Genomic DNA, 57,671 nt, shown 5'->3' with positions numbered 1-57,671 from the left:
ATTAGCACAAACAGGCCATCAACCGACTCTTGATTTAAGTGCAAGTATCGGATACAACAATACAAGCTACGACAATGTGGCGACAAGGTCTGATATTGAGATGAGTAATGTCAGTGTTGGGCTTGAATTCAACTTGCCAATATACACGGGAGGAAAAACCAGTTCATTAGTAAAACAAGCTAAATATACCTATGTGATGGCCAGTGAGGATTTAGTTCAATCATATCGCAGTATTAATGCTTCGATAAAAAGTGGTTATAATAATGTTCGTGCTTCTATTAGTTCTATTCTAGCTTATGAGCAAACGGTTATATCTTCAAAGAGCGCTTTGGAAGCCACGAAAGCCGGTTTTGAGGTAGGTACGCGCACCATTGTAGATGTACTCGACGCCACACGTAAACTATTCGAATCTGAGGACTTACTTGCTAATGCTCGTTATGATTATATTTTAAGTCAATTACAACTAAAAAATTCAGCAGGCACCCTGTCAATACAAGACATAAAAGATATATCTTCAGGCTTAATTGCAAGTACTACACCAAATACATAATGACTAGTCTCTTTTTATTCTGTATAAAAAAAGGAAGCAATAGCTCTTTTTATTCTGTATAAAAAAGGAAGCAATAGCTTCCTTTTTTACTCTAAAATCAAAAAATATCTAGTCATGCATATTATTACGAATACTATCAATTATCTGTGAAGTAGAGCAACCGTCTTCAAATTGTAAAACACGCACCGTACCGCCATTAGCAATCACTTCTGCACCACCTGCAATCTCTTCAATTTTATAATCTCCGCCTTTGACTAACATATCCGGTAATAAATGTGCAATCAAACGCTGTGGTGTTTTTTCACTAAATTCAATCACCCAATCTACCGCCCCCAATCCCGCTAGAACAGCCATCCGACGATCGACTGAGTTTACAGGTCGGCCAGTACCTTTTAGTACGCGCACCGATGCATCACTATTAACCGCAACAATTAAACGCTGTCCTTGCTCACGAGCACTATTAAGATAAGAGACATGACCTGCATGTAAAATATCAAAACAACCGTTTGTCATGATAACTTTTTCTCCTCTATGTTGTGCAAGTTTAACCGCTAAAGTTAATTGCTCTTCATTAAGGACACCAAAACCTATCTCTTGTTGACTATAAACGGCATTGGCTAATTCAATAGTATTAACCGTAGAAGTACCCATTTTACCCACGACGACGCCAGCTGCCGCATTCGCTAACGTACAAGCATGCTCAAAAGAACTTCCGGCCGCCAATGAGGTGGCTAAAACAGAAATCACTGTATCTCCAGCACCCGTAACATCAAATACTTCTTGTGCTTGTGTCACTAAATGAAAAGGATCTTTTCCTTTACGAATTAATGTCATTCCATTTTCACTGCGCGTTACTAATAAAGCGTCAATATCCAATTTGTCAATTAAGCATCGAGCTTTATCAACAATTTCTTGCGCGTTCTTACACGCCCCAACCACCGCTTCAAATTCAGATAAATTAGGCGTTAATAATGTCGCACCTCGGTATTTTTCAAAGTCGCTACCTTTGGGATCAACCAATACAGGTACTGCATATTTCCTAGCAAGCTTGATCATTTTTTGAACGTCTGCTAAAGAGCCTTTATTATAATCCGATAAAATAACGACACCAACATTTGCCGTGAGCCCCTGTTGCATTTTTTTAAGCAATGGGGCGCTATCTACATCGTGAAAGCCTTCTTCAAAATCTAAACGTAATAATTGCTGATTACGACTGAGTACACGTAATTTTGTAATGGTAGGAAACTGCGCTAATGTTACAAAATCAGTAATAACATGTACCGATTCTAATCCATTTTTTAACACTATCGCAGCCTCATCCTCACCAACTAAACCAATGAGTGTAACTTTAGAGCCTAACGCTGCTACATTTAATGCAACATTGGCAGCGCCACCCGGACGCTCTTCTATTTTTTCAACTTTAACTACAGGTACAGGGGCTTCGGGTGAAATCCTCACGGTAGAGCCCTGCCAATAACGATCTAACATGACATCGCCAACCACTAACACTTGAGCTTTTTCATATTCTGGTAATGTAATTTTCATGTTTTCTCTTACTTTAAATGAGTTTATATTCCCGTATACATCGGCGCTTTTACTTAGTAAAAATAATCCCTGAATACATATCATAGAGGAACGCACAAACGATACATAAATATGCCTATATTTATGTATAAACGCCAAGGTTATCACATTTTTACGAATTACCCATTGCGACTATTGACTAAGATACACAAAACAAAGAAAATCAAAGAACATCAAATCAAATAAAAATCACTGGAGAAGAAATGCTAACTATCCTTTGTGTCGATAGCGATAAACAGCAACAAACGCAGATACAACAAGATTTGCTCTCTTCTACAGTCGTTTTACATCTAATAAGCGCGAAAACAAAAAAGGAAGCATTAGGGAAATTATTGATTGCAAAGCGTCCGATTGTAATTATTCTTTGTGCGCAAAATTTAAGTGATGGTGATGCTAATAGTTTTTTTAGCTTAATTAAAGATCCTTCAATTCGTAAAATAGTTTACACCAAAAATCCCTGTTGCAACAATCTAATCTCTTTGATTAATGAACAACAAATAGATTATTTTTTTACCTTGCCATATAAACGATCTATATTAAAAACATTGATTGCAACACAGTTTTATTTATATAAACTGAAGGTAGAAAAATCCACTCCGGATACGCATATTCCTTTAGAAAAAATAAAGAAAAATATACTCAATATACAAAAGAGCACATCGACTAATTTATCCACTTTTCAAGATCGTTTTCTCGATTATTCGCTCTATAGTGATAACGAGTTATCTACACTAGTTATTCAATCATTATACAAAATATTCAAAGATAACGATCAAAATCAGGTGATCCGAACCTACGCAGCCAACCATTTCCTCACGAAAGAAGGTGAAAAAAACAATTTTTTATGGTTTATAAGTAAAGGAAAAGTAATATTAAGAAAACGGAATTCATTGGGTAAAAGCAAAGACATTATTACTATGAATAAAGGCTCAATGGTCGGGGGAATGTCTTTTATCAGTGGCGACAACTGTTTTAGTACTGGTGTCACCGTTGTTGAAACAGAAGTTCTCAAAGTAAGCCATAATATTTTCTATCATATATTACAATCAAATGTCTCTTTGCTCGCGCCTTTTACCAATCTATTACTTCGCCATTTTAATAGGCGCCTGCAACATAGTATTAGCGCGGAGCTCGCACTACAAGAAAGTGTTGAATCTCTCGATGCCGCACATAAACAGCTCATTCAAAGTGAAAAAATGGCAGTGTTAGGTCAATTAGTAGCAGGTGTTGCACATGAATTAAATAATCCTATTAGTGCTATTTTAAGAGGCTCTGATAGCCTGTCTGCATTAATTTCTGTATTATTCAGCACCCAAAAAGATAATGCATTTTCAAAGTTGTCCTTTGCAACATTACAACAGGGACTAACTCTTATCCCCCTCTCTACTTCCGAATTACGTCGCCGAACAAAAACTCTTAAAGAAAAAATAAAAAACAAAAATTTAGCCAAAAAACTGGTAAGTATGCATTTAGATGAAACCTATATTCCTCTCGAATGCGGACGAGATTTAGAGAAAAGTATTATTATCTTAGATAAATTTTATCAAGTAGGTTGTATTTTACGTAATAATAAAGTGTGTGCGACACGTATTGCCGATCTCGTGAAAAGCTTAAAACATTACGCAGGACAAGATAATCCCACTTGTAAAGCAACCAATATCCATGATGGACTCGAAGAAACCTTAATTATTTTTGAAAATAAATTAAAAAACTATAAAGTAATTAAAGAGTACCAAATATTACCCAACATTGAATGCTACCCCATTGAATTAGAACAAGTATGGACAAATATTATCGCGAATGCCATTGATGCAACGGATGGGAAAGGAAAGCTAACAATTACAACAAAATATTGCCCACATCAAATAGAGCCGTGCATACAAGTTATCATTGAGGACGATGGTCCAGGACTCGATGAAATACATGCAGAAAAGATATTTGAGCTCAATTATACAACAAAACGTAAAGGTCATTTTGGATTAGGAATTGGTCTTAATATCTGCTCTCAAATCGTCACCAGTCATAATGGTCATATTGAAGTTGAATCGAGTTTAGGTGAGTTCACGCGCTTTATCGTGACTCTGCCCATATCAAACACAAAGATAAAAAGTGCGCGTTGTACTTTTCTAAGTGCAGATATTTAAAAATTTACAGCCGCACTCTCTTCCGTTTAAATTGCCGAGTGACTGAACTATCATAACTTTTGCATACCCTCATAGCGGGCATAAAAAATAACATAGTGACCACTATTTTATAAATTCTACCGCTAATCTCCACTCATTTTTTAATTTACGTTGACCCACTCAATATATACTTGTTTTCTTTTATCGAATCAAGTGATTACAAAGTCGTCTTAATATCCAATACCAAAGAACACCGCAAGACATACACAATGAGTTTAATTGACGATAATTCACGTATGGAGCATACGTGATAAGGTTTCACCAAATATATTGAGAACTTATTCTTCGTCCTGTGAGGTGTAATAAATAGCGTCTTAGTCACAAATGTTTAGGGTGGTTTAATATTGTTTTTAGAAAACACACGGTTTAAAAACTAATAACCAACATGAAATACTATAAGAGCATATATGAGTAGAAATGAAATAAAAGAGAATATGAGGTAAATACGTATATTCTTATTTGAAGCTGACAGAAAGTACATTCACGATATTTTATTAAAATAATGCGATCTACATAAAAACAACAAATGGATAATAAAAAAAACTCGCCGAAGCGAGTTTTTTATATTGCAGTAAGAATAAATTATTTTTTCTTACCCAATTTTTCTTTGATTCGAGCAGCTTTACCAGTAAGTTCACGTAAATAGTAAAGTTTAGCTTGGCGAACCACACCACGACGTTTAACTTCAACGCTTCCTACAAGTGGGCTATGTGTTTGGAATACACGCTCAACACCTTCTCCATTCGAGATTTTACGAACGGTGAAAGAAGAATGTAAACCACGGTTACGCTTAGCGATAACAACGCCTTCAAATGCTTGAAGACGCTCTTTTTCACCTTCTTTAACGCGAACACGTACAATCACTGTGTCGCCTTGTGCGAACACAGGAATGTCAGTACGTAACTGTTCGTTTTCAATTGCTTGTAAAATATTGCTCATTTTAATACCTTTATTACCTAGTTAGCCAATAACATCGCTACTTAGTTGGAGTCACTTTGCAGAGCAGCAAGCAGTGTTGCTTGCTCGTCAGTCAGAGCTAGGTTGTTTAATAAATCGGGTCTTCTTTGTAACGTGCGTTGTAATGATTTTTTTAATCGCCATAGACGAATTTTTTCATGATCACCACTTAATAAAACACTTGGCACTGTTTTTCCATCTAACACTTCTGGGCGCGTATAATGAGGGCAGTCAAGCAATCCTTCCGCAAAGGAGTCTTGCTCTGCTGATAGCACATGACCTAAGACACCCGGCACAAAACGTGCTAAAGCATCAATTAAAATCATGGCTGGTAGCTCCCCACCACTTAACACATAATCACCAACCGACCATTCTTCATCGATTAAGCTTTCGATTATACGCTCATCTATTCCCTCATAACGCCCAGCAACTAGAATCAAAGCCATATGCTTTGATGCTAAAAATTGTGCACCACGATGGTCTAAACATCGACCTTGAGGTGAAAGGTAAATCACCTTTGCCTCATGCCCTGCTTCTTTGGCCGTTTGTTTTGCTGCGTTGATAGCATCCCGCAAAGGTTGCACCATCATCAACATACCCGGACCACCACCATAAGGACGATCATCGACCGTTCTATGTTTATCCAAAGTAAAATCTCGAGGATTCCAACATTGGATAGAAAGCAGATTATTTTTTACCGCTCGACCTGTCACCCCATTTTCGCTAATGGCCCGAAACATATCCGGGAAGAGGCTAATAACCCCAATCCACATTGCAATTCTCCTAAGGTGTCAGAAATCAGGTTCCCAATTAACTATAATTAGTTTGCCTGTAATATTAACATCTAATACTACCTGCTCTTTAATAAACGGAATTAACCGTTGTTTTTGTCCGAAAGCATCATTTGCATTGGCTTTAACAACAAGCACATCTTTAGAGCCTGTTTCCATCATATCGGTGACAACACCCAAATGATAACCTTTGTCAGTTTCAACTTGACAGCCAATCAAATCTCGCCAATAAAAATCATCTTCCAATTCAGGAAGTTCAGTGACATTCACAAGAAGTTCAACACCAACAAGGGCTTGTGACTCTTCACGTACATCAAAACTTTTTATTTTTGCAACAAATGTACCACTATGTGCTTTCCAAGCCGTTATATTAACTTCCTGCATCACACCGTTATACTTCATCAACAATGGCTTGTATTGAAAAATACTTTCAGCATCATCGGTGTAGGAGTGAATTTTTAACCAGCCTTTAATACCATGAACGGCACCAAATTTTCCAATCACAATTGGCTCTGCTACGTTACTCACTTAAATTCTCCTCACCAATTCGCAATTAAGCTACCGCTTTTGCGTTGTCTTTCAATAATTTAGATACGCGATCACTTAATTGTGCACCAAGGCCAAGCCAATGGTTAATGCGATCTGTATCTAAACGTAATTTTTCTGCTTTACCTTGTGCAGTTGGGTTAAAGAACCCTACTTTTTCGATAAAACGACCGTCACGTGCATTACGGCTATCAGTTACTACCACTTGGTAGAATGGGCGTTTTTTTGCGCCACCACGAGCTAAACGAATTGTTACCATATCGTCCTCTATATTAAATTATTAAACATCTTTGGCCAGAAATCTCTGACCGCCTGCTTTTGTAGAAAGCCGCAAAATCATACTCTTTTTAGGCAAAATAACAATCAAAATCACAATCATGCTTAAACAATCGACAAGATAACGCTAAAAATATTCTTATATTATCCTTACAACCACAAATATGACTATTGATACAAATATTTAGTAAAGATTAATTCTTTTATCGGTTTTCTACCTGTTTCCGCAAACAATAATGAATTAACATCTTCTAAACATTGAGCTCGGATCCTTTCTCGCTCAGCGCTTGACTTAATATCCGTTTCACTTTGCTCCCCAAAAATAGTAATAATCTTATCTCTGATAAGTGGTTCGTGCTGCTTTAAAAGTGCATAGTCAATTTTAGAATTCACCATTAACTCAACTGAAATACGTACAAAACCAATGCGTTTTCCCGTTTTTATATAATTAGTAATAATATCGGGTTCAAGTAAAAAGTACTGATAATCATTCTGCACGATATCTTTATGGGCCAAAATAAATGGGCTAAAAAGAGAAAAACAAAATAAACAAAGTAGAATTTTTTTCACTATATTATTTCCTCTGTGACAAATGTAGAAAAAGAATATTTGAGCGTAATGAGGTGCTATAGTAATAAATTATTATATTACTGTATTCAAGGCGCTCATGGCTGATACTTTAGGAATATTTAACTCTTCTATCGCGTGGTTCACAGAGCAAAAAAAATTAAATTGCTCACCCAAAATTCGCGCTTGGTTATCCGATCCAGATTCTTTAACCTTAAAGCTAGAATCCTTAGCGAAAACTTTTGAGGTTCGTGTTAAATCCCAAGAATTAATAAAGCCTAGCACATTTTTATCTGGCTATTTTAACAATGAAATAAAAGTGTTAGTACGTAACGTTTTTTTATATGTAGATCATAAAGCGGTCATCTTTGCACAAACCGAGATCCCAATTTCAACTTTAAATGCGCATTCAACAATTTTAGCTTATATTGATAACCAACCCTTAGGTAAAATATTATTTAATCACGCAAATATGACTCGTGATACCTTTGAGTTTTTCGAATTTAAAGAGCATTCTTCTGCACATCAACTTTTAAAACAAATAAATCAATCTAATAACGATTCATTATGGGCAAGACGTTCTTTGTTCTATCTCAACAATAATCCTTTATTAGTCAGCGAATTATTTCTGCCTGCATCGGGAATTTATAGATGATACTTTTACCTAGAAAAGAAAAATGCAAAGCTTATTTTGAACTTATGCGGTTAAACAAACCCATTGGATCGTTGTTATTACTCTGGCCTACACTTTGGGCCTTATGGATTGCAGCCAAAGGTGTCCCTGACATCAGTGTGTTATTCGTTTTTAGTTGTGGCGTGTTCCTCATGCGCAGTACGGGATGTGTTATTAATGACTTTGCAGATAGAAATATAGATGGCTCGGTAGCTCGCACCAAAAATCGCCCCCTACCCTCAGGCAGGGTATCAGCAAAAGAAGCTTTAATTCTGTTTTTTATACTGTCCTCCGTCTCTCTTTTTCTCGTGCTAACTCAAAATACATTAACGATAAAACTGTCTTTCATTGGTTTATTACTTGCTTTCTTCTACCCCTTTAGCAAACGCTTTACACCTTTACCTCAGCTTTTTTTAGGTCTTGCTTTTAGCTGGTCAATTCCCATGGCATATGCTGCGCAAACAGGCCGATTAGATACTGTTGTTTGGCTATTATTTATCATCAATATCATTTGGACCATCGCTTATGACACGCTATATGCAATGGTCGACAAAGAAGATGACCTTAAAATAGGTGTGAAATCCAGTGCTATTTTATTTGCACCCTATGAGCGAGTTATTGTCGCGATTTTACAACTTATTAGTTGCGCTCTTTTACTGCTTTTAGGTTTTTTTGAGAACTTGACTCTTATTTATTTTATTAGCTTATGTTTTGTACTAGGGTTATTTATTAAACAGCATTGGGATATGAGAAAAAATGAGAAAGATGCCTATTTTCAAGCCTTTTTAAATAACAATAAAATTGGAGCCGTTATTTTTATTGCTCTTTTTTTAACTTACTTATGAGTTCTACGCATCCGTATCGATTATTAGGCCTTAGTATCAGCCCAATAATCATACAGAATTTATTTAGCAGCCAGGCCCACACTCCATACATTGATTAATCATTGCAGAGCCTAATTTTAATTTTGCATTAAGATCGCGTAGCGCAGTACGTACACCTTCTTCTATCACCGGGTGATAAAAAGGCATCTCTAGCATTTGCGATATTGTCATTCTATTTTGATGTGCCCATGCGAGTAAATGTGCTAAATGTTCGACTTGTGGCCCTATCATCTCCGCACCTAACAGTCGCCCAGTGCCCTGCTCTGCATAAATGTGTAATAAGCCTTTGTTTTTCAACATCACTCGGCTACGTCCTTGATCTTCAAAGGATACAACACCCGTTTCAAAACAAGAGCACGCACCTAATTTAGCAATCACTTGCTTGCGACTTAAACCAATCATCGCCAATTGTGGATCAGTAAATACCGCAGCAATTGCACTACGACGTAAACCTACACGAATATGAGGATAAAGCGCCGCATTATTACCCGCAATTTTCCCTTGATCTGCAGCTTCATGTAAAAGAGGCATTTGATTACTAGCATCACCGGCAATAAAAATCGAGGGAATAGATGTTTGCATCGTAAACGGGTCCGCAAGTGGCACACCACGTGAGTCAAGTTCGATTTTAATGTTGTCTAACCCTAACTTATCCACATTAGGGCGCCGTCCGGTTGCCGCTAGAACTTGATCAACAAGGATAACTTGTTCTTTTCCTTTTTTATCAAGATAAGTGATTTGCACACCATCATCTTTGCGTAGCATCTCTTTTATCGTCGCATCAGCATCTAAGAAAAACTCATCCATAAATGTTTTCCGAGCATACTCCATCACATCAACATCGGTAAAGGGTCCAACTTGCCCCCCCATTCCAAACATAAAAACTTTAACTCCTAAGCGATGTAACGATTGACCAAGTTCAAGACCTATGACACCAGGCCCAAAAATAGCAATCGACGTAGGCAAATCAGTCCAATTAAACAGATCGTCATTAATAATTAATTTATCACCTAATGCATTCCAAATATCGGGATAACTTGGCCTCGATCCCGTTGCTATTACAATACGCTCTGCATTAACAATGCTATGATTGCCGATTTGTAATTGGTGTTTATTAATAAAAACCGCTTTACCAAATAATTTATCTTTGCTGTCGATACCCGCTACCGCATCTAAAACAAAACCCACAAAACGATCCCGCTCATGACGAATGCGTTGCATCACTTTTTTGCCATCAATACGCACATTACCTTCGACAAAAATACCAAATGGCTCACTATGCTGTATTTGATGCGCAGCGTCAGCCGCAGCTATCAATAATTTACTTGGCATACAACCGACACGTGCACATGTTGTTCCAAATTGAGCGCCTTCAATAAGTAACACTGAATCAGTCTTTTCTTTCGCGGCACGATAAGCGGCAAGCCCTGCAGTACCACCACCGATAATTACAATTTTCACTTCAATTTTTTTCATTACAACTCCAATTACTTTGTTGTATACGCCAAATAAACTCTATAAATAGAGTTGATGAGCCGCGCTGAGCAAAGATATTTATCAATAGGGAAAGACAAAGTTTAAATCTGCGCATTATTTTCAAGTGAAAAATAACAGCTGTAAACTTTTTATAGGAGATAGATTTTGCAAAAGAATAAGGTGCGTATCAGCATTTACTCGCACTTTATCCTTCGCCATTAATACATCGTATAGATGAGTTTATTTGTTCACATAAGCAATAATTGCTTCACTATCACCGATATGTTCACCATTAACATATAATTGAGGCACGGTACTTTGCCCTGTAATCGCTTTTAAACTGACACTTGTTGCATCGGTGCCTAAAACAATTTCTTCAAATGAAATATTCTTATCTTGTAAGGCTTGTTTCGCTTTTGCACAGAAAGGACAACCCGGTTTTGTAAATAAAGTCACAGCAGCTGGCGCTTTAGCGACAGGGTTAATGTAATTTAACATCGTATCTGCATCAGAAACTTCAAAGGGGTCACCAGGTTGATTTGGCTCAATGAACATTTTTTCAATCACACCATTTTTAACCAGCATACTATAGCGCCAGCTACGCTTACCAAAACCAATGTCACTTTTATCAACCAACATACCCATACCTTTTGTAAAATCACCATTACCATCGGGTACAACCGTAATATTTTCTGCTTCTTGATCAGCAAGCCAAGCATTCATAACAAAGGTATCATTAACCGCTAAACAAATAATATCATCGACGCCATTCTCTTTGAATACACGTGCAAGTTCATTATAACGAGGGAGATGCGTAGATGAACACGTCGGAGTAAAAGCACCCGGTAATGCAAATACCACCACTGTTTTATCTGCAAAAAGTTGATCCGTTGATACATTGACCCATGCATCACCCTGACGGGTTGGGAAAGTAACATTTGGAATTTTTTGGCCTTCAATATTATCTAACATGACTCGTTCCTTAAAAGTTTTATTAATAAAGTAAATAAGTATCACACTTATTTGATATATACATAGTAGCTGATTTACATTGATAGCTGATTTACATTGATTGGATAAATTGTTTAAAATTATCATTTTGATAGGATTTACCGATTAAAAGTCGGTGAGTCCTATATTAAACGCGGTTTATCACTTTATCTGTAGTTATCTGAAAAAGTAGAAATAAAATATTTATTCTCAATATTTCAATAAAAAAAGCGCCAGCGTAATAAACATTCGCCTTAATAGTCTAAATAATAATACAAAGAGAACAAAGGTAGATTAATAGAGCCCTTAATCAAATAATGCTTTTAAACTCGCAATCCCTTTTTCAGCAAGTTGTTGTTTTTGCTTGTCTGTTTTTTTCAACGGACCACTTTCCCATTGTAAATCATCTTGCGCTAATTCAAATAAAAATCGACTGGGTAACGGTTTAATGATTTCTCCATACTGACTGCGTTCTTTAGCCATAATAAAAGTTAATTCTTTTTGTGCACGAGTGATCCCTACGTATGCAAGGCGACGCTCTTCTTCTACATTATCTTCATCGATACTTACCTGATGAGGTAAAATACCCTCTTCCATTCCGATTAAATATACATAAGGAAACTCTAAGCCTTTAGACGCATGTAATGTCATTAATTGTACTTGATCAAGCTCTGTATCTTCTTCATTGCGCGACAACATATCGCGCAATGTAAGGCGCGCAACGACTTCTTCTAATGTCATCGCCTCGTCTAAGCTATCTCCCTGTAACATTTCAGATACCCATTTAAAGAGCATTGATACATTTTTCATTTGCATTTCAGCCGCTTTAGGGCTGGGACTGTTCTCATAAAGCCAGTCTTCATAGCCAATGTCGCGAATAAGATCACGCACCACATCAACACTTGCATCTCGGTATAAACGCTCATTTAATTCTACTAACCAACGAGTAAAAGTTTGTAGTGAAGATAAGCCTCGACCCGATAATGTTTGCTCAAGGCCGATTTCAAAACTGGCTGAAAACATACTTATCTGCCGTAAATTTGCATAATTACCTAATTTTTCTCGACTCGTTGCACCGATGCCTCGGGGTGGCTTATTGATAACTCTAATAAATGCATTCTCATCTTTTTGATTCACTAATAATTTCAAATAAGCCATGATATCCTTGACTTCACTGCGTGCAAAAAAAGATGTCCCTCCACTAATTTTGTATGGTATACGATTTTCCATCATCAATTTTTCTAATAAACGACTTTGATGATTACCCCGATACAGCACCGCATAATCTTTAAAACTAGCATTATTCATAAATTTATGCCCTGAAATTTCCATAACAACGCGCTCGGCTTCATGCTGTTCATTTTTAGCGCTTAAAACTTTTATAGGCTCTCCATAGCTCAATTCACTAAATAAACGTTTTTCAAATTCATGTGGATTATTTGCAATTAAAATATTCGCGGCTTTTAATATACGTTGGCTAGAACGATAATTTTGCTCTAATTTAATTACTTTTAACTGGGGAAAATCATGCTGTAATAAGCGCAAATTTTCAGGGCGAGCACCACGCCATGAATAAATCGACTGATCATCATCTCCCACAACAGTAAAACGCGCTCGTTCTCCAACAAGTGCTTTGATTAATTCATACTGACTGGTATTCGTATCTTGATATTCATCTACTAAAAGATAACGAATTTTTTTTTGCCAACGTAGACGAACCTCTTTTTTATGTGTTAAGAGTAACGTCGGCAATACGATTAAATCATCGAAGTCCACGGCATTATAAGCTTTTAATTGACGCTGATAATTGTCATACAAATGTGCAAATAAATTATCTTGCTCATTTTTTGCTAGTCGAAGAGCCTGTGCAGGCAATATCAAACTATTTTTCCAGTTTGATATTGTCGACACTAATAACTTTAAAATATCCATATCTTCTTGAATTTTTTTTACGCTTAATTCTTTTAATAACGCAAGAGTATCTTGATCATCAAAAAGTGTAAAACCAGATTTCATACCTAACGTTTTTACTTCTCTTTTTATAATATTAAGCCCCAAAGAATGAAAAGTAGAAATCATTAATCCACGAGCAGCCTTACGCCCTAGGGTTTTACTGACACGCTCTTTCATTTCTCGAGCAGCTTTATTAGTAAAGGTCACCGCCGCAATATTTTTAGCCAGATAATCACAATGCTCAACCAAATAAGCAATTTTATTGGTGATAACTCGTGTTTTACCACTCCCCGCACCCGCTAATACCAAACAAGGTCCAGATATCATTTTTACCGCAGCATCTTGCCCAGGGTTTAGTTCCATGATTTTTCCTAAAATACCAAAATAAATCAATTTTACGCACCTTTGTGCCTATATTTCAATTAAAGGGCATAAAAATGTATTTTAATATTGCATAATTTTATGAATAGATAATAATGAACGTTCATTCATTATTGGTGGGAACCATGGATAAACGCATTACCATTTTAATAGCAGCCGAAACACTGCTTTCTGAGCGTGGCTTTTATGGTTTATCCATGAAGTTATTAGCACAACGAGCAGATATCGCGGCCGGTACGATTTATTGCTATTTTAAAAATAAAGACGCACTACTTTCAGAACTGCTGATCCACATTAACATGCAAGTCGCAAATAAATTATTTGAGAATTGGACTGATACTCAGTCCCTACAACAAAAATATGAGATTTTATGGAAAAACACATTCAATTCTGTTTTACGTAACCCACAGCGATTAAATGTAGTTGATATGCTACTCTTTCGACCTGGACATGACAGAAAAGAAATAAAAAACATATTAAGATCAAATGTTTTTTCTCCTTTATTCGATTTTTATCAACAAGGTATCGATAATAATACCTTTCATGCTTGGCCGATTGAAGCTTTACTCTCACTTAGTTTTGATTCCGCTATCAATCTTGCTAAACATATATTACGTCAACGCTTAGAAAAAAATGAAGAATTAGTCGCGCAAGTTCGAAAGGCATCTTGGTTAATCATTCAAAAACAAAATAATCAATTTTAACAGCAAAGGTAATCAAATGAAAAAATGGATCGCTTCGGCAATACTATTAGCCATATTAGTTTTTGGTAGTGTCATTGGTTTTAACATGTATAAAGCGAGTAAAATCAAAGAATTCCTCGCTAATCGACCCATCAGTGAATTTTCTGTCACAAGTACCACTATTGAACTTGAAAATTGGGTGCCTCTGTTGCGTGCCATTGGATTTATTGAACCCATTCAAGGAGTTATGATATCCAATGAAGTGGCTGGTAAAATTGTAAAAATCAATTTTGAATCAGGACAAAACTTTAAAAAAGGCGACGCTCTGATCTACTTAGATAGTGACGTTGAAAAAGCAAATTTGCGAGCAGCCAAAGGAAAAATGCCAGCGATTAAACGCAATTTTAAACGCATGAAAGCCTTATTTTTAAAAGGCTCTGTTTCACAAGGTCAAGTGGATGATGCTCAATCTGATTATCTTTCTTTACAAGGTGAAATAGAATCGTACCAAGCAACAATTAGTCGCCGTATTATTCGAGCACCTTTTAATGGTATTGCGGGTTTACGTAATGTATACCTGGGCGAATATTTAACCGCCGGATCTAATATTGTACGCCTAGAAGATATTAGCCAAATGCGCTTACGCTTTACCGTGCCGCAAAATGATCTAAATAAAATATTTGTTGGACAGAATATACATATATTTGTCGATGCTGAGCCCGACAATATTTTTCTAGGAAAAATATCTGCGATTGAGCCTGCCATTAACTACCAAAGTGGTGTGGTTCAAGTACAAGCAAATATTCCTAATAAATTTCATAAATTACGTTCAGGTATGTTTGCTAAAGCCAATGTTATTATGCCAACATTGCACAACCAAGTTATCCTGCCACAAACAGCTATTAACTATACATTGTATGGCCAAACCGTTTATGTCATCACCGATAAAATAAATAAACAGGGTAAAAAACACCTACAAGTTAATCAAACAATCATTACGTTAGGTAAGAGTCACGATGGTGACGTCCATGTTCTTACTGGCTTGAAAGTTGGAGATCGCATTGTTACAAGTGGTCAAGTACGTTTGAGTAATGGGGCACAAGTTAAAATCATCCAGTCTGACCTTTTAAATAAACCCGATCAAATACCAGCGTTGTAGGAGGCGTAATGAAATTTACTGATATATTTATTAAACGCCCAATATTGGCAATCTCGTTAAGTTTATTAATTGTTTTATTAGGGGTACAAGCACTCACTAAAATGCAGGTACGTGAATACCCTGAAATGACAAATACGGTTATTACTATCTCTACCAGCTATTACGGAGCTAACGCAAATTTAATTCAAGGATTTATCACCCAGCCTATTGAACAAGCGATTGCTCAAGCTGATAACATTGACTTTATTACTTCACAGAGCTTCATGGGACGCTCTAGCATAAAAGTATTTATGAAATTAAATACTGACCCAAATGGTGCGGTGGCAGATATCTTAGCCAAGGTTAATAGTGTGCGCTCAGTACTGCCGAGCGAAGCCGAAGATCCTACCATTGACCTTAGTACGGGAGCTTCTACTTCTGTTATCTATATTGCCTTTGCAAGTAAACAATTAAATAATAGCCAAATAACGGATTATCTAGAGCGCGTTATTAAACCGCAATTATTTAGCATTAATGGCGTTGCAAAAGTAAATCTTTATGGTGGCACACCTTTTGCACTCCGCATTTGGCTAGATCCTGAGCGTATGGCAGGATTTAATTTAACCACAAGCGATGTTATACAAATATTGCAAGCTAACAATATTCAATCGGCAACAGGCCAAGCAAATGGTTACTACACTCTGTATAACGGTAAAACAGAAACACAAGTTAAAAGCGCTTCTGAATTAGAGACTTTAATTGTCGCAACACGAGAAAACGGAAAAGTTATCCGTTTAAAAGATATTGCTCGCGTTTCGCTAGAAAAGAGCCATGACACATACCGCTCAATGGCAAATGGTAAAAATGCGGTTATTGTCGCTATAGATGCATCTCCAACTGCAAACCCTCTTGATATCACTGCGGGGGTTCTGAAAATGTTACCCAGTTTTGATAAAAACATACCCAGTTCCATTAAAATGAATGTTCTTTATGATTCAACCATCGCCATTAATGAATCCATTACTGAAGTAATGAAAACCATTGCCGAAGCAGGAGCTATCGTACTTATTGTGATGATCCTGTTCTTAGGCTCATGGCGCGCGGTTGTTATCCCCATCATTACCATTCCCCTTTCTTTAATTGGCGTGTTAGTGGTTATGCAGGTATTTGGTTTTACTATCAATTTAATGACTCTACTCGCAATGGTACTGGCAATTGGATTAGTGGTCGATGATGCCATTGTGGTCGTTGAAAATGTAGATCGGCATATTAAAGCGGGGGAGACGCCTTTTCGCGCAGCCATCATTGGTACACGAGAGATAGCAGGGCCAGTTATTTCAATGACGATAACTTTAGCTGCAGTATATGCTCCTATCGCTTTAATGGGAGGCATTACAGGCTCTCTTTTTACCGAGTTTGCTCTCACCCTCGCTGGCGCTGTTTTTGTTTCAGGATTTCTTGCATTAACGCTTTCTCCCATGATGTGTAGCATCATGCTTACAAGCAAACATCAACCGAATCGTTTTGAAACAACAATAGACAATACGTTGTCTTACATTACACTTCGCTACTCAAATTTACTCGACAAAGTAATGGAGCGTCGACCAGCTGTTATTGTTTTTTGTGCTCTCGTCTTTATTTCTTTACCTTTACTCTTTAAATACATCCCTGCGGAGCTTGCTCCCACGGAAGATAAAGGCGCATTAATGGTACTAGCAAAAGCACCCTCCAATGCAAATTTAGATTACATTGAAAAGAGTATGCATCAAATAACAGACATTGCCATGAACGAGCCAAGTGTAATAAGTAGCTTGGCAATGTCGGGTGTACCTAATAGTAACCAAGGTTTTGGCATCGCAATTATGAAACCTTGGAGTCAACGAGATATTAATCCTAAACAACTCGCCTCTGCTTTAAAGTCAGATTTTGACAATATTGCGGCAATGGCAACCACTTCATTTCAAATGCCAGAGTTGCCTGGTTCATCAGGTGGATTACCCATTCAATTTGTGATCACAACATCTAATTCATTTGAAAGTCTAGTCGAAATAGCCAGTGATGTATTAGCTGCCGCACAAAGCAATCCTAAGTTTGTTTATTCGGAACTTGATTTGGCGTTCGATTCCGCGACCATGAATATTAAAATTGATCGCGATAAAGCAGGTGCTTATGGTGTAACAATGCAAGACATTGGCGTAACATTAGGCACCCTATTAAGTGATGGTTATATAAATCGTATTGATCTAAATGGACGTAGTTATGAAGTCATTGCACAAGTTGAAAGAAAATATCGTCTATCTCCGGATAAATTAGGTAATTTCTTTGTTAGAGCTAAAAATGGAGATATGTTGCCATTAAGTGAATTAATTACCATCGATATCACTGCAGAGCCCCGCTCTCTTGCCCATTTTAATCAGCTCAATAGCGCCACCATAGGAGTAGTACTTGCCCCGGGAGTCGCTATGGGTGATGCGATCACGTTCTTTGATGAGCTCGCCACCACCAAATTACCACAAGGCTATAATCATAGTTATTTAGGTGAAGCTCGACAATATGTAGAAGAAGGTGGTGCATTGTATGCCACATTCCTACTGGCGATATTGATTATTTTCCTTGTGCTAGCAAGTCAATTTGAAAGTGCTCGAGACCCCTTGGTTATTCTAATGACCGTGCCTTTAGCAATCAGTGGCGCGCTTGTTGCTCTTGCTTGGGGGGCGGCTACAATGAATATTTATACACAGGTGGGTTTGATAACATTGGTGGGTTTAATAACCAAACATGGCATTTTAATCGCAGAAGTTGCTAAAGAAGAGCAGCTACACCATGGTTTAAATCGTATTGATGCCGTTAAAAAGGCTGCCAGTGTTCGACTACGCCCTATTTTAATGACAACCGCAGCGATGGTTGCTGGCCTAGTACCATTGCTCTTTGCAACCGGTGCGGGTGCTGTTAGTCGTTTTGGTATCGGTATCGTTATCGTATCTGGTCTATCCATCGGGACATTATTTACTTTATTTATATTACCCGTTATTTACTCTTACATAGCAAGTACACATGCACCCGAAAAGGAATTTGATGAAACGCTAAAATTGAAAGTTCGAGATAAATAAAATAAAATATTAAAATATTAAAATAAAACGTTAAAAACAAAAGGAACACGCTATAAATAACGCGCCCCTTTATCAATAGATTATTAAAAAATAAGGGCTAATATATATTATTCAACACCGTATTTTTGACGATATGCTTTTACAGCTTGTAAATGTGATTGCATAGCGGACGAGCCCTCTAAATATGTGATCACATCATTAAACTTAACAATTGAAATCACTTTCACATCATGATCTTGTTCGATTTCTTGAATCGCAGAAAGTGAACCATTACCTTTTTCTTGGCGATCTAAAGCGATTAAAACACCTGCCAGTTGTGCATTATGTGCATTAATGAGCGTCATTGATTCTCTAATTGCAGTTCCCGCTGTAATAACATCATCAACGAGCATGATTTTGCCTTGCAAGGTAGCGCCTACTAAACAACCACCTTCTCCGTGTTTTTTTTCTTCTTTACGATTAAAACAATAGGGAAGATCCAAATCATAATCATTGGCTAAAGCGACTGCAGTTGTCGTTACGATTGGGATCCCTTTATACGCGGGCCCAAATAATAAATCATATTCTATTTTTGAATCTTGTAATGCTGCCGCATAAAAACGTCCTAAACGCGCCAGATCTCGACCGGTATTAAACAAACCTGCATTAAAAAAATAAGGACTTATCCGACCAGATTTCAAAGTGAATTCGCCAAATTTCAGCACTTCTTTTTCAATCGCAAAGGCAATAAATTCGCGTTGGTAATCTTTCATTATTTACGCTCCCTTTAATGCTTTTTTCTGCTCAACAATCAGTTTATCAATTCCACCTTTGGCCAAAGCTAACATAGCTAATAACTGTTCATGTGAAAAAGCACCTTTTTCTGCTGTGCCTTGAATTTCAATCATGCCTCCATCTTCAGTCATTACAACATTCATATCCGTTTGTGCATTTGAATCTTCAGCATAATCAAGATCGCATACAGGAGTATCTTTGTAAATACCCACTGAAACGGCTGCTATCATCTGTTTGAGGGGGCTTTTCTTGATTTTGCCTTCTGCTACCATCCAATTTAATGCATCGGCTAACGCAATACATGCTCCCGTAATTGAAGCAGTACGCGTGCCACCGTCAGCTTGGATAACATCACAATCTACAGTTATCATATTTTCACCAAAAGCGTCTAAATCAACAGCTGCTCTTAATGATCTCGCTATCAAACGTTGTATCTCTAATGTTCGACCTCCCTGCTTGCCTTTAGCCGCTTCACGTTGATTTCGTGTGTGCGTCGCACGAGGTAGCATCGCATATTCAGCAGTGATCCAGCCTTTACCTTTACCTTTTAAAAAACGTGGTACAGAATCAGAAACAGAAGCATTGCACAATACTTTAGTGTTACCAATTTCAATTAACACAGATCCCTCTGCATAATCTGTAAAATGACGGGTGATTTTAATTTCACGATTTTGCTCTGGGGTACGCTTACTCGGACGCATAAATAAAAAAGCCTTGTATAGAAATGAAAACCTAGTATATCGGCTCTGAACAATAAATTCAAAATAGGAGCGATGTATTATTTACATATTTGTAACCGTTAAAACTATTTTTCGCATACAGTAAACTACGATAGCAGTAAGCGATTGTAAAGAGACACTACAATCGCTTGATACCAAAGCTTTATTGGTCGGCTATATTGCTTATTTTAATTTCTTTATCGAGTTTTAAGATTGCTTTATCTTTAAACTTTTGACCCGCTACTTGCACTATTATTTGTTGCCGATGTGATCCTTGAATAAATATCGTTTGATAAAAATCTTTAACATCAGCCAGAGTGATCTCGGATAATTGTTTAATATACGCATTTTTACCGTTGATATTCGGACGGATATTTAACCACTGAAGTGTTAAATATGAAAATTCCGATGCCAATGACGTCGGTTTAGCTAAATAGTTTGCCACTTGTGATTTTTGAACGTCTTTAAAGTGATCTACCGTGACATTTTTAAGCTGCTTTTTAAATTGTACGATAAAAGCCTCAAAACGCAGATACAACGACTGATTTGATAATGTAGGGCTCTGTGTCACAAGAGCAAATGCAACGCTATTTTGAATAGATAAACTCATACTAAAAGGCGAATAGCTGAGCTGTTCCTGTGTACGTATTTGATCATAAAATGCAGGTTGTAATAACTTATTAAGTAACGCTGCAGTAGCTACCGCTTTATCACCGTTGAGATCGGTTAAATAAACACTTAATAAAGCATCGTCTTGCATTGCAGATGTCAAAGCATAATTTAAAGGCCCCTTTGTCACCTTCGCAACTTTACGTTGTAAATGATAAAAAGGTTTTTCTTGTATCTCAATAAGTTTCTTTAATTCACTATCTAACGCCAAAACCTCTTGCTTGCTAAAATTACCAAGTGCTAATAAGCGTAATGTAGACTGAGTGAACAGCTTGTTGCTAAAGTTTTGTAATTTTTCTAAGGTGATTTTATGTGTCGCTTGGCGCAACATTTCATCGGAGAATGCAGAAGTGCGCATTAGCTGTTTAAATGCATCAAAAGCAAAATTAAGCGTACTTAATTTTGATTTATTATCGAGTAAACGCAATATTTCTTGCTGTGCTTGCACTAATTCATTTTCATTAAATTGTGCATTTTTTAGTTTTTTTACTAACGTAAGCAATAACATATCTTGCTTATCACTATAGCCTGAAGTGCTCAATAATAGCCCATCATATGCATTTAAAGAGAAATCTAAACCTGCCTCTTGAGTCATGAAGTCAAGACCTGAGAGCTGTTTATCTAATACATATAAGAACATCGACATTAATACTTGATTTTCAGCACTATCATCAATTAAGTCTGCATTTAATTGTAATGTTAAACTTCCTTTAGGCTCTTTTAAATAAGCACTTTGCTGAAACCACAACGAATGCCCTTTTTGTGCAATCAATTGTACAGGTTCGATACTTGTTATTTTATGAACAGACAAATTCTCCGGAGACCAAGTATTATCAGGAGGCAATTGCATTTTTATAGAGTGACTAATATTAAGCCAACTTTTCAATTTGGCTTTACTTAATTTTTGATATGTATATTTTCCTTTATAATGAGGAATTTCCAACTGTCCTTTAGTCTGAGGGTTCAATACAAAAATACGACTATTTTCAGGCGTTAAATATGTTAATAATTTTTTAATAAAAAGAGGTTTAAACGCATCCAAACGATAGTCATAAAATAAAATATCTTGAATGGGGTATAATTGCATATCCGCAGATAATGTCATAACATAATTAAACGCACTGGTTTTTTTTAAAAACTTAAAATGTGTATCTAGGCTATTTTTCTGCTGCTGAAATTGTAATTCATTAACACCTTTATTTTTTATCAAATCGATAAAAGAAAACAATGTGACCATAATTTTATCTTGTGCATCTAACCCCTTAGAGGTTAATTTAAATTGCACTGAAAAACTCGAATAATTCTCACTTGTTGGGGCATAGAATCCTGCCATAACAGAATCAACTAAACCCTCTTTACGTAAAGTATCCGATAAACCCCCTTTATGATCAGAGCCAATTAAGCGACTTATATAACCACCGGGCTGATACATGTATTCATCTTTCACACTGGGCACTAAAAAATTCACTTGCAACATTTTAATATCTGCCGTTGGCTGCAAAGAAACTTTAATTGCACGCTCTTTATCCGTGATTAGCGGTATGACAATAATCGGTTTTTTAGTGTCTTTATCTATAATTTGCGTCAAATATCGACTTGCTATTTTTTCCAAATCAGTAATAGAGCGAGGACTGATTAAAACGACTTTCATTAAATTTGCCGAATAATAAGTATCAAAGAAACGCGTTAATTCATCATGTAATTTACTACCCGGCTTATCTTTTAATGTGTCTAAATCTCCCGTACTAAAGCGTGCTGAAGGGTGTTTTGGATTTAAGGTGTAGCGTTGTAATGCGTATAACTTGCGCATATCATTATCAAAATATGTTTTCTGCTCAGCATTAACCGTATGTCGCTCTTTATCTGCATAGGTTGCATCAAGTAATGGAGCACGCATCATATTCCCTAACCTATCTAATGCTTCTTCAAATACATTATCATTCACTTCAAAACCATACACCGTGATATCTTGGCCCGTGTAGGCATTAGTATACCCACCATTCTGATTCATAAAACGACTGTATGCATTAATCACGGGGTACCGCTCTGAGCCTAAAAATAACATATGCTCTAAATAATGAGCGAGCCCTAACTGGGTGTCCGGATTATGCATACTGCCAATAGGAACAGAAAGAGAAGCAGCACTATTTTTTAAATCAGGATCGGAGATCAATAGCACTTCTAATTTATTCTTTAGACGGATCTGCACATATTTTCGGTGATCATTAGAGCTTTTTTGAATCGAGGTTGTTAAAACTTGAAAGGTTTGCTTCGCATCTCTGGCAGGAGAAAGAAGCGTATTAGCAAATACGTTTGCTACACCACATAAAAAGAATAGAAGAACAACTTTACAACATAATTTATTTAATAACATTCTACATACCTATTATAACATTAGACTTTAAGCCAAAAAGTAACCGGCCCATCATTTGTTGATGATACCTGCATATTGGCCGCAAACACTCCATTTTCTACTCGTAAATGACATAAACGACATAACTCACTAAAATTCTCATATAGTTTTTTTGCGGTTTCGGGTGAGCTACCATTTGAAAATCCAGGACGGTTACCTTTATTAGTAATGGCTGCCAGTGTGAATTGAGAAATAACTAAAATATCTCCTTGTATCTGTTGCACATTAAGATTCATTTTACCCTGACTATCGGCAAATAAGCGAAAAGCCAATACTTTATCAACAAGTTTTTGACATTTAGTAATATCGTCTTCCTTTTCAATTCCCAATAAAATAAGTAATCCCTGGTTAATTTCTCCAACAACTTTATCCGAAACTTCGACTTTAGCTTTTGTTACACGTTGTATTAGTGCAATCATAATACCTCTCATTATTTTTTTCTTGTTGGATAAACTCATCAATGCTAACACTTACCTCTGCACCAAATAAAACAATTAACCAATTAAAGTAGACCCATACAAAAAGAAGAGGGATCACCGCCAAAGCACCATATATTATTTGCTGAGAGGGAAAGTTTATAATGTATAAACTAAATAAATCAGTTCCCATATGTAATAATATCGCACTGCTCAATCCACCGATTAAAGCATGCCGAGTATTTACTTTTTGATGCGGAACTAAAGTATACACGCCTGAAAAAGACAACCAAGAGATAATAAAAGGCATAAAACTCAGTAATTGCTCTCCCACTGATAAAAAACCTTTCACTTTTACAATCGTAAATAAATAAGAGCTTAAAGCAATACTTCCACCCAATATAATTGGACCTAAACTTAAAATCGTCCAATAAATGGTAAAGGCATGAACCCAAGAGCGCTTAATAGAGCAACGCCAAATACGGTTTATGGTTTTATCTATCGTCGAAATTAATAATAATGCGATAACTATCAAAGAAGCGATTCCCATCATACTCATTTTTTTAGTATTTTCGATAAAACCACTCATATGTAACTTAAGAGCATCTCCTGATGAGGGTAAAAAGTTATTATAAATAAAGTTTTCAAACATTTTATTTATATCAGAAAACATAGGAAAAGCTGAGAGCATATAAAAAATAACTGCAAGACAAGGAACAATAGATAATAAAGTAACATAAGCAAGATGTCCTGCTGGAACATTTATATTATCTTGACGACAACGTTTATATAAAAAAAGAAAGTATCGCATCCTATATTTAACTTGCTGAGTAACCCTTAATCTGAACATTTCACCCCCTAAAATCGTATTCAAAATATGCTTTACATTAGGATATAATACATGAAGCAATATTAATCAAAAAACAAATCCTTGCGACATTCTTTATCCGTCAAAATAGTCTTAATTAAAGTACACGGCTATTAAAATAGATGCGGTAAGGAGAAGCTATTAAATAGCTATCGCGATCAAACAGAATATGTTTTATGACAACAACTATATTCCGTATTCAAAAGTTTAATCGCTGTTTTTAACACGAATATTATCTTGTATATAATTATATACACCATTTTATGTACTGCCTCATACATGCTCATTACCCTATTTTAGATAAAAAAAGCCCTTACCTGCCAAAACAGATAAGGGCTTTTAAACATTAAACGAGTTTACTACATACCTTTTTTAGGGCGAGCTGCACGTTTACGTTCATTTTCCGTTAATAATTTTTTACGAATACGAATACATTTCGGAGTTACTTCAACTAATTCATCTACATCAATAAACTCTAAAGCTTGCTCAAGCGTCATATTGATAAAAGGTGAAAGTGTTTGCGCTTCATCAGTACCAGATGAACGTACGTTAGTCAGTTGTTTACCACGAATACAGTTAACCGTTAAATCGTTTGAACGGTTATGAATGCCAATGATTTGACCTTCGTATACTTCTGTTGCATGACCTAAGAATAGACGACCACGATCTTGTAAGAAGAACAATGAGTAAGTAACAGCCTTACCCGCTTGATTACAAACTAATACGCCATTTTGACGTTGACCAATAGTGCCACCTTTATGGGGACCGTAATGATCAAAAGTATGATAAAGAAGACCAGAGCCAGATGTCATTGTCAGAAATTCAGTTTGGAAACCGATCAAACCACGACTTGGGATCATAAAGTCTAAACGTATACGACCTTTACCATCTGGGATCATGTTAGTCAATTCAGCTTTACGAATGCCTAATTGCTCCATGATACTGCCTTGATGTTGCTCTTCACAATCAACCGTTAATGTTTCCATTGGCTCATGTAACACACCATCAACCATGCGCTCGATAACTTCAGGACGAGAAACTGCTAGCTCAAAACCTTCACGACGCATATTTTCTATTAATATAGCAAGATGTAGTTCACCACGACCCGATACTTTAAATTTATCAGGATCACCAGTTTCTTCAACTTTAAGTGCAACATTATGCACGAGCTCTTTATTTAAACGATCTAAAATATTACGCGATGTAACATACTTTCCTTCTCTACCACAAAATGGTGAATTATTAACTTGGAAAGTCATGGTAACCGTTGGTTCATCAACACTTAGTGGTGGTAATGCTTCTACATTATTTTGTGCACAAACTGTATCAGAAATTTTAAGCTCGCCTAAACCACTGATTGCAACAATATTACCCGCTTCTGCCACATCAATATTGTAACGCTCAAGCCCTAAGTAACCTAATACTTGGCCAACTTTAGCTTTACGCTGCTTACCGTCACTACCAATTATTGTTACTTGTTGGTTAACTTTAACACTACCACGCATAATACGACCTACGCCGATAACACCAACATAAGCATTATGATCAAGTTGTGAGATCTGCATTTGGAGATCGCCATCACGATCACCTTTTGGTGGATCAACATGATCAACAATTGCTTGGAATAATGATTCCATGTTTTCTGTTGGCTCTGCAGATTCTGAATTTGCCCAACCATTTAATGCAGATGCATAAACAACTTTAAAATCTAACTGTTCATCTGTTGCACCTAAGTTATCAAACAAATCAAAAACTTGATCGATTACCCACTCTGGACGTGCTCCAGGTTTATCAATCTTATTAATGATAACAATAGGTTTTAAGCCTTGTGCAAATGCTTTTTGAGTTACAAAACGCGTTTGAGGCATCGGCCCATCTACAGCATCAACAAGTAAACAAACACTATCTACCATAGACATAATACGCTCAACTTCGCCACCGAAATCAGCATGCCCAGGAGTATCTACTATATTAATACGATAACCGTTCCACTCAATTGCTGTGTTTTTAGCAAGAATAGTAATACCGCGCTCTTTCTCTAAATCATTAGAGTCCATAACTCGCTCTTCATTACCGCCACGAGTATGTAATGTTCCAGATTGCTCGAGCAATTTATCAACAAGGGTAGTTTTACCATGGTCAACGTGAGCAATTATGGCAATATTTCTTAATTTATCTAACGACATGATGCGCCTCAAAATAATAATGGTTGAAAAAATACCAATTAGGTAAATTTATATAAGGTTAAATTGGCCTAATTGGTATCTGTTTGGTTACTTTAGAACACAGTTAATGCATCCGAACCGAAGTGCGCACATTGTAACCATTATTTGAGAAATAGAAAGTTTTAACTACGTCACAATAAATATATCTTTCTAAAAAATAACTTTTTATGCTGATTTTTGAATTATATGCAAAATTCAGCACCATTTATGGGAAAATAAGCACCAATACAGGGCATGTTTTTTTAAATATCTATTTTGTTTATCTAAAACACGCTATAAACGGCCTTCTACAACTTGGCACGATTCTCGCTATACTTGTTTGAATATTATTTTTTGTTATTGTTATTGTTATTGTCTTTCTATCATTCGAGGTTGTAAAAATGTCTGTAAACACTGCACAAGACGTACTTAATCTTATTAAAGAGCAAGACGTGAAATTCGTTGATTTACGTTTTACTGATACGCACGGCAAAGAGCAACACGTTTCCGTTCCATTCCACCAAGTTACCGAAGACTTTTTTGAAGACGGAAAAATGTTTGATGGCTCATCTATTGCCGGTTGGAAAGGAATTCAAGACTCAGACATGATTTTAATGCCCGACCCGAGTACTGCCGTCATTGACCCTTTTACCGATGATCTAACTCTTAACTTGCGCTGTGATGTACTAGAGCCGAAAACAATGCTTGGCTATGATCGCGATCCACGCTCCGTCGCTAAACGTGCAGAAGCATATATGCGTTCAACGGGAATTGCAGATACCATTCTTTTTGGACCAGAGCCTGAATTTTTTCTCTTTGATGACGTGCGTTATTCAAATAACATCAATGGCGCTTTTTATGCCATTGATGCAAAAGAAGCTGCTTGGAACTCGGGCACTGTTTATGAAGAAGGTAATACGGGACATCGTCCTGGAATTAAAGGTGGTTACTTTCCTGTTTCCCCTGTAGATAGCGCCCAAAACATTCGATCGGCGATGTGTTTAATCATGGAAGAGATGGGCCTTGTCGTTGAAGCGCATCATCATGAAGTTGCCACCGCAGGTCAAAATGAAATCGCCTGTCGCTTTAATACCATAGTAAAAAAAGCAGATGAATTGCAAATATATAAATATGTAGTACATAATGTTGCTCATGCCTATGGTCAAACAGCAACCTTTATGCCTAAGCCCCTTGTTGGCGATAACGGCTCTGGTAATCACTGTCACCAATCACTCGCTAAAGATGGTGTTAATTTATTCTCTGGCAACCTCTATGGTGGCCTATCACAAATGGCGCTTTATTATATTGGCGGTATTATTAAACATGCAAAAGCTATCAATGCTTACACAAATGCATCAACTAACTCATACAAACGTCTGATCCCTGGCTTTGAAGCACCTGTAATGCTTGCATATTCTGCAGGTAATCGCAGTGCATCTATCCGCATTCCAGTGGTACCATCACCTAAAGCTTCGCGTATTGAAGTACGCTTCCCCGATCCAACCATGAATCCTTATTTAGGGTTTTCTGTGATGTTAATGGCCGGTCTTGATGGTATTAAAAATAAAATCGACCCAGGTGAAGCATTAGATAAAGATCTTTATGATTTACCAAAAGAAGAAGCAGATTCAATCCCACAAGTAGCAGTATCTTTTGAAGAAGCATTAGCGGCGCTCGATGCAGATAGAGATTTCCTTCTCCACGGTGGAGTTTTCTCTAATTCATCCATTGATGCTTTTATTAAACTAAAAAAAGCAGAGTGTGAAGCGGTTTCTCAAGCGACTCATCCTAAAGAATTTGAGTTATACTACAGCGTATAACGGAATCTTAATTTTTTTATCTTAAGAAAACCCGCATATATGCGGGTTTTTTGTTTATATCGGTTTTTTGTTTTGTTGCATTATAACTTCGCTGGTATATTTAGAGTCAATGCTAGTGCGCTCAATCTTGTATAAGGAAAATAGTCATGCCTTTTTTTATTTACCTATTTTGTCTTAGCCTTCTTAGTTGCAATCTTTACGCTTCCGAGACTTTAATTTATAAAGAAATTGATAAACAAGGTAATGTTCGCTTTTCCGATAGGTCCCAAAATCACACACAACCTATTAACATACAAATCAATAATGTTACACCTGCACGAATAGAAAAAGAAATTAAAAAAGAAGTAAAAAAATTAACATACAAATCAATAATGTTACACCTGCACGAATAGAAAAAGAAATTAAAAAAGAAGTAAAATCACAACAAATAAAAATAATTGCACATGAAATCAACATTATTTTCCCCCGCGATGATATGTCTATACGAAGCAATAATGGACTTTTGAATGTACAGGTAAATATATCACCACGCATGCAACAAACATATCGATTACAATTATTCATTGATGCAACTAAAGTGGGAAAAGCTCAATACTCTACAAACATTAGGCTTCAAAATATCGCACGAGGTACGCATAGCTTGCAAGTTTACTTGCTAGACAAAAACTCAAATGTGCTGAATAAAAGCCCCATTATTCATATACACCTATTACGCTCCACAGTAAAAAGATAATAACTAATGTTATCAACTAATGATCTAAAATTTCCCTTTATACTCTTAGAAGAAGCACAAACTGCCTTTCTTGTTATTCATCTAGGGGGAAAGGTCATCTATGCGAATCCAGCAACTGAATTATTACTTTTACAAAGTACTCAGCGCCTTTACACACAAACATTGAGCCAACTCGCTCATCAGTTTCATTTTGATAAACGCTATATTGAAAAAGTATTTAAAACCCAAAATTCATTTACACAAAGTGACGTTTCGTTATTAATTGAAGGTAAATCTTTATTTTTAAACTTAAGTGTTAGCCCTCTGTCATTTAATAGCCAAGCGCATGTACTAATTGAAATGCAAGGTATTAGCCAACAACGTAAATCACGACAAGTCTATTACCAACAACACCAACAACAAATAGCACAAGATTTAATGCGCTCTTTGGCACATGAAATTAAAAATCCATTAGGAGGACTTCGCGGGGCTGCGCAACTATTAGAAGCCGAATTAGCCAATGCAGATTTAAAAGAATTTACTCAAATAATTATTCAACAAGCTGATAGATTGAACGCATTAGTCGACCGTTTACTGGGCCCAACGAAAATAGGTACACGTAAATTGGACAACATCCATGTGGCTCTAGAAAAAATGCGTAAATTAGTGCAATTAGATTTGCCCGAAAACATCCGCATTCGAGTGGATTATGACCCGAGTATCCCTGATTTTGAAATGCAATCAGATCAACTACAACAAGCTTTCCTAAATATTGTACAAAATGCAGTACAAGCGTTATGTAGCGCCAATACACCCGACGCGCAAATAACTATCCGGACGCGTAGTGCCCACCAAATAACAATTAACGGTAGACCACAACGTTTAGTCGCAGAAATAAAAATAATCGATAATGGTCCGGGTATTAGCAAACATTTACAAGATACTCTTTTCTTTCCGATGGTCACTGGCAAAAAGAAAGGCACCGGATTAGGATTATCGATTGCACAAACACTCATAAAGCAACATCATGGACGTATCGAATACCAAAGTTGTAGCACACAAACTGAATTTTTGATCTATTTACCAATCATTTTATAAAAGAGAGAAATCATGGCAACAGCATGGATAGTAGATGACGATCATGCCATTCGTTGGGTATTAGAGCGTACGCTAAAAACAAAACAGATAAGTTATGCCAGTTTTCCCGACGCAGAAAGCTTGTGGGAGCAGCTACAAATCGAGCAACCCGAAGTGATTATCTCTGATATCCGTATGCAGGGTATAGACGGCTTAGCGCTTATGCGACGCATTCATCAAAAATTCCCACAACTCCCTATTATCATAATGACTGCGCACAGCGACTTAGACAGTGCTGTCAATGCTTATCAAAATGGCGCTTTTGAATATTTACCCAAACCGTTTGATATTCATGAAGCTAGCATCATGATACAACGGGCAATTAGTCACAGTTTAGAATTAAAACAGAAGAAATCACAGCCTGAAATAGCATTACATACTCCAGAAATAATAGGCAAAGCACCCGCGATGCAAGATGTATTTCGTGTTATTGGGCGCCTCTCTCGATCAAGTATGAATGTATTGATTAATGGCCAATCTGGCACCGGAAAAGAGCTTGTTGCACATGCCCTGCATAAGCATAGCCCTAGACGCACGCAAACATTTATTGCTTTAAATATGGCTGCCATTCCCAGAGAACTTATTGAAGCCGAGCTCTTTGGCCATGAAAAAGGTGCTTTTACAGGCGCTGTACAAAAACGAACAGGACGCTTTGAGCAAGCTGATGGTGGTACATTATTTCTTGATGAAATTGGAGATATGCCCTTAGATGTCCAAACGCGTTTATTACGCGTTCTTTCTGATGGACATTTTTATCGAATCGGTGGCACACAAGAAGTTCACGTTGATGTACGAATTATCGCAGCAACACATCACAATTTAGAAGAAAAAGTTGCAAAGGGGGACTTTAGAGAAGATCTGTTTCACCGTTTGAATGTTATACGTTTACAGCTACCGGCATTACAAGAACGTCGCGAAGACATCCCCTTATTAAGCCAGCATTTTTTACAACAAATTGCCACAGAGTTAAATGTTGAACAGAAAAAAATTAGTGCGAAGTGTCAAAAATATTTACAAAGCCTAGCGTGGCCTGGTAATGTTCGCCAACTTGAAAATTTATGTCGCTGGCTTACGGTAATGGCCAGCGGTCAAGAAATACATATTCATGACCTACCTTTAGATCTCAAAGCGCAAACAACAACCCATTCTAACAATGCTCCTGAGTGGCAACAAATGCTGGTACAATGGACTCGCTCCGCGTTACAAAACGGACAACAAAATTTACTAAGTGAAGCCTTACCTCAGCTAGAAAAATTAATGTTACAAACTACTTTATCTTTTACTCATGGTAAAAAATTAGAAGCAGCTCAGAAACTCGGTTGGGGACGCAACACCTTAACACGCAAATTAAAAGAATTTAACCTTTAATAAAATGCGATCTTAGACTTCTAGAATAGGCACATTTAAATTTTTTTATTTGCCTATAAATCGCATGATGAAATCTAATATGGATTAGACATTTATATCTCTATTGTAACGATGCTATTCCTTTAAAATTTTTACAAAAAATAAAGATTAAACTTGCCCATAGTCTTGGTTATCACCTAACCAGCGTTTGGTTAATGGCATTATATATTGTGGATATTCATAGAGTAATTGCTGTGCAAGGCGCTTTACATCCGGAAGTAAACTTTGATCGCGTAATAAATCTGCAATTTTAAAGCTGGCAACGCCCGTTTGTTTAGTCCCTAATACTTCTCCTGGCCCGCGTATAATAAGATCTTGCTCTGCAATATAAAAACCATCATTACTACGCCGCAATATTTGTAAACGTTTTTTTGCCACCTTTGACAACGGATCTTTATAAAGTAAAACACAATGACTAGCAACACTGCCACGCCCCACCCGCCCGCGCAATTGATGTAATTGAGCAAGCCCTAAACGCTCCGCATTTTCAATTATCATTAAGCTGGCATTAGGCACATCGACGCCGACTTCTATCACCGTTGTAGCGACAAGCAAGTCGAGATTTCCGCTTTTAAATGCTTCCATTACATATTTCTTCTCTGACCCTCTCATCCGCCCGTGCACCAAGCCTATACGTAAATCAACAAGGGAAAGTTGCAAATCATTAGCAATATTTTCCGCAGCTTGACATTGCAAAGCTTCAGATTCAGAAATTAAAGTACATACCCAATATGCCTGACGCCCTTGATCCTTACACGCATGATAAACACGACGAATAATATCACCTCGACGAGTTTCAGGTAGTACTATGGTTTGTACTGCCGTACGCCCCGCAGGTAACTCATCAATCACCGAAACTTTCAAATCTGCATATGCGGTCATCGCCAACGTCCGTGGGATGGGTGTCGCGGTCATGGTCAATTGATGTGGAGCAAAATCTCCCGATTTTCCCTTGCTGCGCAATGCTAAACGTTGATGTACACCAAAACGGTGTTGCTCATCTACAATGATCAACTGTAAATTTTTAAATATGACATTATTTGAAAATAATGCATGTGTTCCAATCACCATTTGTGCTAAACCAAGCTGTATATCTTCCGTTTGTGAGCGTTTCTCTTTTATTTTCATCTTCCCCGATAACATCCCCACTCGCACCCCAAGAGGGCCAAACCAGTCTTGAAATGTTAAATAATGTTGCTCCGCTAATAATTCGGTAGGCGCCATAAGCGCCACTTGATAACCTGCCTCTATGACACATAATGCAGCCAGTGCCGCCACTAATGTTTTTCCAGAACCAACGTCCCCTTGTACCAGACGCATCATAGGTTTATTTTTTTGTAAATCTTGTACAATCTCAGCAACCACTCTTTGCTGCGCATTAGTGGCGGAAAAAGGCAAACCTTGTAATAATTGAGGCCCAAGTGTTGTACTTTTTGCAATTGACACACTTTGGTTTTTTTGCATGGCACTGCGTATCATTAACATATTAACTTGTTGTGCTAATAATTCTTCTAGAATCAAGCGTTGTTGTGCCGGATGGCTACGCGATTCAAGTTGCTCAATACAGGCATCGATAGGCGGCTGATGGAGATAGTGCAAAGCATCATGAAGACTTAATGGGTATGTCAACAAGTGGGTAGGTAATACTTCTTCAATATCATTTTGTTTTAATAGATGTAACGCTTGTAAAACAAGTTTACGTAAACTGTTTTGTTTTAAACCTTCAGTACAGGGATACACGGGTGTTAAATACCCCGCTTCAGTGTTTTTTTGACGTTTATCGATAAAATGATACTCTGGATGAGTGACTTCAACACCTTGATAACCAATTTTAAAATCACCAAAACATTGTATAAGACGGCCCTCTGTAAACGAATTTTGTTGCGCCACATTAAAATGGAAAAAATTAAGGCAAGCAATGCCACTTTCATCACGGATCTTACATTTTAAAATGCGTCGTTTTCCCCTTTGCACTTGGCTACTAATAATACGTCCCACAATACTGACTTGCATACCCTCTTGCAATTGCGAAATCGAATACACGCGCGCACGATCTTGGTAATGTAAGGGCAAATGAAAAAGCAAATCCGCAACCGTGTATAAATTCATTTTTGCTAAACGCTCAGAAAGTTTTATCCCGACGCCATCTAATACCGTAAGAGGTATTTTGTGTAATTTCATTGTGGTTCCAATAAAAGATAAAACATATTCAACGAAACACTGTTATAGCATTACTAGCATCAGAGACACTTACTTGAAATTTAATTTTCTCTGAACTTGCATGACCTCGTTGCTGTAAAACATGTAATAACTTCAATTGACGCAGATACAAAATCTGTAAAGTCTGTTTATCTAAGCAAATATAACGCTCACCTTTAAATTGAGCTTTAATTTCCTCATAATAACGAGTTTTAACACTCCAAAAAGCACCGACGACACCTCCTGATAAGGCAGCAACACCTAACGTCAGCCCTCCTACAGCTAAATCTATTGCAAGACCAATACCCGCGCCTTTTGCTACGGAACTACCGAGTTGCACTCCATACTCTTGTATATTATCACGAGAAAACAGGTCTAACTCCCATCGGCCTTGCTGAATATTCAATGCGCTATCTTGTATATCTTGTTGCCTAAATTGATATAAGGCTAATAATTTTTTAACACAATCCAACTCGGCTTTACGGACTTTATTTTGTAACATCAACATCGCCTTTTGGGGACCATCATCAATATCCGGCACCGCATAACGCAATGCTCCACACTCAATAATAAGCTCTGCCATTAATTTTTTTGCAAGAGTTAATAACGACTGCCACTGACTCTTACGTTGTTTTATCAATGCGCTTAATAATTCTTCTTTATCTGCGAGTAACGTTTGCATCTTTTGATAAATTTTTAATTCATCACTGAATTTAAAATTAACGTTATCAAAACAAACATACGCATGAAAATTAAGACGTGCCAATTGAGCTACCCATCGCGTCGTATTCTCTTGTTCTCCTTTAATAAAATTAAGTACCGGTATAATAGGTTTTACCGCATAGCTTAGTATCTGTAATTCATCTCGATACTTACCCAAAGTAGGCTCTCTCACATCAATCACATAGAAAATAAGATCATTTATTAGCAACGAACGTAACACTTTAGCTTCTTGCAACCATTCACCATTATCCGTTACGTTATCTAAAAAATATTGTAATCGTTCAATACCATCGACACGTTGTCCACTAAAATATGTGCTTAACAATTGTAATAAACAAGTACTATCCTCTAGACCGGGAGTATCATAAAGCGCTAATTGTTGAGTGCTATCAATCACAACAGCACCGCCTTCGACATGCCTTGTCGTCCCCGCACAATCGGCAACGTCTCCAAAGGTAACATCACGTAATAAAGTGCGTATTAATGAAGTTTTCCCTACATTTGTATGCCCTACAACTGCAACAGATAAACTAATCATTCTGACTCCTTAGCTGCATAATATTATCTAAATCAATATTTGTGTTTAAGGCTAATTGATACCATTGACTTAAACGTAACGCCCCTTTTTCTGCAGACACAATTAATGTCGCACGATATAATTATTTACATCCTATTTTGAATAACTATACGAATTCATTCGCAAAAAATAAGGTTTCATTATGAATTTTAGAGACTTAGAGTATTTAATCGCACTTGAGGAGGTAAAACACTTTCGCAAGGCCGCCGAAAAGTGTTATGTCAGCCAACCCACATTAAGTGGACAGATCCGTAAATTAGAAGAAGAGCTCAATGTTAAATTAATGGAGCGGTCATCACGTAAAGTTATTTTTACACAAGCCGGTTTAGATATTGTCGCCAAAGCAAAAAATATTTTAGTTGAGGCCAAATCATTAAAAGAGATAGCAAAAAGTTACAATGAACCTATGCAAGGACAACTACATATTGGTTTAATTCCCACCGTTGCCCCTTATTTATTGCCTTTGATCATTCCTCGCATTAGAAAAAACTTTCCCGATCTTGAGGTTTTTTTGCATGAAGATCAAACTAAAGTACTCATTAAACAACTCGAAAGTGGTGACTTAGATTGTTTAATGTTAGCTTTATTGCCTGACATGCACAATTTCAAAAAATATCCTCTTTACGTGGAGCCCTTAGAGCTAGCTTTATCTGAAACACATCGTTGGACAAACAAAAAAGAAATCGATATTAAAAAACTTTGTGGTGAGCGTATTTTAATGCTTGCTGATGGGCATTGCCTACGTGATCAAGCTTTAGGATTTTGTTTTGCCGCAGGTGCGATTGAAGACAATAGTTTCAAGGCCACCAGTTTAGAAACACTACGTCATATGATAGGTGCTGATAATGGCTTAACCCTCTTACCACAACTTGCAATTCCTCTGAGTCGCCATCAAGCAGGCATTATGTATATCCCCTTTACGGCGCCAATTCCAACACGAAATATTGTTTTATTGTGTCGAAAAAACAGCGTGCGTAAAATTTGCTTTACACAACTTTCTGCATTGATAACAAAAGCGGTCAATAAACAACTCGATAAATATTAAGCACAAAAAAGCCGAACATATGTCCGGCTTTTTTAATGTAACTTAAAAGTAAGACTAATCTTCTTTGTCTGCTACTACTGGGCGATCTACGAACTCGATGTAAGCCATTGGGGCTTTATCACCAGTACGGAAACCACATTTAATGATGCGTGTGTAACCACCAGGACGATTCGCATAGCGAGGTCCTAATTCATTAAACAATTTAGCTACGACCGCGCTATCACGCGTGCGAGCAAAAGCTAAACGACGGTTAGCAACGCTATCCGTTTTAGCTAGTGTAATTAAAGGTTCAACTACACGACGAAGTTCTTTTGCTTTTGGTAAAGTAGTCTTAATTACTTCATGCTCAACAATTGAACTCGCCATATTGCGAAACATAGCCTGACGATGGCTACTGTTTCGGTTAAGTTGACGTCCACTGTGACGATGACGCATGACTTAATCCTTATTATTCGTTATTCAGATGACTGGTATTAATCTTCGATTAAACTTACTGGTGGCCAGTTTTCTAGGCGCATACCTAGAGACAGTCCACGTGATGCAAGTACATCTTTGATTTCAGTGAGTGACTTCTTACCTAAATTAGGTGTTTTAAGAAGTTCAACTTCTGTACGTTGTACCAAATCACCAATATAGTGAATCGTTTCTGCTTTTAAACAATTAGCAGAACGAACAGTTAACTCTAAATCATCTACTGGGCGCAAGAGAATTGGATCAAACTCAGGTTTCTCTTCTTTCTCAACAGGAACATTAGCTTCACGTAAGTCAACAAATGCGTCTAATTGTTCAGCTAAAATTGTAGCTGCACGACGAATTGCTTCCTCAGGATCTATAGTACCATTTGTTTCCATATCGATGATAAGTTTGTCTAAATCTGTACGTTGTTCAACACGAGCTGACTCAACACTGTAAGCAATACGCTCAACAGGACTGAAACAAGCATCGACTAATAAACGACCGATTGGACGCTCATCTTCTTCACTATGAATACGTGTTGAAGCTGGAACGTAACCGCGACCTGATTCAATTTTAATACGCATGCTGATTTCAGCATTGCCTGTTAAATGACAGATCACATGTTCTGGGTTGACTATCTCGACATCACCATCATGGATAATGTCGCCTGCCGTAACAGGACCAGCGCCAGATTTAGTTAAGCTAACTAGAACTTCGTTTTTACCTTCAAGCTTAACAGCAAGACCTTTAAGGTTAAGAAGGATCTCAAGGATATCTTCTTGCACGCCTTCTTTGCTGCTGTACTCATGTTGTACACCATCAATTTCGACTTCGGTTACCGCTGCACCAGGCATAGACGATAATAAAATACGGCGAAGTGCGTTACCTAGAGTGTGGCCAAAACCACGCTCAAGCGGCTCTAAAGTCACTTTTGCTCTTGTTGCGTTGACTTGTTCAATATCAACTAATCTTGGTTTTAGAAAATCAATTACAGAACCCTGCATTTGTGTCCTCTCTTAGCAGTTAACTTTACTTAGAGTAAAGCTCGATGATTAACTGTTCGTTAATCTCAGCAGATAAATCTGAACGTTCAGGTTGACGTTTAAACTCGCCTTCCATCTTCGTTGTATCAACTTCAACCCAAGGTAGGGCCTCACGTTGACCAGCGATCTCTAATGCAGCGCTAATACGCGCTTGCTTTTTAGATTTTTCACGGATTGCGATAACATCGCCAGCTTTCACATTGAAAGAAGGTATGTTTACAACTTTACCGTTAACAGTTAGCGCTTTATGACTAACTAGTTGACGAGATTCAGCGCGAGTAGCACCAAAACCCATACGGTAAACAACATTGTCTAAACGACCTTCAAGAAGTTGAAGAAGGTTTTCACCAGTGTTGCCCTGTAAACGAGCTGCTTCTTTGTAATAGTTACGGAATTGCTTTTCTAGTACACCGTAAATACGACGAACTTTTTGCTTTTCACGTAGTTGTAAACCGTAGTCAGATAGACGAGGTTTACGTGCACCATGTACACCTGGTGCATTATCAATCTTACACTTAGATTCAATCGAGCGGACACCAGACTTTAAGAAAAGATCTGTTCCTTCACGACGGCTAAGCTTCAGCTTAGGACCTAAATATCTTGCCATTGTTCTTTCTCCAATTACCTTAGAAAGTTGCGATTAAACGCGACGTTTCTTTGGTGGACGACAACCATTATGAGGGATCGGCGTAACGTCAGTAATATTAGTTACACGGAAACCCGCCGCGTTTAGTGCGCGAATCGAAGATTCACGACCAGGTCCTGGTCCATTTACAAAAACTTCTATGTTTTTAAGACCATACTCTTTTGCTGCTTCTGCAGCACGTTCTGCTGCAACTTGAGCTGCGAACGGAGTAGATTTACGTGAACCACGGAAACCAGAACCACCGGCAGTTGCCCAAGAAAGAGCATTACCTTGACGGTCTGTAATAGTTACGATTGTGTTGTTGAAAGACGCATGGATATGAGCCATACCATCCACGACTTGCTTTTTAACGCGCTTGCGAGCACGAGTTGGAGTCTTAGCCATTATCTCTTACCCTTATTATTTTCTAATTGCTTTACGCGGACCTTTACGAGTACGAGCATTCGTTTTAGAACGCTGTCCACGTACAGGCAAGCTGCGGCGATGGCGAATACCACGATAACAACCAAGGTCCATAAGACGCTTGATGCTCATAGATACTTCACGACGTAAATCACCTTCAACGGTGAAATTAGCTACTTCTTTACGAAGAACTTCGATTTGTGATTCTTCCAGATCGTTAAGCTTTGTAGATTCAGCAAAACCAGATGCTGCACAAATTTTTTGTGCGCTAGTTTTACCAATACCAAAGATTGCAGTTAATGCAATTACAATGTGCTTATGATCAGGAACGTTAATGCCAGCGATACGGGCCACTATGCACTCCTTTTATAATTAATGATTCATTTGCGAAAAGCCCGGTAGGATACTCTACAAATGACGATTTATCAAACAATTAATGCTTAGATAGCTTCTCTACCTAAGCATTTGATCCAAAATCTAAATTAGCCTTGGCGTTGTTTATGCTTTGGCTCTACACAGATAACACGCACCACACCGTGGCGCTTGATAACTTTGCAGTTACGACAGATTTTTTTAACGGATGCACGAACTTTCATTGCAACACTCCGTAGTTAGTATAACTTTACCAGAAACGGTTATTTACCGTAATCCTTTAAGTTAGCTTTTTTCAAGACAGATTCATATTGATTAGACATCAAATGCGTCTGTACTTGTGCCATAAAGTCCATAATAACAACAACGATAATTAATAACGACGTACCACCGAAGTAGAACTGCGTATTCATTGCGACCATCATAAACTCGGGAATCAAACAGATAAAGGTAATATATAACGCGCCAACTAATGTTAAGCGTGTCATCACTTTATCAATGTAACGTGATGTTTGTTCTCCGGGACGAATACCTGGAATAAAGGCACCGCTTTTCTTCAAATTATCTGCTGTTTCACGTGGATTAAACGTTAACGCAGTATAAAAGAAGCAAAAGAAGATAATTGCGGCTGCATATAACATCATATGTAACGGTTGTCCTGGCTGTAACGCCAAAGAAACATCCGATAACCAGCCTAAACCTTCAGTCCGACCAAACCAAGCAGCTATTGTACCAGGAAATAAGATAACACTCGAGGCAAAAATTGCAGGAATTACACCCGCCATGTTTAATTTCAATGGCAAGTGGGTACTTTGAGCAGCAAAAATCTTACGACCTTGTTGACGTTTAGCGTAATTAACAACGATACGTCGTTGACCACGTTCAACAAAAACAACAAATGCCGTTGTTGCAAAAACGATAACAATTAATGCGAGTAACACTATAACATTAATTTCGCCTTGGCGTGCTTGCTCAATTGTTTTGCCGATTGCACCTGGCAAACCAGCGATAATACCTACAAAAATAATGATAGAAATACCATTACCAATACCGCGTTCGGTAATTTGCTCACCCAACCACATAAGGAACATTGTTCCTGTGACTAAGCTTACAACTGCCGTGATATAAAATGCCATGCCTGGATTTTCAACCAGACCGGGCATCATCGTTGGCAAACCGGTTGCAATACCTATTGCTTGGAATGTACCTAACACTAAGGTACCGTATCGAGTGTACTGGTTGATCTTTCGACGACCAGATTCACCCTCTTTCTTTAGCTCAGCTAAAGGAGGATGTACTACCGTTAACAGCTGGATAATAATTGACGCAGAAATATACGGCATAATACCCAGAGCAAAGATAGAGGCACGCGATAGAGCACCACCAGAGAACATGTTAAACATCTCTATGATGGTACCCTTCTGTTGGTTAAACAGATCAGCTAGGACAGCGGCGTCAATACCAGGAATCGGAACGAAAGAGCCCATACGGAACACTAAAATAGCACCCAAAACAAACAAAAGTCGTGTTTTGAGCTCGCCTAACTTAGCGCCTTGCATTGCTTTAGGATCTAATCCTGGTTTCTTAGCCATTGCCTATTATTCCTCGATTTTTCCGCCTGCAGCTTCAATAGCAGCACGAGCACCCTTCGTTACACGAAGACCCTTAACCGTTACTGAGCGAGAGATTTCACCAGAAAGAACTACTTTTGTAAACTTAATAGTGTTTACAAGTAGACCTGCCTGTTTCAACGTTTCTAAAGTTACAACATCACCTTCTACTTTAGCTATTTCGTTCAAACGAACTTCGCAGCTAACGAGAGATTTACGTGATGTGAAACCGAATTTAGGTAAACGTTGTTTCAAAGGCATTTGACCACCTTCAAAACCTGGACGTACTTTACCGCCTGAACGAGCTTTTAAACCTTTATGACCGCGGCCACAAGTTTTACCATATCCAGAGCCGATACCACGACCAACACGTTTAGCAGAAGGCTTAGAGCCAGCTGCTGGAGATAGAGTATTTAGTCTCATAATTACCCCTCAACCTTAACCATATAGAACACTTTATTAACCATACCACGTACTGCTGGAGTATCTTCCAACTCAACAGTATGACCGATGCGACGCAGGCCTAGACCTTTGATACACGCACGATGCTTTGGTAAACGGCCAATTGCACTTTTGGTTTGAGTTACTTTAATCGTTTTAGTAGCCATGCTTAATTACCCCAGTAATTCATTAACAGATAAGCCGCGCTTAGCTGAAATCTGCTCAGGAGAGTTCATGTTCTCTAGAGCATCAAGCGTAGCGCGAACTACGTTAATTGGGTTAGTTGAGCCGTAAGCTTTAGCAAGTACATTTTGTACGCCAACAACTTCTAATACGGCACGCATTGCACCACCTGCGATGATACCAGTACCTTCAGATGCTGGTTGCATATACACTTTAGATCCAGAGTGACGACCCTTGATCGGATGTTGCAGAGTGTTACCTTTAAGCTTGATTTCGCTGATATTGCGACGTGCTTTTTCCATAGCTTTTTGAATAGCTGCTGGAACTTCACGTGCTTTACCATAACCAAAACCTACTCGGCCATTACCATCACCAACAACTGTTAGTGCTGTAAAGCTAAAGATGCGACCACCTTTAACAACTTTTGATACACGGTTCACTGCGATTAGCTTTTCGTTCAGATCACCGGCTTGAGATTCTACTTTTGACATAATCTTTACCCTTAGAACTGAAGACCAGCTGCACGAGCTGCTTCAGCTAATGCTGCTACACGACCGTGGTATTGGAAACCGCTACGGTCAAAAGAAATTTTACTAATTCCTTTTTCAACTGCGCGTTCTGCAACTAATTTTCCAATTAGTTGAGCTGCTTCTATGTTACCACCGTTACTCACTTGAGCACGTACTTCTTTTTCTAAAGTAGAAGCACTTGCTACGACTTGTGCGTCAGCTGTAATTACCTGCGCGTAAGTATGGCGAGGTGTACGGTTGATCACTAGACGAGTCGCACCAAGCTCTTGTAACTTCTTACGTGTGCGAGTAGCACGACGAAGACGAGATGATTTCTTATCCATGTTCTTACCTTACTTTTTCTTCGCTTCTTTACGACGCACGTTTTCATCAGCATAACGAACACCTTTACCTTTGTAAGGCTCAGGTGGACGGAACGCACGGATCTCTGCAGCTGCTTGACCAACTTGTTGTTTATCAGCACCTTCCAAGATAATTTCTGTTTGGCTAGGAGCCGTAACAGTAATTGATTTTGGTAATGTATAAACAACAGGGTGAGAGAAACCTAAAGCTAGGCTTATCTCTTGGCCTTTAACTTGTGCACGATAACCAACACCTTTAAGAAGAAGAGTCTTCTTAAATCCTGTTGATACACCGATCATCATGTTGTTAACATTAGCACGAGCAGTACCTGCTTGTGCCCAAGCATCTTTAATGCCTGCAACAGGTGCAAATGTAATTACACCGTCTTCTAATTTAACAACAACAGCATCATTAAGAGTACGAATTAATTCGCCTTTACCACCTTTTAGGGTGATCTCTTGACCGTTTACTTTAACTTCTACGCTAGCAAGAACAGTAATTGGTGCCTTAGCAATACGAGACATAAACTACTCCTTACGATACGTAACAGATGATCTCACCACCGATGCTCGCTTTACGCGCAGCACGGTCAGTCATAACACCATGTGAAGTTGAAATAATCGCGATACCTAAACCAGCCATAACTTTTGGTAAGTCGGTCGCACCTTTGTAGATACGTAGGCCAGGACGAGAAACTCGTTTAATAGTATCGATAACTTTTTTGCCTTCGAAGTACTTTAAAGTAACTTCTAATTCAGGCTTTGTGTCACCAGCAACAACGAAATCTGAAATATAACCTTCGGCTTTAAGAACAGCTGCTATTGCAACTTTCTGCTTAGAAGAAGGCATCTTTACAAATACTTTGCTTGCTGCTTGACCGTTACGAATACGCGTAAGCATATCCGAAATAGGATCTTGCATGCTCATAACTTTTTACTCCGTGATTAATTGATTACCAGCTGGCTTTTTTCAAGCCAGGGATTTCTCCGCGCATCATATGTTCACGAACCTTAATACGGCTCATGCCAAATTTACGAAGATAACCATGTGGACGCCCAGTCACACGACAACGGTTACGTTGACGAGATGAGCTTGAATCACGAGGTAGCGTTTGAAGCTGTAGTACTGCATTCCAACGATCTTCATCGCTAGAATTAATACCACTGATAATTGCTTTTAAACTAGCACGCTTTTCAGCGAACTTGGCAACTAGCTTCGTACGTTTTACTTCACGCGCTTTCATTGATTGTTTAGCCATTATTTACACCTTACTTACGGAATGGGAAGTTAAACGCTGCAAGTAATGCATGTCCTTCTTCGTCAGTCTTAGCTGATGTAGTAATTGTGATATCTAAACCACGTACTTTATCAACTTTATCGTAATCAATTTCAGGGAAAATGATTTGCTCACGAACACCCATAGAGTAGTTACCACGACCATCAAATGACTTAGCATTTAGGCCACGGAAATCACGCACACGAGGGATAGCGATTGTTACCAAACGCTCAAAGAAATCCCACATACGTGCTCCACGTAGTGTTACTTTACAACCAATTGGGTAGCCTTCACGAATTTTGAAGCCTGCCACTGAGCGGCGTGCTTTAGTGATCATTGGCTTTTGCCCTGAGATCAGTGCCATATCTGACGCCGCATGCTCAAGAACTTTTTTATCGGCCAGTGCTTCACCAACACCCATATTAAGGGTGATTTTCTCTATTCGAGGGACTTGCATAACAGACGTGTAGCCGAATTGCTTTTGCAAATCAGACACCACGTTGTCTTTATAGAAATTATGCAGTTTCGCCATCGTAAACTCCAGTTACTTCACAAGTTCATTATTAGATTTGAAAAAACGTACTTTCTGTTCGTTTTCAAGTCTAAATCCAACACGATCCCCTTTACCCGTTTCTGGGTTAAGGATCGCAACATTTGATACTTCGATTGGTGCTTCCTGTTCAATAATACCACCAGTCACACCCGCTTGAGGGTTTGGCTTTTGATGTTTTTTAACAGTGTTCACACCTTCAATAATTAGTTTGCCGTTAGCTAAAACTTTAGAAATTTTTCCAGTTTTACCTTTATCTTTACCGGCGATAACTATTACTTCATCGTCACGTTTTAATTTTACTGCCATTTCGATTCCTTACAGTACTTCTGGCGCCAGTGAAACAATCTTCATAAAATTATCATTACGAAGTTCACGAGTTACAGGGCCAAAGATACGTGTACCGATAGGCTGGTTGTTTGCATTCAACATGACCGCAGCGTTGCGATCAAAACGAATTACAGAACCATCGGGACGACGTACACCTTTTCTGGTACGCACAACCACAGCTGTGTGAACATCACCTTTTTTAACTTTACCGCGAGGAATTGCTTCCTTCACAGATACTTTGATGAGGTCACCGATTGCTGCATAACGGCGATGCGAGCCACCAAGGACCTTAATACACATTACGCGTCGAGCGCCAGAATTATCGGCGACATCTAGCACACTTTGCATTTGGATCATTACAGTGCTCCGCTATTTACAATTAATACTCTCTAACTAAGAGTTGCTTACCCTTAAAATAAGGGAACGGCATCATACCATCACAGTTTAAAAAAACGGCACCCTATAGAGCGCCGTTTAACATATATAACTAATAATAATTTATAAAAATTATGCTTTAGTTACGACTTCAGCCAATGTCCAAGACTTAGTCTTAGATAAAGGACGGCATTCACTAATCTTAACGATGTCGCCTTCACTACACTGGTTACTTTCATCATGTGCATGTATCTTAGTCGTACGCTTCATGAATTTTCCGTATAACGGATGCTTCACTTTACGTTCGATAGCTACAACGATAGATTTATCCATCTTAGCACTAATTACTTTTCCTTGAAGAGTACGAGTATTACATTCGCTCATTACGCACCTGCCTTCTGAGTTAGTACAGTTTTAACACGGGCAATGTCACGACGTAATACTTTAATTACGTGTGCTTTTTCTAACTGACCAGTGTTTAACTGCATACGTAAGTTAAATTGCTCACGTAATAAGTTTAAAAGCTCAGCATTAAGCTCTTCAACACTTTTATCTTTAAGTTCGTTAGCTTTCATTACATCACCTTACGAGTTACAAAAGTTGTAGATAATGGCAATTTAGAAGCAGCTAAAGCAAACGCTTCACGAGCTAATGCTTCAGGTACACCTGCCATTTCATACAAAACTTTTCCTGGTTGAGTTTGAGCAACCCAATATTCCACGTTACCCTTACCTTTACCTTGACGCACTTCAAGAGGCTTCTGAGTAATCGGTTTATCAGGAAACACGCGGATCCAGATTTTTCCTTGACGCTTCACGTGACGTGTCATTGCACGACGCGCAGCTTCAATTTGACGAGCAGTAATACGACCGCGACCTGTAGCCTTTAGTCCGAACTCGCCAAAGCTTACTTCCGTACCTTTAGAAAGGCCACGGTTGCGACCCTTCATCATTTTACGGAACTTCATACGTTTTGGTTGCATCATTAGATATTACTCCTACTTACCGCGACCTTTGCGTTTTGGTTTAGATGGCTGTTCTTGTTGTAGTGGTAAACCACCTAGAACTTCACCTTTAAATATCCAAACCTTAACACCGATGATACCGTAAACTGTTAACGCCTCAGACGTTGAGTAATCGATATCGGCACGAAAAGTATGTAGAGGCACACGACCTTCACGATACCATTCAGCACGTGCGATTTCTGCACCACCTAAACGACCACTAACTTGAACTTTAATGCCTTTAGCGCCAAGACGCATAGCATTTTGAACCGCACGCTTCATAGCACGACGGAACATTACACGACGCTCTAACTGAGAAGAGATTGAATCTGCTACTAGTTTTGCGTCAAGTTCAGGTTTACGAACTTCTGAAATATTGATTTGAGCTGGAACACCGGCCATTTTAGCAATAGCTGTGCGTAGCTTCTCAACATCTTCACCTTTTTTACCAATTACAACGCCTGGACGTGCAGTATGAATAGTCACACGAACACTTTTAGCAGGACGTTCAATTGTAATTTTAGATAAAGAAGCATTTTTCAGTTTCTCTGTTAAAAATTTACGTATTTGATAATCACTATGTAGATTATCTGCAAATTCTTTTGTGCCAGCATACCAAGTAGAGCTAAATGCTTTAGTGATACCTAGGCGAATACCGTTAGGATGAACTTTCTGTCCCATTGCTTAACCCCTGTCTGATACCACTACTGTGATGTGGCAAGAACGCTTCATTATACGATCGGCACGGCCTTTCGCACGAGGCATAATACGCTTCATTGTTGGACCTTCGTTCACAAAAATACTTGTGATAACGAGTTCATCAACATCCGCGCCTTCATTATGCTCAGCGTTTGCGATAGCAGAATCTACAACTTTCTTAATTAACACGGCAGCTTTCTTAGGGCTGTATGCTAAAAGTTCTAGTGCTTTTTCTACTGAAAGACCACGAATTTGATCCGCAACCAAACGCGCTTTCTGAGCAGAAGAACGAGCATATAAATGTTTAGCTAAAGCTTCCATAATAACCTCTATTTCTTCGCTTTCTTATCCGCGACATGGCCACGGAAAGTACGAGTTGGTGCAAATTCACCCAGTTTTTGACCGACCATTTCGTCAGTTACAAATACTGGCACGTGTTGACGCCCGTTATGGACAGCGATGGTTAGACCAATCATATCTGGAATGATCATTGAGCGACGAGACCAAGTCTTAATTGGCTTTTTCTCTCCGCTTTCCATCGCTTTCTCTACCTTCTTCAGCAAGTGTAGGTCAATGAATGGACCCTTCTTGAGAGAACGTGGCATGGCGATACCTCTGCTTATTTCTTATTACGACGACGAACAATGTACTGATCAGTACTCTTGTTCTTACGAGTTTTGTAACCTTTCGTTGGTACACCCCAAGGAGAAACAGGATGACGACCACCGGATGTTTTACCTTCACCACCACCATGTGGGTGATCTACTGGGTTCATTACAACACCACGAACGGTAGGACGAATACCACGCCAACGCGTAGCTCCAGCTTTACCTAATTGGCGTAGCATATGTTCTGCATTACCAACTTCACCGATTGTTGCACGACACTCAACAGGGATTTTACGCATTTCACCACTACGTAAACGTAGAGTTACATATGCACCATCACGAGCTACGATTTGACTGTAAGCACCAGCTGAACGTGCAATTTGTGCACCTTTAGCAGGTTTCATTTCTACAGCGTGTACTGTTGTACCTACTGGGATGTTACGCATTGGCAAAGTGTTACCCACTTTGATAGCTGCATCTTCACCAGATTGGATCATATCACCAGCAACTAGGCCCTTAGGCGCTAGAATATAGCGACGTTCACCATCAGCATAAAGTACAAGTGCAATGTTTGCACTGCGGTTTGGATCATATTCCAAACGCTCAACTTTTGCCGGGATACCGTCTTTATTACGTTTAAAGTCAACAATACGATAGTGTTGTTTATGACCACCACCGATATGACGAACCGTAATACGACCACCATTATTACGACCACCAGATTTAGATTTAGCCTCTAAAAGTGGGGCGTATGGCTTACCTTTGTGCAGTTCGTGATTTACCACTTTAACAAGGTGGCGACGACCTGGCGAGGTAGGTTTACATTTTACAATAGCCATTAATAATTCCTCTACTCAGCGCCAGCGAAATCGATGTCTGCACCTTCAACAAGTGTAACGTATGCTTTTTTCCAGTCGCTACGGCGACCCACACGTTGACCTGTACGCTTGGTTTTACCCTTCACGTTTAATGTGCGAACACCAGTCACTTCAACTTCAAATAGTTTTTGAACTGCCGCTTTGATTTCTGCTTTCGTTGCAGTAACTGCAACTTTGAATACCATTGTATTATGGTTTTCTGCAGATAAAGTTCCCTTTTCAGAGACATGCGGTGCTAGGATAACTTGCAATAAGCGTGTTTCACTAATCATGCTAGGCTCTCCTCAATCTTTTTAACTGCGCTAGCAGTTACCACAACTTTATCAAACGCGATAAGACTTACTGGATCAATACCTTGAACATCACGAACATCTACTTTGTAGAGGTTACGTGCTGCTAAGAATAGATTTTCATCTAATTCTTCAGTAATAATCAGAACGTCTTTCAGATCCATTTCTTTTAGTTTCGCTTTAAGCTCTTTGGTTTTCGGAGCTGAAACTGTAAAGTTTTCTACAACGATTAGACGATCCTGACGAACAAGTTCAGACAGAATGCTTCTCACTGCACCGCGATACATTTTACGGTTTACTTTTTGGCTGTGATCCTGTGGACGCGCAGCAAAAGTAACACCACCGCCAACCCAAATAGGGCTACGGATTGTACCGGCACGAGCTCGACCCGTTCCTTTTTGACGCCATGGCTTCTTACCACCACCACTAACATCAGAACGATTTTTTTGAGCACGAGTACCTTGACGAGCACCAGCTGCATACGCAACGACTACCTGATGAACTAGGGCTTCGTTGAATTCACGTCCAAAGGTAGCGTCAGAAACTTCAAGTGCACTTTGTGCATCTTTCAATACCAATTCCATTACTAAATCCTTGGTTATGCTTTAACAGCAGGTTTAATGAACACGTTGCCGTTTTTCGCACCAGGTACTGCACCTTTAACGAGCAGTAAGTTACGTTTAACATCAACACGTACAACTTCAAGATTCTGAGTCGTTACACGCTCAGCACCCATGTGACCAGACATTTTTTTACCCTTGAAAACACGACCCGGGGTTTGACACATACCAATCGAACCATTTGAACGATGTGATAGTGAGTTACCGTGAGTTGCATCTTGCATAGAGAAGTTCCAACGCTTAATTCCGCCTTGGAAACCTTTACCTTTAGACTGACCTGTTACATCTACTTTCGCAATATCATTGAAAAGCTCAACACTTAGCTCAGCGCCAACTTTGATATCTGTACCTTCGTTTTCTTCGAGACGGAACTCCCAAAGACCACGACCCGCTTCAACACCTGCTTTCGCAAAATGACCAGCTTCTGGTTTTGTTACACGACTAGCTTTCTTAGTGCCAGTTGTTACTTGGATAGCTTGGTAGCCATCAGTATCAAGTGTTTTAACTTGCGTAACGCGGTTAGGTGTACATTCAAGAACTGTAACTGGGATAGAAACACCATCTTCAGTGAAGATGCGAGTCATACCAATTTTACGACCTACTAGACCGATTGTCATTGTTGTAACTCCTTCTAACCCAAGCTGATTTGAACGTCAACGCCAGCAGCTAAATCTAGCTTCATTAATGCGTCAACAGTCTTTTCAGTTGGTTCTACGATATCAATCAAGCGCTTGTGAGTGCGGATCTCATACTGGTCACGCGCATCTTTATTTACATGCGGTGATATTAGTATAGTGAAACGCTCTTTACGAGTAGGTAGTGGGATAGGACCACGTACCTGAGCACCTGTGCGCTTTGCAGTTTCAACGATTTCCGCCGTTGATTGATCGATCAACTTGTGATCAAAAGCTTTAAGGCGAATACGGATTCTTTGGTTCTGCATGGACCAAAACTCCAATAGTTAAAAATACTACATACAAATAAACACCTGACAACCTATACTAGATAGATTTCAAGTGTCTATTCAAACTCATGCTTCCCAATCGGAAGCTTTTGATAACCTAAGTCTAAACTTAATTTTAGGTTATGGGCCTGTTGCCCGCCTGCTACATAAGCAGGTAGTTGCATAATACAGAAACCAATGAGTAATACAAGCTTTTTATTAAAGGACTGTTCGAAAAACAAACAAAAAGATCCCGGCTCGATCATCTGCTAGACTACCCGATTAGGAAGCTCTATATAGGATGACAGGTGCATAGTAATCAGACCCACAACCACCGCCAATTAATTCGTTTAAATGGATCACTCTCTTGGTGCTATCGTGAGTCCAAACGCATCATCGAAAATATGAATATACCTTATTTTTGGTTAGGTGATGGACCGGACACTATCTCGACAACACAATATAGCCAAATTTTAGGACAAGAAACCTCTCTTTTGATAATCAATGCGCATCAAAGCTTTGACGCTAATTTGTTTGCTGCAAGTAGTGGAACTCTCTGCGGTAACGGTATCCTTTTGTTACTAGGCCCGACTAAAATTAAACAACAAGACATTTTCTATCAATATATAGATGCAAAACTTAAGCTGTACCCCTTTCAAGTCATCCAAGAAAATCACCGACCAATAACAACCCTAATCAGATACTCTGCACAAAAAAACAACTTACATCTCGAACAACAGCAACAAGCCATCCACGCGATTATAAAAACAGTGACCGGCAAGCGACGCAGGCCGTTAGTACTAAGCGCAAATAGAGGCAGAGGAAAATCGGCGGCATTAGGTATGGCAAGCGCCCAATTAATTACAATGGGTTATCAAAAAATATTAATTTGTGCACCCAACAAAAATGCCTGTGCCACAGTGTTTCGCCATTGCAAAGCAAATAGTGAGCTGCAATTTATTGCTCCCGATGCGTTACTTACACAGAAACCAAATTGCGACTTACTTATTATCGATGAAGCGGCCGCGATACCGGTGCCTTTGCTGATGAAAATAAGTATGCATTATTCGAGAATCGTTTTTGCAACCACCTTAGACGGCTATGAAGGATCTGGCAGAGGTTTTGCGTTACGCTTTCAACAAGAACTTGATAAAATCACACCACAATGGCGCGCCTTACATTTAGAGCAACCTATTCGCTGGGATAAAAACGACCCCGTTGAAACATTTACCTTAAACTCACTCTGCTTGACTCAAAGCGCAACTATCAACCCCTTTTATAGCAAAAAAGACGAAGTACAATTTATTCATATGAGGGCCGTAGAATTAGTTCAGGATGCATCTTTACTAACCACTTTATTCTCACTTTTAGTCATTGCACACTACCAAACTAAACCTTCTGATTTAGAGCAACTACTTAATAACCCACAATTATCTATTTTGCTTCTTTGCCAACAAAAACAACTGCTCGGTGTCGCCATAATTAACAATGAAGGCGAGCTAAGCGCGGCGTTATGTGAAGATATCTATTTAGGGAAACGGCGAATTAAAGGTCATTTAGTCGCTCAATCTCTAACTTTTCACTGCGCTCAAATAAATGCAGCAGAGCATCGCTATGCGCGAATTCAACGAATTGCAATTCATCCGACCCTCCAAGGGCAAGGTTTAGGACATATTTTTTTACAAAAAATAAAACATTGGGCCATACAACATAATATGGATCATCTCTGTGCTTCTTTTGGAGCCACAAAACAATTACTGCCTTTTTGGCAAAGCTTAGGCTTTAGTACATTACGTATCGGCATGACCCAAGACAAAAGCAGTGCGACGCACTCTTTTATCGTAAACCTCCCTCTTTCCGTTCGCGCACAACAATTACATCTAAAGATTCAACAACCATTCCATCAACAATTGAGCACTCAAATAACTCGTCATTTACAGCAACTTGATAGTTCCTTAATTGTTCATCTACTCAAAGAGGTGCATCTAAAAAAACAAACGGCACCACAAGATCTGGTCTCGCTCAATAGTTATATTAATGGCAAGTTACCTTATGAGTTTGTTGAGCAATCTTTAATTGCACTTATTTTTAACAATTCGTTATGTGTGTTGGATAAAGCGCAACAAAAGCTTACAATACAAAAAATCATCCAAAATAAAAGTTGGGCTGAAATTTGTCTTCACTGCCATATGCAAGGAAAGCAACAAGCTCAATTTACGTTACGTACTACCATTAAACAATTAATAGAAGAAATATCATGCGCTTAGATAAAACCATTTGTGAGTCAACCACCCTCACTCGTAGCCAAGCTAAAAAAGTCATTAGCCAAGGCCGTATTACTTGTGATGATAAAATCATCCGTAGTTGCGCTTATAAACCCAAGAAAAACGCGCAAATATTTTTTGATGGCAAAGCCATTTCAATCAGAGGGCCACGTTATATCATGCTCAATAAACCCGAGCATTATATTTGCTCGAATGTAGATGAGCAATTACCTAGTTTATTTAACCTCATTGAAGCCGATAAAAAAGAACAACTCTTTATTGCTGGCCGTTTAGATGAAGATACAACGGGTCTTACATTAATCACCGATGACGGGAAATGGTCGCATAAAATTACTAGCCCACGTAATAAATGCATTAAACGTTATAGAGTGGGACTCGATGCTCCTATTAGTGAAGATGCGATCGCACTTTTCAAAACAGGCGTTCAACTTAAAAGTGAACCACTGCCTTGTTTACCTGCAGAATTGGAGATTTTGTCTTCAACTGAGGTTATATTAAGCATTGCCGAAGGTAAATACCATCAAGTAAAACGGATGTTTGCGGCGGTTGGAAATTTAGTAATAGAGCTACATAGAGAGAAGATTGGCGACATTGAGCTAGATAGCAAACTCGCACTAGGTGAATGGCGTTATTTAACAGAAAAAGAGATAAGCAGTATCAAATAAAGGTTTTCTTTAATATAAAAAATGATGACGTTAATTGACCAGGAAATTAATATTCTTCTACTGAATTAACGCCATCACTCTTTAGGTATCCTTTAAAATAACACCGCCCATGATTTAACAACAAGATATCAATACGTTGCGATATTGCCCTTAATATACCGAAGTTTTATATTCAGCAACTCAATCCACTACCGATTTATTTTGTAGATTTTGAATAAACTTATGCATTAATTTTGCAATAAATTCACCATTATCCGTGCGAATAATATGATGCTCTGTACTTTTTATACATAACAATTGTTTATGTAATGAAGCGACATTTTTGATTATTTTTTGAGCGCCACTTACATCAACAATAGGATCCCTATCCGATTGAATTACAAATAAAGGTGTTTTTATTTGGGGTAAAGCTTCAACACAAAGATCTTGTAATTGAATTAAACAGCTCAGTCCAGAAATATACATTTTTGTATAGTTTGTTTCTTTATATTGGGTTTTATTTTCAATATAATTCACCTTACCCGCGGGTAAAGATAAATATTGCATCGTTTGGTCCCAACGTTCAAAAAAAGGTAAAAAATAAGCACTTTTTTTGCATAAATTCAATGCTGGATTCACCAGCACCGTAGCAAATAGATTTTCATCGCCTTGGGCTGCTTGCAGTAAAGCCAATAATGCCCCCGCAGAAAACCCAGTCAATAGCACTTTATCATGGTGACAACTTACAATAGAATAAGCGCGCTGATAAGACAAACGCCAGTCTGCAACTGTAATGCCTTGTAACGCTTCAGGGTGCGTGCCATGACCAATTAAACGCACTATATAAACACCATACCCCAATTTATTTAACGCTTGTGCAAGCATTAATACTTCGCCCGGAGAGGCTAAAAAACCATGTGCTAAAACAATGCCTAATTTTTTTTTATCACCCATTAAAAAACGAGGTTTCCCAATATCCTTCCTTTTTAACGCTTCTTGTCGTGTATAACATTGCCTTTCTTGCTCGTAAATTCTAAGATCTCGTTGTTGCGTCACTCGCGCAATTTCCTTAACAAGTTTTTTTTCAGAATAACGACTAATTTTTTTGATCAGAGCGACAGAATGCTTCATGACTTCAAATTCATTTAATAATACTGCAATAATATTATCAATGCGCATGCTATGAAAAGGCGCCCCAGAAAAAAGCACTTCAGGATGTACAAAAATACGCTTATCTTTTATCGATATCACTTTTTCTTTTAAAGCTAACGCCATAAAATTATCGTAAGGCTGATAGGACGATTTCACAATCAAATTAATAATATGATTGTTTAAACTATGGTGTAAATGGCGCTGATCACGCGATTTTATAATAATACAAGCCAAATATATTTGTTGTTTAAAAATAAATTCATTAATCCCCGCTAACGGTACAAACCGTAACTGAGTTGCAATAATATGATCCATGTTAATGGATAATCGTCGATAAATTCGGCCCATAAAAAGTTGGGTCAAACGCGACCCCATTAATTTTATTAAACAATTAATACGCATACTAGGAGATAAAAAGGGTAGCAAATAATCAAAAATACGCCGATATGATTTACTGAAATCTTGTAAATCAATAGCTTTGCCAAAAGTTATTGATATGTCACTATCTTTATTAAATAATATTTTGCCCTCAACTAATAACTCTTCTTCTAATTTAGGTGAAAGATCTTTAATCAATAAACTTACCCCAGTTGCCAATAGATTTTTACCTGGGCGCAAAGGATAATAAGTGATATTAACAGGGATAATGCATAAATCTAAAGGTGCAAGATCATGTGTACCATTTAATTGGTACGTTTTTTCATAAAAACGTACCAATTCTATATTGTTTTCCGATAATGCTTTCTTATATTCTTTTTTGATTAAATAGCACTTTAAGGCCAAAATAGCAGCCCCTGTATGTGGTGCTCGTATGTTGCCACTTAACTCTAATTGAAAGCACCTTTTTCCAACAACTTTTTTGTTTTTTATCATTGCTCCTTCTGGAAAAATTATCCAGTTATAAGAGCCTCGCATCAATTCCGCAATGATTTTTTCATCTCGTCCGGGCAAATTAACCGGAAAAGCGCCGATTGATTCTAAATATTGAGCGAATTTACCCTCAAATAAAGCACTATCTGCAAGTGAATGCACCATTTGCTCATTGTAGCTATATAATATTTGCGGTAATAACCCAGTCTCTAAACGCGTAAAATGATTAACAACAAAAATAGTGGGAGCACTGCGTAGATTTTCCTCTCCTTCTATCGATACGGAGGTACGGCTAAAGCGCCTAATCGCTCGGATAATAAGAGCAGAGAAACGGAAAGAATGATTGGCTTTTTCTAAAGTAGATTTCGAATGCATACTCTATCCTCCGTCATATAACATTTAGAATACCACCTCATTGCTATCAATGTATTTAATGAGATGGTTACATGAATGGAGATTATATTTAATATAATCTCCATATATCTCTTTTAGGTACTCCTTTATTACAACGAAATTGTTAATACTTCACACTTGATTTTTAGATAACAATTATCTTTAATAACGCTCAAATAATTTTAGTAAAGCATCACTATTATCTGGTGCGTACTTAGCATGTTGATCTTTACCATACACGCTGTCAGCCAGTTTCTGTTTACGCGCTTGTAACGCCAATACGCGCTCTTCAACCGTTTGCTCACAAATCAATTTATACACAAAAACAGGTTTATCTTGGCCAATACGATAAGCCCTATCCGTTGCCTGATTCTCTACCGCAGGATTCCACCATGGATCATAATGAATAACCGTATCAGCGGCAGTTAGATTTAAGCCTACTCCACCGGCTTTTAAAGAGATCAAAAAGATAGGTACTTCACCACTTTGAAAGCGATCTATAATGGTACTGCGATCTCGAGTTTGCCCCGTTAATTTCACAAAATCTATATTCTTAGCGATCAATTCTTCTTCTATTAAAGTTAGCATAGTTGCAAATTGAGAAAATATTAAAATACGACGCCCTTCTTCTACCATTTCTAATAACATATGCATTAAAAAATCTAATTTAGCAGAGCTTTTTACTTCTTTAGCATGCTCTAGCTTAACTAAACGAGGATCACAACACGCTTGTCGTAATTTTAATAGCGCATCTAAAAACTCAATACGACTACGAGCCATCCCTTTTTCTTTTAGTAAATCACGAACTTTAGCTTCCATCGTAATACGAATGCTTTCATATAAAGTTCGTTGATCATTCGGTAATATTATTTTATGTATAATTTCGGTTTTTTCAGGTAATTCTTTGGCAACTTCATCTTTCGTTCGACGCAATAAAAAAGGTTGGGTTTTTTGTATTAACCAACTTTGTATCTGCTGATTTCCCTCGCCTTCAATACCTTTTCGATAAACACGATTAAATGTACTGTAATTACCCAAGAAACCAGGCATTAAAAAGTCAAACAAAGACCACAATTCCCCTAAATGATTCTCCATTGGAGTACCGGTTAAACATAATCTACATTTAGCATTCAATTGCTTAATACTTTTTGTCATTTTAGCTAATGGATTTTTAATTGTCTGAGCTTCATCCAAGATAAGATCTGAGAAAACAATTTCTTTAAGATGCTTAAAATCACGACCAATAAGCGGATAAGTGGTGATCACCAAATCATATTCGGTAAGAGTATCAAAATGTTGATGCCTTTCTACGCCATGCAAAACTAAAACTTTAATCGTCGGGGTGAACTTCTTCGTTTCACTCAGCCAATTCCCAATCAAAGACGTAGGGCATATTACTAAGGCAGGAGCAGAACTCATTTTTTGTTCTTTTTTATATAACAGATAGGCTAATGTTTGTACTGTTTTACCCAAGCCCATATCATCTGCTAATACACCTGAAAATCCATATTCATTTAAAAAAAGTAACCAATTTAAACCATGTAGTTGATAATCACGTAATGTAGCACAGAGTGAACTCGGCACCTGCACCTCTTGTATTCCTTTAAAAGATGTTAATTTGCTGGCCAATGCTTGAATGTGCTCACCACCAATCCAATTATTAATATCCGGAAGTTGAGCGAGTAATGCGGCATGGCTTTTAGGTAGTTTAATCGACTCATTATGAACTTCACCCAGTTCTTGTAAAATAGATAAAATAGGTTGAATTGAACTACGCTTAACACGCAACGGACGCGAGTTGCCTTGCACCAAAAGAATATCAAAATCATTTTGGCGCCAATTTTCATTATTACGCAACCACTCTAATAATAAGGGTAAAAGTTCAATACGTTTACCTTCAACCTCAATTGAAACACCTAAATCAAACCAATTACCTTGATCTTCGACAGCGATGTCAATACTCTCAATTTTTTCACTACTTAAAGCAAGATCCGCCGCAATATCAAATTCCCAATTCAAAACTTCTAAACGCGCTTTATGGGCAGTTAACAAAGATAACCATTGAAACTGTTGAGATCCTCCGAGCTCAGGGGCTAAAATACCTGACAAATGAGACGTTTTAATTTGCTTCGGATCATACATACTAATGTCTAATAAGCACAACTGTTCAAATTCATAGATAGCTAACGTTTCACCTTCAATATCTCGTTTAATATTAATTATTTCATCATTAAACATAAATTGAGTACGCTTCGGGGTTTCAATAACTATCGGATCAAGTTGTAACTCTGCATAATGAAAACAT

The 57,671-nt window shown here is 38.1% G+C and carries 61 protein-coding genes (2 of these 61 cut by a window edge); 13 read left to right on the top strand and 48 right to left on the bottom strand.

The genetic code is table 11. From position 1 onward, the window contains the following. Positions 1-550: the final stretch of a TolC family outer membrane protein gene (locus tag B8W84_RS00765; protein WP_094751433.1), read on the top strand. Its footprint begins 779 nt before the window's first position; the window shows 550 of its 1,329 coding nt (coding positions 780-1,329); the start codon falls outside the window, past its left edge; its stop codon occupies positions 548-550. Positions 551-658: 108 nt separating this feature from the next. On the opposite strand, the gene hldE is transcribed toward B8W84_RS00765, so the two are convergent. After that, positions 659-2,095 (bottom strand): bifunctional D-glycero-beta-D-manno-heptose-7-phosphate kinase/D-glycero-beta-D-manno-heptose 1-phosphate adenylyltransferase HldE, encoded by a 1,437-nt coding sequence (gene hldE, locus B8W84_RS00760; RefSeq protein ID WP_094751432.1) that lies wholly within the window; start codon positions 2,093-2,095, stop codon positions 659-661. A 242-nt stretch (positions 2,096-2,337) separates the two neighbouring features. Between hldE and B8W84_RS00755 the strand changes: the two genes are divergently transcribed. Further along, positions 2,338-4,278, top strand: a complete 1,941-nt coding sequence (locus tag B8W84_RS00755; RefSeq protein ID WP_094751431.1) for an ATP-binding protein — start codon at positions 2,338-2,340, stop codon at positions 4,276-4,278. 621 nt (positions 4,279-4,899) lie between these two features. Here the strand turns inward: B8W84_RS00755 and rplS are convergent. The 5 genes from rplS to B8W84_RS00730 all read right to left on the bottom strand — a co-directional run bounded on the left by rplS (position 4,900) and on the right by B8W84_RS00730 (position 7,457). After that, the gene (gene rplS, locus B8W84_RS00750; protein WP_094751430.1) at positions 4,900-5,256 is read right to left on the bottom strand and encodes a 50S ribosomal protein L19; all 357 of its coding nucleotides are present in this window, start codon (positions 5,254-5,256) and stop codon (positions 4,900-4,902) included. 41 nt (positions 5,257-5,297) lie between these two features. Continuing rightward, positions 5,298-6,047, bottom strand: coding sequence for a tRNA (guanosine(37)-N1)-methyltransferase TrmD (trmD, locus tag B8W84_RS00745; RefSeq protein ID WP_094751429.1), 750 nt, complete (start codon positions 6,045-6,047; stop codon positions 5,298-5,300). An 18-nt stretch (positions 6,048-6,065) separates the two neighbouring features. Beyond that, on the bottom strand, positions 6,066-6,593 hold the full coding sequence (rimM, locus tag B8W84_RS00740; protein ID WP_094751428.1) for a ribosome maturation factor RimM: 528 nt from the start codon (positions 6,591-6,593) through the stop codon (positions 6,066-6,068). Between the two features lie 25 nt (positions 6,594-6,618). Then, a complete protein-coding gene (gene rpsP / locus B8W84_RS00735) occupies positions 6,619-6,870 on the bottom strand; it encodes a 30S ribosomal protein S16 (RefSeq protein ID WP_094751427.1) in 252 nt (83 codons plus the stop codon). 185 nt (positions 6,871-7,055) lie between these two features. Continuing rightward, positions 7,056-7,457, bottom strand: a complete 402-nt coding sequence (locus B8W84_RS00730) for a flagellar basal body-associated FliL family protein (RefSeq protein WP_094751426.1) — start codon at positions 7,455-7,457, stop codon at positions 7,056-7,058. A 97-nt stretch (positions 7,458-7,554) separates the two neighbouring features. Here B8W84_RS00730 and B8W84_RS00725 point away from each other — a divergent pair, with 97 nt between their 5' ends. Both B8W84_RS00725 and ubiA read left to right on the top strand, forming a co-directional pair. Next, positions 7,555-8,109 carry a chorismate--pyruvate lyase family protein gene (locus B8W84_RS00725; RefSeq protein WP_094751425.1) on the top strand — a complete coding sequence of 185 codons (555 nt, stop codon included), beginning with the start codon at positions 7,555-7,557 and terminating at the stop codon, positions 8,107-8,109. Further along, positions 8,106-8,972: a 4-hydroxybenzoate octaprenyltransferase gene (gene ubiA / locus B8W84_RS00720; RefSeq protein WP_094751424.1), complete on the top strand. Its 867-nt coding sequence runs from the start codon at positions 8,106-8,108 to the stop codon at positions 8,970-8,972. The genes B8W84_RS00725 and ubiA overlap by 4 nt, the downstream gene beginning before the upstream one ends. A 63-nt stretch (positions 8,973-9,035) precedes the next feature. Here ubiA and B8W84_RS00715 read toward each other — a convergent pair whose 3' ends face one another. The 3 genes from B8W84_RS00715 to rep all read right to left on the bottom strand — a co-directional run bounded on the left by B8W84_RS00715 (position 9,036) and on the right by rep (position 13,793). After that, entirely contained in the window at positions 9,036-10,487 is a 1,452-nt protein-coding gene (locus tag B8W84_RS00715; RefSeq protein WP_094751423.1) for a dihydrolipoyl dehydrogenase, read from the bottom strand. Between the two features lie 240 nt (positions 10,488-10,727). Further along, entirely contained in the window at positions 10,728-11,459 is a 732-nt protein-coding gene (locus B8W84_RS00710) for a glutathione peroxidase (protein WP_094751422.1), read from the bottom strand. A 324-nt stretch (positions 11,460-11,783) separates the two neighbouring features. Then, a complete protein-coding gene (gene rep, locus B8W84_RS00705) occupies positions 11,784-13,793 on the bottom strand; it encodes a DNA helicase Rep (protein ID WP_094751554.1) in 2,010 nt (669 codons plus the stop codon). A gap of 143 nt (positions 13,794-13,936) precedes the next feature. On the opposite strand from rep, the gene B8W84_RS00700 reads away from it, so the two are divergent. From B8W84_RS00700 to B8W84_RS00690, 3 genes are read left to right on the top strand one after another with little or no spacing between them, the layout of a single operon-like run. Further along, positions 13,937-14,515 (top strand): TetR/AcrR family transcriptional regulator, encoded by a 579-nt coding sequence (locus B8W84_RS00700; protein WP_180706010.1) that lies wholly within the window; start codon positions 13,937-13,939, stop codon positions 14,513-14,515. Positions 14,516-14,531: 16 nt separating this feature from the next. Continuing rightward, positions 14,532-15,653: an efflux RND transporter periplasmic adaptor subunit gene (locus B8W84_RS00695; RefSeq protein ID WP_094751420.1), complete on the top strand. Its 1,122-nt coding sequence runs from the start codon at positions 14,532-14,534 to the stop codon at positions 15,651-15,653. Between the two features lie 8 nt (positions 15,654-15,661). Beyond that, on the top strand, positions 15,662-18,742 hold the full coding sequence (locus tag B8W84_RS00690) for a multidrug efflux RND transporter permease subunit (protein ID WP_094751419.1): 3,081 nt from the start codon (positions 15,662-15,664) through the stop codon (positions 18,740-18,742). A 107-nt stretch (positions 18,743-18,849) separates the two neighbouring features. Here B8W84_RS00690 and pyrE read toward each other — a convergent pair whose 3' ends face one another. From pyrE to typA, 6 genes are all read right to left on the bottom strand, one after another. Next, entirely contained in the window at positions 18,850-19,494 is a 645-nt protein-coding gene (pyrE, locus tag B8W84_RS00685) for an orotate phosphoribosyltransferase (RefSeq protein WP_094751418.1), read from the bottom strand. Positions 19,495-19,497: 3 nt separating this feature from the next. Further along, a complete protein-coding gene (gene rph, locus B8W84_RS00680) occupies positions 19,498-20,217 on the bottom strand; it encodes a ribonuclease PH (RefSeq protein WP_094751417.1) in 720 nt (239 codons plus the stop codon). Positions 20,218-20,398: 181 nt separating this feature from the next. After that, complete coding sequence (locus B8W84_RS00675) at positions 20,399-23,278, bottom strand: insulinase family protein (RefSeq protein WP_094751416.1); 2,880 nt, start codon at positions 23,276-23,278, stop codon at positions 20,399-20,401. 20 nt (positions 23,279-23,298) lie between these two features. Then, positions 23,299-23,736 (bottom strand): D-aminoacyl-tRNA deacylase, encoded by a 438-nt coding sequence (dtd, locus tag B8W84_RS00670; protein ID WP_094751415.1) that lies wholly within the window; start codon positions 23,734-23,736, stop codon positions 23,299-23,301. Then, positions 23,702-24,583 (bottom strand): virulence factor BrkB family protein, encoded by an 882-nt coding sequence (locus tag B8W84_RS00665; RefSeq protein ID WP_094751414.1) that lies wholly within the window; start codon positions 24,581-24,583, stop codon positions 23,702-23,704. The genes dtd and B8W84_RS00665 overlap by 35 nt, the downstream gene beginning before the upstream one ends. 377 nt (positions 24,584-24,960) lie before the next feature. Next, positions 24,961-26,787 (bottom strand): translational GTPase TypA, encoded by a 1,827-nt coding sequence (typA, locus tag B8W84_RS00660; protein ID WP_094751413.1) that lies wholly within the window; start codon positions 26,785-26,787, stop codon positions 24,961-24,963. Positions 26,788-27,206: 419 nt separating this feature from the next. Between typA and glnA the strand changes: the two genes are divergently transcribed. From glnA to glnG, 3 genes are all read left to right on the top strand, one after another. Next, positions 27,207-28,625 (top strand): glutamate--ammonia ligase, encoded by a 1,419-nt coding sequence (gene glnA, locus B8W84_RS00655; RefSeq protein ID WP_094751412.1) that lies wholly within the window; start codon positions 27,207-27,209, stop codon positions 28,623-28,625. 739 nt (positions 28,626-29,364) lie between these two features. Beyond that, positions 29,365-30,435 carry a nitrogen regulation protein NR(II) gene (gene glnL, locus B8W84_RS00645; protein ID WP_094751410.1) on the top strand — a complete coding sequence of 357 codons (1,071 nt, stop codon included), beginning with the start codon at positions 29,365-29,367 and terminating at the stop codon, positions 30,433-30,435. Positions 30,436-30,447: 12 nt separating this feature from the next. Further along, positions 30,448-31,842, top strand: coding sequence for a nitrogen regulation protein NR(I) (glnG, locus tag B8W84_RS00640; RefSeq protein WP_094751409.1), 1,395 nt, complete (start codon positions 30,448-30,450; stop codon positions 31,840-31,842). A gap of 147 nt (positions 31,843-31,989) precedes the next feature. Here glnG and recG read toward each other — a convergent pair whose 3' ends face one another. Continuing rightward, positions 31,990-34,062, bottom strand: coding sequence for an ATP-dependent DNA helicase RecG (recG, locus tag B8W84_RS00635; protein ID WP_094751408.1), 2,073 nt, complete (start codon positions 34,060-34,062; stop codon positions 31,990-31,992). Between the two features lie 28 nt (positions 34,063-34,090). Next, positions 34,091-35,341: a DUF3482 domain-containing protein gene (locus B8W84_RS00630; RefSeq protein WP_094751407.1), complete on the bottom strand. Its 1,251-nt coding sequence runs from the start codon at positions 35,339-35,341 to the stop codon at positions 34,091-34,093. Positions 35,342-35,522: 181 nt separating this feature from the next. Here B8W84_RS00630 and oxyR point away from each other — a divergent pair, with 181 nt between their 5' ends. After that, positions 35,523-36,425, top strand: coding sequence for a DNA-binding transcriptional regulator OxyR (gene oxyR / locus B8W84_RS00625; protein ID WP_094751406.1), 903 nt, complete (start codon positions 35,523-35,525; stop codon positions 36,423-36,425). 54 nt (positions 36,426-36,479) lie between these two features. On the opposite strand, the gene rplQ is transcribed toward oxyR, so the two are convergent. From rplQ to B8W84_RS00480, 29 genes are all read right to left on the bottom strand, one after another. Beyond that, positions 36,480-36,860, bottom strand: a complete 381-nt coding sequence (gene rplQ, locus B8W84_RS00620; RefSeq protein ID WP_094751405.1) for a 50S ribosomal protein L17 — start codon at positions 36,858-36,860, stop codon at positions 36,480-36,482. A 38-nt stretch (positions 36,861-36,898) separates the two neighbouring features. Next, positions 36,899-37,885, bottom strand: coding sequence for a DNA-directed RNA polymerase subunit alpha (locus B8W84_RS00615; protein ID WP_094751404.1), 987 nt, complete (start codon positions 37,883-37,885; stop codon positions 36,899-36,901). Positions 37,886-37,910: 25 nt separating this feature from the next. Continuing rightward, positions 37,911-38,531, bottom strand: coding sequence for a 30S ribosomal protein S4 (gene rpsD, locus B8W84_RS00610; RefSeq protein ID WP_094751403.1), 621 nt, complete (start codon positions 38,529-38,531; stop codon positions 37,911-37,913). A gap of 33 nt (positions 38,532-38,564) precedes the next feature. Then, positions 38,565-38,954, bottom strand: a complete 390-nt coding sequence (gene rpsK / locus B8W84_RS00605) for a 30S ribosomal protein S11 (protein ID WP_094751402.1) — start codon at positions 38,952-38,954, stop codon at positions 38,565-38,567. 15 nt (positions 38,955-38,969) lie between these two features. After that, positions 38,970-39,326: a 30S ribosomal protein S13 gene (gene rpsM / locus B8W84_RS00600; protein ID WP_094751401.1), complete on the bottom strand. Its 357-nt coding sequence runs from the start codon at positions 39,324-39,326 to the stop codon at positions 38,970-38,972. Between the two features lie 128 nt (positions 39,327-39,454). Beyond that, on the bottom strand, positions 39,455-39,568 hold the full coding sequence (gene rpmJ / locus B8W84_RS00595; protein ID WP_011770886.1) for a 50S ribosomal protein L36: 114 nt from the start codon (positions 39,566-39,568) through the stop codon (positions 39,455-39,457). 39 nt (positions 39,569-39,607) lie between these two features. Beyond that, positions 39,608-40,936, bottom strand: a complete 1,329-nt coding sequence (gene secY / locus B8W84_RS00590) for a preprotein translocase subunit SecY (RefSeq protein ID WP_094751400.1) — start codon at positions 40,934-40,936, stop codon at positions 39,608-39,610. A gap of 6 nt (positions 40,937-40,942) precedes the next feature. Next, a complete protein-coding gene (rplO, locus tag B8W84_RS00585) occupies positions 40,943-41,377 on the bottom strand; it encodes a 50S ribosomal protein L15 (RefSeq protein ID WP_094751399.1) in 435 nt (144 codons plus the stop codon). Positions 41,378-41,379: 2 nt separating this feature from the next. Next, positions 41,380-41,562 carry a 50S ribosomal protein L30 gene (gene rpmD / locus B8W84_RS00580; protein WP_094751398.1) on the bottom strand — a complete coding sequence of 61 codons (183 nt, stop codon included), beginning with the start codon at positions 41,560-41,562 and terminating at the stop codon, positions 41,380-41,382. A 6-nt stretch (positions 41,563-41,568) separates the two neighbouring features. Then, entirely contained in the window at positions 41,569-42,069 is a 501-nt protein-coding gene (gene rpsE / locus B8W84_RS00575; RefSeq protein ID WP_094751397.1) for a 30S ribosomal protein S5, read from the bottom strand. A gap of 11 nt (positions 42,070-42,080) precedes the next feature. Further along, positions 42,081-42,431: a 50S ribosomal protein L18 gene (rplR, locus tag B8W84_RS00570; RefSeq protein ID WP_094751396.1), complete on the bottom strand. Its 351-nt coding sequence runs from the start codon at positions 42,429-42,431 to the stop codon at positions 42,081-42,083. A 9-nt stretch (positions 42,432-42,440) separates the two neighbouring features. Beyond that, on the bottom strand, positions 42,441-42,974 hold the full coding sequence (gene rplF / locus B8W84_RS00565; RefSeq protein ID WP_094751395.1) for a 50S ribosomal protein L6: 534 nt from the start codon (positions 42,972-42,974) through the stop codon (positions 42,441-42,443). A gap of 10 nt (positions 42,975-42,984) precedes the next feature. Beyond that, positions 42,985-43,377: a 30S ribosomal protein S8 gene (rpsH, locus tag B8W84_RS00560; RefSeq protein ID WP_094751394.1), complete on the bottom strand. Its 393-nt coding sequence runs from the start codon at positions 43,375-43,377 to the stop codon at positions 42,985-42,987. Positions 43,378-43,402: 25 nt separating this feature from the next. Next, a complete protein-coding gene (gene rpsN, locus B8W84_RS00555) occupies positions 43,403-43,708 on the bottom strand; it encodes a 30S ribosomal protein S14 (protein WP_094751393.1) in 306 nt (101 codons plus the stop codon). A gap of 10 nt (positions 43,709-43,718) precedes the next feature. After that, positions 43,719-44,258, bottom strand: coding sequence for a 50S ribosomal protein L5 (gene rplE / locus B8W84_RS00550; RefSeq protein ID WP_015464041.1), 540 nt, complete (start codon positions 44,256-44,258; stop codon positions 43,719-43,721). 12 nt (positions 44,259-44,270) lie between these two features. Then, a complete protein-coding gene (gene rplX / locus B8W84_RS00545; protein ID WP_094751392.1) occupies positions 44,271-44,585 on the bottom strand; it encodes a 50S ribosomal protein L24 in 315 nt (104 codons plus the stop codon). Between the two features lie 9 nt (positions 44,586-44,594). Next, positions 44,595-44,963, bottom strand: a complete 369-nt coding sequence (gene rplN / locus B8W84_RS00540; RefSeq protein ID WP_022940337.1) for a 50S ribosomal protein L14 — start codon at positions 44,961-44,963, stop codon at positions 44,595-44,597. A gap of 150 nt (positions 44,964-45,113) precedes the next feature. Further along, on the bottom strand, positions 45,114-45,365 hold the full coding sequence (gene rpsQ / locus B8W84_RS00535; protein ID WP_094751391.1) for a 30S ribosomal protein S17: 252 nt from the start codon (positions 45,363-45,365) through the stop codon (positions 45,114-45,116). Then, complete coding sequence (rpmC, locus tag B8W84_RS00530) at positions 45,365-45,556, bottom strand: 50S ribosomal protein L29 (protein WP_094751390.1); 192 nt, start codon at positions 45,554-45,556, stop codon at positions 45,365-45,367. The genes rpsQ and rpmC overlap by 1 nt, the downstream gene beginning before the upstream one ends. Further along, positions 45,556-45,966: a 50S ribosomal protein L16 gene (gene rplP / locus B8W84_RS00525; protein ID WP_015464036.1), complete on the bottom strand. Its 411-nt coding sequence runs from the start codon at positions 45,964-45,966 to the stop codon at positions 45,556-45,558. Before rplP ends, rpmC begins: the two co-directional genes overlap by 1 nt. Positions 45,967-45,978: 12 nt before the next feature. After that, the gene (gene rpsC, locus B8W84_RS00520; protein ID WP_094751389.1) at positions 45,979-46,665 is read right to left on the bottom strand and encodes a 30S ribosomal protein S3; all 687 of its coding nucleotides are present in this window, start codon (positions 46,663-46,665) and stop codon (positions 45,979-45,981) included. Positions 46,666-46,668: 3 nt separating this feature from the next. Continuing rightward, positions 46,669-47,004 (bottom strand): 50S ribosomal protein L22, encoded by a 336-nt coding sequence (gene rplV, locus B8W84_RS00515; protein ID WP_094751388.1) that lies wholly within the window; start codon positions 47,002-47,004, stop codon positions 46,669-46,671. Positions 47,005-47,012: 8 nt separating this feature from the next. Then, positions 47,013-47,288, bottom strand: coding sequence for a 30S ribosomal protein S19 (rpsS, locus tag B8W84_RS00510; RefSeq protein WP_015464033.1), 276 nt, complete (start codon positions 47,286-47,288; stop codon positions 47,013-47,015). A 14-nt stretch (positions 47,289-47,302) separates the two neighbouring features. Next, on the bottom strand, positions 47,303-48,130 hold the full coding sequence (rplB, locus tag B8W84_RS00505) for a 50S ribosomal protein L2 (protein WP_094751387.1): 828 nt from the start codon (positions 48,128-48,130) through the stop codon (positions 47,303-47,305). Between the two features lie 11 nt (positions 48,131-48,141). Further along, positions 48,142-48,441, bottom strand: coding sequence for a 50S ribosomal protein L23 (gene rplW / locus B8W84_RS00500; RefSeq protein ID WP_094751386.1), 300 nt, complete (start codon positions 48,439-48,441; stop codon positions 48,142-48,144). Beyond that, positions 48,438-49,043, bottom strand: a complete 606-nt coding sequence (rplD, locus tag B8W84_RS00495) for a 50S ribosomal protein L4 (RefSeq protein WP_015464030.1) — start codon at positions 49,041-49,043, stop codon at positions 48,438-48,440. Before rplD ends, rplW begins: the two co-directional genes overlap by 4 nt. A gap of 14 nt (positions 49,044-49,057) precedes the next feature. Next, positions 49,058-49,696, bottom strand: a complete 639-nt coding sequence (rplC, locus tag B8W84_RS00490) for a 50S ribosomal protein L3 (RefSeq protein WP_094751385.1) — start codon at positions 49,694-49,696, stop codon at positions 49,058-49,060. Between the two features lie 14 nt (positions 49,697-49,710). Beyond that, a complete protein-coding gene (gene rpsJ, locus B8W84_RS00485) occupies positions 49,711-50,022 on the bottom strand; it encodes a 30S ribosomal protein S10 (protein ID WP_094751384.1) in 312 nt (103 codons plus the stop codon). A 77-nt stretch (positions 50,023-50,099) separates the two neighbouring features. Next, on the bottom strand, positions 50,100-50,288 hold the full coding sequence (locus B8W84_RS00480; protein WP_094751383.1) for a hypothetical protein: 189 nt from the start codon (positions 50,286-50,288) through the stop codon (positions 50,100-50,102). A gap of 42 nt (positions 50,289-50,330) precedes the next feature. Here B8W84_RS00480 and B8W84_RS00475 point away from each other — a divergent pair, with 42 nt between their 5' ends. Continuing rightward, a complete protein-coding gene (locus B8W84_RS00475; protein WP_257797872.1) occupies positions 50,331-52,289 on the top strand; it encodes a GNAT family N-acetyltransferase in 1,959 nt (652 codons plus the stop codon). Continuing rightward, positions 52,280-52,972: a pseudouridine synthase gene (locus B8W84_RS00470; protein ID WP_094751382.1), complete on the top strand. Its 693-nt coding sequence runs from the start codon at positions 52,280-52,282 to the stop codon at positions 52,970-52,972. Before B8W84_RS00475 ends, B8W84_RS00470 begins: the two co-directional genes overlap by 10 nt. 180 nt (positions 52,973-53,152) lie before the next feature. On the opposite strand, the gene B8W84_RS00465 is transcribed toward B8W84_RS00470, so the two are convergent. Both B8W84_RS00465 and B8W84_RS00460 read right to left on the bottom strand, forming a co-directional pair. Then, positions 53,153-55,348, bottom strand: a complete 2,196-nt coding sequence (locus B8W84_RS00465; RefSeq protein ID WP_094751381.1) for an alpha/beta fold hydrolase — start codon at positions 55,346-55,348, stop codon at positions 53,153-53,155. A gap of 180 nt (positions 55,349-55,528) precedes the next feature. Beyond that, positions 55,529-57,671, bottom strand: partial view of a DEAD/DEAH box helicase gene (locus B8W84_RS00460; protein WP_094751380.1) — the 3' portion only. It continues 1,100 nt past the right edge of the window; the window shows 2,143 of its 3,243 coding nt (coding positions 1,101-3,243); its start codon lies beyond the right edge, outside the window; the stop codon is at positions 55,529-55,531.

Source organism: Psychromonas sp. CD1 (assembly GCF_002239585.1).
Lineage (GTDB): Bacteria > Pseudomonadota > Gammaproteobacteria > Enterobacterales > Psychromonadaceae > Psychromonas.
The sequence above is the reverse complement of the archived record's forward strand: the minus strand, read 5'-3'. Positions and strand labels throughout refer to the sequence as shown.

Excerpts from the sequence above, each read along its gene's own strand:
- hldE (WP_094751432.1), bottom strand. The coding sequence starts at position 2,095 with ATGAAAATTACATTACCAGAATATGAAAAAGCTCAAGTGTTAGTGGTT.
- B8W84_RS00755 (WP_094751431.1), top strand. The coding sequence starts at position 2,338 with ATGCTAACTATCCTTTGTGTCGATAGCGATAAACAGCAACAAACGCAG.
- rplS (WP_094751430.1), bottom strand. The coding sequence starts at position 5,256 with ATGAGCAATATTTTACAAGCAATTGAAAACGAACAGTTACGTACTGAC.
- trmD (WP_094751429.1), bottom strand. The coding sequence starts at position 6,047 with ATGTGGATTGGGGTTATTAGCCTCTTCCCGGATATGTTTCGGGCCATT.
- rpsP (WP_094751427.1), bottom strand. The coding sequence starts at position 6,870 with ATGGTAACAATTCGTTTAGCTCGTGGTGGCGCAAAAAAACGCCCATTC.
- B8W84_RS00725 (WP_094751425.1), top strand. The coding sequence starts at position 7,555 with ATGGCTGATACTTTAGGAATATTTAACTCTTCTATCGCGTGGTTCACA.
- ubiA (WP_094751424.1), top strand. The coding sequence starts at position 8,106 with ATGATACTTTTACCTAGAAAAGAAAAATGCAAAGCTTATTTTGAACTT.
- B8W84_RS00715 (WP_094751423.1), bottom strand. The coding sequence starts at position 10,487 with ATGAAAAAAATTGAAGTGAAAATTGTAATTATCGGTGGTGGTACTGCA.
- B8W84_RS00710 (WP_094751422.1), bottom strand. The coding sequence starts at position 11,459 with ATGTTAGATAATATTGAAGGCCAAAAAATTCCAAATGTTACTTTCCCA.
- rep (WP_094751554.1), bottom strand. The coding sequence starts at position 13,793 with ATGGAACTAAACCCTGGGCAAGATGCTGCGGTAAAAATGATATCTGGA.
- B8W84_RS00700 (WP_180706010.1), top strand. The coding sequence starts at position 13,937 with ATGGATAAACGCATTACCATTTTAATAGCAGCCGAAACACTGCTTTCT.
- B8W84_RS00695 (WP_094751420.1), top strand. The coding sequence starts at position 14,532 with ATGAAAAAATGGATCGCTTCGGCAATACTATTAGCCATATTAGTTTTT.
- B8W84_RS00690 (WP_094751419.1), top strand. The coding sequence starts at position 15,662 with ATGAAATTTACTGATATATTTATTAAACGCCCAATATTGGCAATCTCG.
- pyrE (WP_094751418.1), bottom strand. The coding sequence starts at position 19,494 with ATGAAAGATTACCAACGCGAATTTATTGCCTTTGCGATTGAAAAAGAA.
- rph (WP_094751417.1), bottom strand. The coding sequence starts at position 20,217 with ATGCGTCCGAGTAAGCGTACCCCAGAGCAAAATCGTGAAATTAAAATC.
- B8W84_RS00675 (WP_094751416.1), bottom strand. The coding sequence starts at position 23,278 with ATGTTATTAAATAAATTATGTTGTAAAGTTGTTCTTCTATTCTTTTTA.
- dtd (WP_094751415.1), bottom strand. The coding sequence starts at position 23,736 with ATGATTGCACTAATACAACGTGTAACAAAAGCTAAAGTCGAAGTTTCG.
- B8W84_RS00665 (WP_094751414.1), bottom strand. The coding sequence starts at position 24,583 with ATGTTCAGATTAAGGGTTACTCAGCAAGTTAAATATAGGATGCGATAC.
- typA (WP_094751413.1), bottom strand. The coding sequence starts at position 26,787 with ATGTCGTTAGATAAATTAAGAAATATTGCCATAATTGCTCACGTTGAC.
- glnA (WP_094751412.1), top strand. The coding sequence starts at position 27,207 with ATGTCTGTAAACACTGCACAAGACGTACTTAATCTTATTAAAGAGCAA.
- glnL (WP_094751410.1), top strand. The coding sequence starts at position 29,365 with ATGTTATCAACTAATGATCTAAAATTTCCCTTTATACTCTTAGAAGAA.
- glnG (WP_094751409.1), top strand. The coding sequence starts at position 30,448 with ATGGCAACAGCATGGATAGTAGATGACGATCATGCCATTCGTTGGGTA.
- recG (WP_094751408.1), bottom strand. The coding sequence starts at position 34,062 with ATGAAATTACACAAAATACCTCTTACGGTATTAGATGGCGTCGGGATA.
- B8W84_RS00630 (WP_094751407.1), bottom strand. The coding sequence starts at position 35,341 with ATGATTAGTTTATCTGTTGCAGTTGTAGGGCATACAAATGTAGGGAAA.
- oxyR (WP_094751406.1), top strand. The coding sequence starts at position 35,523 with ATGAATTTTAGAGACTTAGAGTATTTAATCGCACTTGAGGAGGTAAAA.
- rplQ (WP_094751405.1), bottom strand. The coding sequence starts at position 36,860 with ATGCGTCATCGTCACAGTGGACGTCAACTTAACCGAAACAGTAGCCAT.
- B8W84_RS00615 (WP_094751404.1), bottom strand. The coding sequence starts at position 37,885 with ATGCAGGGTTCTGTAATTGATTTTCTAAAACCAAGATTAGTTGATATT.
- rpsD (WP_094751403.1), bottom strand. The coding sequence starts at position 38,531 with ATGGCAAGATATTTAGGTCCTAAGCTGAAGCTTAGCCGTCGTGAAGGA.
- rpsK (WP_094751402.1), bottom strand. The coding sequence starts at position 38,954 with ATGGCTAAGACTCCAACTCGTGCTCGCAAGCGCGTTAAAAAGCAAGTC.
- rpmJ (WP_011770886.1), bottom strand. The coding sequence starts at position 39,568 with ATGAAAGTTCGTGCATCCGTTAAAAAAATCTGTCGTAACTGCAAAGTT.
- secY (WP_094751400.1), bottom strand. The coding sequence starts at position 40,936 with ATGGCTAAGAAACCAGGATTAGATCCTAAAGCAATGCAAGGCGCTAAG.
- rplO (WP_094751399.1), bottom strand. The coding sequence starts at position 41,377 with ATGAGACTAAATACTCTATCTCCAGCAGCTGGCTCTAAGCCTTCTGCT.
- rpmD (WP_094751398.1), bottom strand. The coding sequence starts at position 41,562 with ATGGCTACTAAAACGATTAAAGTAACTCAAACCAAAAGTGCAATTGGC.
- rpsE (WP_094751397.1), bottom strand. The coding sequence starts at position 42,069 with ATGTCAAAAGTAGAATCTCAAGCCGGTGATCTGAACGAAAAGCTAATC.
- rplR (WP_094751396.1), bottom strand. The coding sequence starts at position 42,431 with ATGGATAAGAAATCATCTCGTCTTCGTCGTGCTACTCGCACACGTAAG.
- rplF (WP_094751395.1), bottom strand. The coding sequence starts at position 42,974 with ATGTCTCGTATTGCTAAGGCACCAATTACTGTTCTTGCTAGCGTAGAA.
- rpsH (WP_094751394.1), bottom strand. The coding sequence starts at position 43,377 with ATGAGCATGCAAGATCCTATTTCGGATATGCTTACGCGTATTCGTAAC.
- rpsN (WP_094751393.1), bottom strand. The coding sequence starts at position 43,708 with ATGGCTAAACAATCAATGAAAGCGCGTGAAGTAAAACGTACGAAGCTA.
- rplE (WP_015464041.1), bottom strand. The coding sequence starts at position 44,258 with ATGGCGAAACTGCATAATTTCTATAAAGACAACGTGGTGTCTGATTTG.
- rplX (WP_094751392.1), bottom strand. The coding sequence starts at position 44,585 with ATGGCAGTAAAATTAAAACGTGACGATGAAGTAATAGTTATCGCCGGT.
- rplN (WP_022940337.1), bottom strand. The coding sequence starts at position 44,963 with ATGATCCAAATGCAAAGTGTGCTAGATGTCGCCGATAATTCTGGCGCT.
- rpsQ (WP_094751391.1), bottom strand. The coding sequence starts at position 45,365 with ATGAGCGAATGTAATACTCGTACTCTTCAAGGAAAAGTAATTAGTGCT.
- rpmC (WP_094751390.1), bottom strand. The coding sequence starts at position 45,556 with ATGAAAGCTAACGAACTTAAAGATAAAAGTGTTGAAGAGCTTAATGCT.
- rplP (WP_015464036.1), bottom strand. The coding sequence starts at position 45,966 with ATGATGCAACCAAAACGTATGAAGTTCCGTAAAATGATGAAGGGTCGC.
- rpsC (WP_094751389.1), bottom strand. The coding sequence starts at position 46,665 with ATGGGACAGAAAGTTCATCCTAACGGTATTCGCCTAGGTATCACTAAA.
- rplV (WP_094751388.1), bottom strand. The coding sequence starts at position 47,004 with ATGGAAGCTTTAGCTAAACATTTATATGCTCGTTCTTCTGCTCAGAAA.
- rpsS (WP_015464033.1), bottom strand. The coding sequence starts at position 47,288 with ATGCCACGTTCTCTCAAGAAGGGTCCATTCATTGACCTACACTTGCTG.
- rplB (WP_094751387.1), bottom strand. The coding sequence starts at position 48,130 with ATGGCTATTGTAAAATGTAAACCTACCTCGCCAGGTCGTCGCCACCTT.
- rplW (WP_094751386.1), bottom strand. The coding sequence starts at position 48,441 with ATGATTAGTGAAACACGCTTATTGCAAGTTATCCTAGCACCGCATGTC.
- rplD (WP_015464030.1), bottom strand. The coding sequence starts at position 49,043 with ATGGAATTGGTATTGAAAGATGCACAAAGTGCACTTGAAGTTTCTGAC.
- rplC (WP_094751385.1), bottom strand. The coding sequence starts at position 49,696 with ATGACAATCGGTCTAGTAGGTCGTAAAATTGGTATGACTCGCATCTTC.
- rpsJ (WP_094751384.1), bottom strand. The coding sequence starts at position 50,022 with ATGCAGAACCAAAGAATCCGTATTCGCCTTAAAGCTTTTGATCACAAG.
- B8W84_RS00480 (WP_094751383.1), bottom strand. The coding sequence starts at position 50,288 with ATGATCGAGCCGGGATCTTTTTGTTTGTTTTTCGAACAGTCCTTTAAT.
- B8W84_RS00470 (WP_094751382.1), top strand. The coding sequence starts at position 52,280 with ATGCGCTTAGATAAAACCATTTGTGAGTCAACCACCCTCACTCGTAGC.
- B8W84_RS00465 (WP_094751381.1), bottom strand. The coding sequence starts at position 55,348 with ATGCATTCGAAATCTACTTTAGAAAAAGCCAATCATTCTTTCCGTTTC.